Source organism: Actinomycetospora aurantiaca (assembly GCF_037401875.1).
Classification (GTDB): Bacteria; Actinomycetota; Actinomycetes; order Mycobacteriales; family Pseudonocardiaceae; genus Actinomycetospora; species Actinomycetospora aurantiaca.
In genome coordinates this window covers 112,468-169,607 of record NZ_JBBEGN010000008.1, presented here as the reverse complement: position 1 = coordinate 169,607, position 57,140 = coordinate 112,468, and the positions used below count along the sequence as shown (strand labels likewise).

The 57,140-nt window shown below is 74.5% G+C and carries 50 protein-coding genes, 2 tRNA genes and 1 other RNA gene (1 of these 53 running past the window's edge); 28 read left to right on the top strand and 25 right to left on the bottom strand.

Features of this window, described 5'->3' with window-relative positions:
* A protein-coding gene (locus tag WCD74_RS17640; RefSeq protein WP_337696175.1) for an ATP-dependent DNA ligase crosses the window boundary here: on the top strand, positions 1–677 show its end. 1,132 nt of this gene lie to the left of the window's left edge; 677 of the gene's 1,809 nt are visible here — the last part of the coding sequence; the start codon falls outside the window, past its left edge; it ends in the stop codon at positions 675–677.
* 47 nt (positions 678–724) lie between these two features.
* Here WCD74_RS17640 and WCD74_RS17635 read toward each other — a convergent pair whose 3' ends face one another.
* Positions 725–988: a hypothetical protein gene (locus tag WCD74_RS17635; protein ID WP_337696174.1), complete on the bottom strand. Its 264-nt coding sequence runs from the start codon at positions 986–988 to the stop codon at positions 725–727.
* Between the two features lie 353 nt (positions 989–1,341).
* On the opposite strand from WCD74_RS17635, the gene WCD74_RS17630 reads away from it, so the two are divergent.
* A complete protein-coding gene (locus tag WCD74_RS17630; RefSeq protein WP_337696173.1) occupies positions 1,342–2,127 on the top strand; it encodes a hypothetical protein in 786 nt (261 codons plus the stop codon).
* Here the strand turns inward: WCD74_RS17630 and WCD74_RS17625 are convergent.
* Genes WCD74_RS17625 through WCD74_RS17615 form a run of 3 tightly spaced genes read right to left on the bottom strand, consistent with a single transcriptional unit; the run spans position 2,117 to position 5,084 of the window.
* Entirely contained in the window at positions 2,117–3,115 is a 999-nt protein-coding gene (locus WCD74_RS17625; protein WP_337696172.1) for a Gfo/Idh/MocA family protein, read from the bottom strand. The genes WCD74_RS17630 and WCD74_RS17625 overlap by 11 nt on opposite strands.
* A gap of 25 nt (positions 3,116–3,140) precedes the next feature.
* Entirely contained in the window at positions 3,141–3,914 is a 774-nt protein-coding gene (locus tag WCD74_RS17620; protein WP_337696171.1) for an LmeA family phospholipid-binding protein, read from the bottom strand.
* 27 nt (positions 3,915–3,941) lie between these two features.
* The gene (locus WCD74_RS17615) at positions 3,942–5,084 is read right to left on the bottom strand and encodes an acyl-CoA dehydrogenase family protein (protein WP_337696170.1); all 1,143 of its coding nucleotides are present in this window, start codon (positions 5,082–5,084) and stop codon (positions 3,942–3,944) included.
* A 61-nt stretch (positions 5,085–5,145) separates the two neighbouring features.
* Here WCD74_RS17615 and WCD74_RS17610 point away from each other — a divergent pair, with 61 nt between their 5' ends.
* Positions 5,146–5,724: a TetR/AcrR family transcriptional regulator gene (locus tag WCD74_RS17610; RefSeq protein WP_337696169.1), complete on the top strand. Its 579-nt coding sequence runs from the start codon at positions 5,146–5,148 to the stop codon at positions 5,722–5,724.
* A gap of 130 nt (positions 5,725–5,854) precedes the next feature.
* On the opposite strand, the gene WCD74_RS17605 is transcribed toward WCD74_RS17610, so the two are convergent.
* Positions 5,855–5,942, bottom strand: a tRNA-Ser gene (locus WCD74_RS17605).
* Between the two features lie 87 nt (positions 5,943–6,029).
* Here WCD74_RS17605 and ffs point away from each other — a divergent pair.
* Together ffs and WCD74_RS17595 are read left to right on the top strand one after the other, a co-directional pair.
* Positions 6,030–6,124: signal recognition particle sRNA small type (gene ffs, locus WCD74_RS17600), an RNA gene on the top strand.
* A gap of 44 nt (positions 6,125–6,168) precedes the next feature.
* Positions 6,169–8,385, top strand: coding sequence for a DNA polymerase III subunit gamma and tau (locus WCD74_RS17595; RefSeq protein WP_337696168.1), 2,217 nt, complete (start codon positions 6,169–6,171; stop codon positions 8,383–8,385).
* A gap of 87 nt (positions 8,386–8,472) precedes the next feature.
* Here WCD74_RS17595 and WCD74_RS17590 read toward each other — a convergent pair whose 3' ends face one another.
* Positions 8,473–10,278 (bottom strand): S9 family peptidase, encoded by a 1,806-nt coding sequence (locus WCD74_RS17590; protein ID WP_337696167.1) that lies wholly within the window; start codon positions 10,276–10,278, stop codon positions 8,473–8,475.
* An 87-nt stretch (positions 10,279–10,365) separates the two neighbouring features.
* Here WCD74_RS17590 and WCD74_RS17585 point away from each other — a divergent pair, with 87 nt between their 5' ends.
* Together WCD74_RS17585 and recR are read left to right on the top strand one after the other, a co-directional pair.
* Entirely contained in the window at positions 10,366–10,692 is a 327-nt protein-coding gene (locus tag WCD74_RS17585) for a YbaB/EbfC family nucleoid-associated protein (protein WP_286052017.1), read from the top strand.
* 5 nt (positions 10,693–10,697) lie between these two features.
* The gene (gene recR / locus WCD74_RS17580; protein ID WP_337696166.1) at positions 10,698–11,330 is read left to right on the top strand and encodes a recombination mediator RecR; all 633 of its coding nucleotides are present in this window, start codon (positions 10,698–10,700) and stop codon (positions 11,328–11,330) included.
* A 45-nt stretch (positions 11,331–11,375) separates the two neighbouring features.
* Here the strand turns inward: recR and leuA are convergent, their stop codons facing one another.
* Positions 11,376–13,169, bottom strand: a complete 1,794-nt coding sequence (gene leuA / locus WCD74_RS17575) for a 2-isopropylmalate synthase (protein ID WP_337696263.1) — start codon at positions 13,167–13,169, stop codon at positions 11,376–11,378.
* 306 nt (positions 13,170–13,475) lie between these two features.
* Between leuA and WCD74_RS17570 the strand changes: the two genes are divergently transcribed.
* From WCD74_RS17570 to WCD74_RS17550, 5 genes are all read left to right on the top strand, one after another.
* On the top strand, positions 13,476–13,829 hold the full coding sequence (locus tag WCD74_RS17570) for a hypothetical protein (protein WP_337696165.1): 354 nt from the start codon (positions 13,476–13,478) through the stop codon (positions 13,827–13,829).
* A gap of 80 nt (positions 13,830–13,909) precedes the next feature.
* Complete coding sequence (locus tag WCD74_RS17565) at positions 13,910–15,175, top strand: aspartate kinase (protein WP_337696163.1); 1,266 nt, start codon at positions 13,910–13,912, stop codon at positions 15,173–15,175.
* A 12-nt stretch (positions 15,176–15,187) separates the two neighbouring features.
* Positions 15,188–16,240, top strand: coding sequence for an aspartate-semialdehyde dehydrogenase (locus WCD74_RS17560; protein ID WP_337696162.1), 1,053 nt, complete (start codon positions 15,188–15,190; stop codon positions 16,238–16,240).
* An 86-nt stretch (positions 16,241–16,326) separates the two neighbouring features.
* Entirely contained in the window at positions 16,327–17,820 is a 1,494-nt protein-coding gene (locus tag WCD74_RS17555; protein ID WP_337696161.1) for a catalase, read from the top strand.
* 92 nt (positions 17,821–17,912) lie between these two features.
* Entirely contained in the window at positions 17,913–18,392 is a 480-nt protein-coding gene (locus WCD74_RS17550; RefSeq protein ID WP_337696160.1) for a Dps family protein, read from the top strand.
* A gap of 157 nt (positions 18,393–18,549) precedes the next feature.
* On the opposite strand, the gene WCD74_RS17545 is transcribed toward WCD74_RS17550, so the two are convergent.
* Positions 18,550–19,470 carry an SDR family oxidoreductase gene (locus tag WCD74_RS17545; RefSeq protein WP_337696159.1) on the bottom strand — a complete coding sequence of 307 codons (921 nt, stop codon included), beginning with the start codon at positions 19,468–19,470 and terminating at the stop codon, positions 18,550–18,552.
* 97 nt (positions 19,471–19,567) lie between these two features.
* On the opposite strand from WCD74_RS17545, the gene WCD74_RS17540 reads away from it, so the two are divergent.
* Positions 19,568–20,131: a TetR/AcrR family transcriptional regulator gene (locus tag WCD74_RS17540; protein ID WP_337696158.1), complete on the top strand. Its 564-nt coding sequence runs from the start codon at positions 19,568–19,570 to the stop codon at positions 20,129–20,131.
* 3 nt (positions 20,132–20,134) lie between these two features.
* Here WCD74_RS17540 and WCD74_RS17535 read toward each other — a convergent pair whose 3' ends face one another.
* Positions 20,135–20,884 carry an HpcH/HpaI aldolase family protein gene (locus WCD74_RS17535; protein ID WP_337696157.1) on the bottom strand — a complete coding sequence of 250 codons (750 nt, stop codon included), beginning with the start codon at positions 20,882–20,884 and terminating at the stop codon, positions 20,135–20,137.
* On the bottom strand, positions 20,881–22,731 hold the full coding sequence (locus WCD74_RS17530; RefSeq protein ID WP_337696156.1) for a S9 family peptidase: 1,851 nt from the start codon (positions 22,729–22,731) through the stop codon (positions 20,881–20,883). The genes WCD74_RS17535 and WCD74_RS17530 overlap by 4 nt, the downstream gene beginning before the upstream one ends.
* Positions 22,732–22,849: 118 nt before the next feature.
* Here WCD74_RS17530 and WCD74_RS17525 point away from each other — a divergent pair, with 118 nt between their 5' ends.
* Positions 22,850–28,417 carry an ATP-binding protein gene (locus tag WCD74_RS17525; protein ID WP_337696155.1) on the top strand — a complete coding sequence of 1,856 codons (5,568 nt, stop codon included), beginning with the start codon at positions 22,850–22,852 and terminating at the stop codon, positions 28,415–28,417.
* On the opposite strand, the gene WCD74_RS17520 is transcribed toward WCD74_RS17525, so the two are convergent.
* A complete protein-coding gene (locus tag WCD74_RS17520; protein ID WP_337696154.1) occupies positions 28,398–29,198 on the bottom strand; it encodes an alpha/beta fold hydrolase in 801 nt (266 codons plus the stop codon). The two genes, WCD74_RS17525 and WCD74_RS17520, sit on opposite strands and share 20 nt — an antisense overlap.
* 42 nt (positions 29,199–29,240) lie before the next feature.
* Here WCD74_RS17520 and WCD74_RS17515 point away from each other — a divergent pair, with 42 nt between their 5' ends.
* The 3 genes from WCD74_RS17515 to WCD74_RS17505 are packed head-to-tail and all read left to right on the top strand — an operon-like array spanning position 29,241 to position 31,944.
* The gene (locus WCD74_RS17515) at positions 29,241–29,720 is read left to right on the top strand and encodes a winged helix-turn-helix transcriptional regulator (RefSeq protein WP_337696153.1); all 480 of its coding nucleotides are present in this window, start codon (positions 29,241–29,243) and stop codon (positions 29,718–29,720) included.
* 49 nt (positions 29,721–29,769) lie between these two features.
* The gene (locus tag WCD74_RS17510; protein ID WP_373696096.1) at positions 29,770–30,516 is read left to right on the top strand and encodes an enoyl-CoA hydratase; all 747 of its coding nucleotides are present in this window, start codon (positions 29,770–29,772) and stop codon (positions 30,514–30,516) included.
* 39 nt (positions 30,517–30,555) lie between these two features.
* The gene (locus WCD74_RS17505; RefSeq protein WP_337696151.1) at positions 30,556–31,944 is read left to right on the top strand and encodes an amino acid permease; all 1,389 of its coding nucleotides are present in this window, start codon (positions 30,556–30,558) and stop codon (positions 31,942–31,944) included.
* A gap of 4 nt (positions 31,945–31,948) precedes the next feature.
* Here WCD74_RS17505 and WCD74_RS17500 read toward each other — a convergent pair whose 3' ends face one another.
* Positions 31,949–33,397 (bottom strand): HAD-IB family hydrolase, encoded by a 1,449-nt coding sequence (locus WCD74_RS17500; RefSeq protein WP_337696150.1) that lies wholly within the window; start codon positions 33,395–33,397, stop codon positions 31,949–31,951.
* A complete protein-coding gene (locus WCD74_RS17495) occupies positions 33,384–35,882 on the bottom strand; it encodes a glycerol-3-phosphate 1-O-acyltransferase (protein ID WP_337696149.1) in 2,499 nt (832 codons plus the stop codon). Before WCD74_RS17495 ends, WCD74_RS17500 begins: the two co-directional genes overlap by 14 nt.
* 160 nt (positions 35,883–36,042) lie before the next feature.
* On the opposite strand from WCD74_RS17495, the gene WCD74_RS17490 reads away from it, so the two are divergent.
* Positions 36,043–37,059: an alcohol dehydrogenase gene (locus WCD74_RS17490; RefSeq protein ID WP_337696148.1), complete on the top strand. Its 1,017-nt coding sequence runs from the start codon at positions 36,043–36,045 to the stop codon at positions 37,057–37,059.
* Here WCD74_RS17490 and WCD74_RS17485 read toward each other — a convergent pair.
* The 5 genes from WCD74_RS17485 to WCD74_RS17465 all read right to left on the bottom strand — a co-directional run bounded on the left by WCD74_RS17485 (position 37,056) and on the right by WCD74_RS17465 (position 42,588).
* Positions 37,056–38,114 carry a glycoside hydrolase family 18 protein gene (locus tag WCD74_RS17485; RefSeq protein WP_337696147.1) on the bottom strand — a complete coding sequence of 353 codons (1,059 nt, stop codon included), beginning with the start codon at positions 38,112–38,114 and terminating at the stop codon, positions 37,056–37,058. The genes WCD74_RS17490 and WCD74_RS17485 overlap by 4 nt on opposite strands.
* Positions 38,111–38,734 carry a hypothetical protein gene (locus WCD74_RS17480; protein WP_337696146.1) on the bottom strand — a complete coding sequence of 208 codons (624 nt, stop codon included), beginning with the start codon at positions 38,732–38,734 and terminating at the stop codon, positions 38,111–38,113. Before WCD74_RS17480 ends, WCD74_RS17485 begins: the two co-directional genes overlap by 4 nt.
* Before the next feature lie 368 nt (positions 38,735–39,102).
* Positions 39,103–39,176 (bottom strand) — tRNA-Pro (locus WCD74_RS17475).
* 23 nt (positions 39,177–39,199) lie between these two features.
* The gene (locus WCD74_RS17470) at positions 39,200–40,195 is read right to left on the bottom strand and encodes a metallophosphoesterase (RefSeq protein WP_373696095.1); all 996 of its coding nucleotides are present in this window, start codon (positions 40,193–40,195) and stop codon (positions 39,200–39,202) included.
* 11 nt (positions 40,196–40,206) lie between these two features.
* The gene (locus WCD74_RS17465; protein WP_337696145.1) at positions 40,207–42,588 is read right to left on the bottom strand and encodes a penicillin-binding protein; all 2,382 of its coding nucleotides are present in this window, start codon (positions 42,586–42,588) and stop codon (positions 40,207–40,209) included.
* Positions 42,589–42,841: 253 nt separating this feature from the next.
* On the opposite strand from WCD74_RS17465, the gene WCD74_RS17460 reads away from it, so the two are divergent.
* A complete protein-coding gene (locus WCD74_RS17460; protein ID WP_337696261.1) occupies positions 42,842–43,195 on the top strand; it encodes a WhiB family transcriptional regulator in 354 nt (117 codons plus the stop codon).
* 290 nt (positions 43,196–43,485) lie between these two features.
* On the opposite strand, the gene bagB is transcribed toward WCD74_RS17460, so the two are convergent.
* Both bagB and bagA read right to left on the bottom strand, forming a co-directional pair.
* Complete coding sequence (bagB, locus tag WCD74_RS17455) at positions 43,486–44,640, bottom strand: ATPase BagB (protein WP_337696144.1); 1,155 nt, start codon at positions 44,638–44,640, stop codon at positions 43,486–43,488.
* Positions 44,630–45,685, bottom strand: a complete 1,056-nt coding sequence (gene bagA / locus WCD74_RS17450; RefSeq protein WP_337696143.1) for an ATPase BagA — start codon at positions 45,683–45,685, stop codon at positions 44,630–44,632. Before bagA ends, bagB begins: the two co-directional genes overlap by 11 nt.
* 179 nt (positions 45,686–45,864) lie before the next feature.
* Between bagA and sp36 the strand changes: the two genes are divergently transcribed.
* From sp36 to WCD74_RS17425, 5 genes are read left to right on the top strand one after another with little or no spacing between them, the layout of a single operon-like run.
* Positions 45,865–46,026 (top strand): Sp36 family protein, encoded by a 162-nt coding sequence (gene sp36, locus WCD74_RS17445; protein WP_286050546.1) that lies wholly within the window; start codon positions 45,865–45,867, stop codon positions 46,024–46,026.
* Positions 46,023–46,481, top strand: coding sequence for a RidA family protein (locus WCD74_RS17440; protein ID WP_337696141.1), 459 nt, complete (start codon positions 46,023–46,025; stop codon positions 46,479–46,481). Before sp36 ends, WCD74_RS17440 begins: the two co-directional genes overlap by 4 nt.
* A 51-nt stretch (positions 46,482–46,532) precedes the next feature.
* Positions 46,533–47,228: a hypothetical protein gene (locus tag WCD74_RS17435; RefSeq protein ID WP_337696140.1), complete on the top strand. Its 696-nt coding sequence runs from the start codon at positions 46,533–46,535 to the stop codon at positions 47,226–47,228.
* Positions 47,221–49,794 (top strand): hypothetical protein, encoded by a 2,574-nt coding sequence (locus WCD74_RS17430; protein WP_337696139.1) that lies wholly within the window; start codon positions 47,221–47,223, stop codon positions 49,792–49,794. Before WCD74_RS17435 ends, WCD74_RS17430 begins: the two co-directional genes overlap by 8 nt.
* Positions 49,795–49,820: 26 nt before the next feature.
* Entirely contained in the window at positions 49,821–50,603 is a 783-nt protein-coding gene (locus WCD74_RS17425) for an MBL fold metallo-hydrolase (protein WP_337696138.1), read from the top strand.
* 10 nt (positions 50,604–50,613) lie between these two features.
* On the opposite strand, the gene WCD74_RS17420 is transcribed toward WCD74_RS17425, so the two are convergent.
* Positions 50,614–51,288, bottom strand: coding sequence for a Crp/Fnr family transcriptional regulator (locus WCD74_RS17420; RefSeq protein WP_026204588.1), 675 nt, complete (start codon positions 51,286–51,288; stop codon positions 50,614–50,616).
* 231 nt (positions 51,289–51,519) lie between these two features.
* Entirely contained in the window at positions 51,520–51,801 is a 282-nt protein-coding gene (locus tag WCD74_RS17415; protein WP_337696137.1) for a hypothetical protein, read from the bottom strand.
* A 114-nt stretch (positions 51,802–51,915) separates the two neighbouring features.
* Between WCD74_RS17415 and nth the strand changes: the two genes are divergently transcribed.
* Genes nth through WCD74_RS17395 form a run of 4 tightly spaced genes read left to right on the top strand, consistent with a single transcriptional unit; the run spans position 51,916 to position 55,191 of the window.
* The gene (gene nth / locus WCD74_RS17410) at positions 51,916–52,668 is read left to right on the top strand and encodes an endonuclease III (protein WP_337696136.1); all 753 of its coding nucleotides are present in this window, start codon (positions 51,916–51,918) and stop codon (positions 52,666–52,668) included.
* A complete protein-coding gene (locus tag WCD74_RS17405) occupies positions 52,665–53,303 on the top strand; it encodes a TlpA family protein disulfide reductase (protein ID WP_337696135.1) in 639 nt (212 codons plus the stop codon). The genes nth and WCD74_RS17405 overlap by 4 nt, the downstream gene beginning before the upstream one ends.
* Positions 53,300–53,995 (top strand): NUDIX hydrolase, encoded by a 696-nt coding sequence (locus WCD74_RS17400; RefSeq protein ID WP_337696134.1) that lies wholly within the window; start codon positions 53,300–53,302, stop codon positions 53,993–53,995. Before WCD74_RS17405 ends, WCD74_RS17400 begins: the two co-directional genes overlap by 4 nt.
* Positions 53,992–55,191 carry a MarP family serine protease gene (locus WCD74_RS17395; RefSeq protein ID WP_337696133.1) on the top strand — a complete coding sequence of 400 codons (1,200 nt, stop codon included), beginning with the start codon at positions 53,992–53,994 and terminating at the stop codon, positions 55,189–55,191. Before WCD74_RS17400 ends, WCD74_RS17395 begins: the two co-directional genes overlap by 4 nt.
* Here WCD74_RS17395 and WCD74_RS17390 read toward each other — a convergent pair.
* From WCD74_RS17390 to WCD74_RS17380, 3 genes are all read right to left on the bottom strand, one after another.
* Positions 55,188–56,048, bottom strand: a complete 861-nt coding sequence (locus tag WCD74_RS17390; protein ID WP_337696132.1) for an alpha/beta fold hydrolase — start codon at positions 56,046–56,048, stop codon at positions 55,188–55,190. The genes WCD74_RS17395 and WCD74_RS17390 overlap by 4 nt on opposite strands.
* A 47-nt stretch (positions 56,049–56,095) precedes the next feature.
* Positions 56,096–56,587 carry a phage holin family protein gene (locus tag WCD74_RS17385; protein ID WP_337696131.1) on the bottom strand — a complete coding sequence of 164 codons (492 nt, stop codon included), beginning with the start codon at positions 56,585–56,587 and terminating at the stop codon, positions 56,096–56,098.
* Positions 56,588–56,707: 120 nt separating this feature from the next.
* Positions 56,708–57,085 carry an aminoacyl-tRNA hydrolase gene (locus WCD74_RS17380; RefSeq protein ID WP_337696130.1) on the bottom strand — a complete coding sequence of 126 codons (378 nt, stop codon included), beginning with the start codon at positions 57,083–57,085 and terminating at the stop codon, positions 56,708–56,710.
* Between the last annotated feature and the right edge of the window lie 55 nt (positions 57,086–57,140).

Here is a 57,140-nt window from a genome sequence, read left to right as displayed (position 1 = left end):
GCGTCCTCGTGCCCGCCGGGGCGGAGATCCTGCTGCCCGACGCCGAGGTCGAGGCGGCGCTGCGCTCGCGGTTCTCCGCGCACTTCGTGCACAACGCGCTGACGGCCATCGCCGCGTTCGTCCGGGTCGACCCGGGCCGGGCGCGCGAGCTGCTCACCGAGTTCGCCGACTTCACGCGCTACTCGTTCCGCTCATCCGACACGACCACCACCGTCGCCGAGGAGCTGCGCAACACCCGGCGCTACCTCACCCTCGAGCAGGCCCGCTTCGGCTCGCGGCTGACCGTCGAGATCACGGTGGCGCCCGAGGTGGAGAACGTGGTGCTCCCGCCGTTCGTCGTCGCGCCGCTGGTGGAGAACGCGGTGCGGCACGGCATCGAGCCGGTGCTCGACGGCGGGACGGTGCGGGTCACGGCCGCCGGCGCCGGGCCCGACTGCGTCATCACCGTCTCCGACGACGGCGCCGGCATGGGCCCGGAGGCGTCGCGCGCGGCCTCGCAGGTCGACGCCCGCCACGGGGGCATCGCGGAGGTCACCCGACGGCTGCGGGCGGCGTTCGAGGGCGGCTCCGACCTCCACGTCGACAGCCGGGCCGGCAGCGGCACCACCGTGCGGCTCCGCGTCCCGGCCACCCGGGCCGACGAGGAGCCGCCGGCGGGGCGACTGCTCGTCGGCTGAGAGGTCCCCCGCCTCCCGACACCGGGGGACACCTCGGGCCGGGTGCGTCAGTCGTCGGTGTTCGAGCAGTCCGCGTCTGGGGCGTCGAGGATGCTGCCGAGGATCGGGAGCTGCAGCCCGCAGGCATTCACGGGCAGCAGCGTGAGGTCGTTGAGCAGCCCGATGTTCCCGTCGCCCGACTGTCCGTCGTCGCGCGGCTGCGCCGAGGCCACCGGGGCCGCGGCGGTGAGGGCGGCCGCCGTGAGGGCGAGGGCGGCGACGGGGGTGGCGGCCCGCCGGACGGAGCGGGTCGGGGCGCGGTGCTTGGCCACGGAGGTCCTCCTGAGCTGGTGGAGCAGGACGATCGACCGTTCGGCGCACCTTCGCGCACGACGAACGGTCGACGCGGACTCTGCGCCCCTGTGGCGGGTGGGACCAGTGAGGCGACGAACATCGGCCGGAAGGGGTGGTCCGGCTCGCGCGAGGACGAGTGGTCGAGTACAAGGGCCCAGCGGTCACTCTGCTGCGCCGAACGGGCTGCACGGGGCATGCGTCGGTCGCACACCGCGACCGCCCGTACGACCCGGCTCGCGTCCACGATCAGCAGTCCGGGAGCGACACGCGCACCTCCTGATGCGACACGCTCACGAACTTCCGAACTCGGGCCGCCGGGCACGATGTCCCCGTGCGTGTCCTCGCCGTCGACTGGTCCGGGGATCTGCGCGCGGCGGCGAAGCGCATCCGCGTGGCCGAGGCGGCGCCCGGCCGGCTGCTCGACGTCCGTGGCGGGCTCGACCGGGACGGGGTGGGCGATCTGCTGCTGGGCCTGCGCGACCGGGCCACACCCGCCGTCGTCGGGATGGACTTCTCCTTCGGCCTGCCGGGGTGGTTCGCGACGCGGCACGGGGTGCGCACGCTGCCGCAGCTGTGGGACCTCGCGCGGGACGAGGGCGAGTCGTGGCTGCGGGCGTGCGAGCCGCCGTTCTGGGGCCGGGCGGGCACCCGCAGGCCCACCGACCTCCCGGTTCACCGCGAGACCGAACTCGACGCCCGCGCGTGGGGTCTGAACCCGCTCTCGACGTTCCAGATCGGCGGCGCCGGCGCGGTCGGCACCGGCTCCGTGCGCGGGATGGCGCTGCTCGGGCGGTGGCGCCGGGAGGGCATCGGGGTATGGCCGCTCGACCCGGCACCGGGACCGCGGGGCGTGCTCGTCGCCGAGGTCTACCCGCGGGCGATGACCGGCCCCGTCGTGAAGTCGTCGGCCGACGCCCGTGCGGCGCACGTCGCGGTCGACCCCCGCATCCCGGGCGCGTTGCGGGCCGCCGTCACCGCGACCGAGGACGCGTTCGACGCGGCGTTCGCCGCCCTCGGCATGGCGGAGCACGCCGCCGAGCTGGCGTCCCTCCCGGCGCTGACCGACCCGACGTCCCTGCTGGAGGGCCGGATGTGGCTGCCGCCGGTCAGAGGCTGACGGGGACCTCGGAGAACGTCAGCCCCAGCTGGTCGCCGGCCTCGGCGAGCACGCCCTGCACGGCGAGGGTGTCGTCGAGCGGCATGACGGCGGACTCGGTCCGGCCCGCGCGCAGGCACTCGTTGACCTCGACGATCTCGTGGGAGTAGCCGGCGCTGGTCGCCGGGAGCTCGAGGCGCTCGCCGGGGTCGTCGGCCGAGCGGTGCACCACGATCGTCGTCGGGTGGTGGAAGCGGGGGAGCACGTCGATCCAGCCGGTGGAGCCGAAGATGCGCGCCTGCCCCGGCGACGGGCTGTGGAACGAGGTCTGGGCGGTGGCGAAGCGGCCGTCCTCCCAGGCCATGAGCAGGGCGTTCTCCGCGTCGACGCCGGTGGACTCCATCCGCCCGACCGCGTGCACCGTCATCGGGTGGCTCCCGAGCACCATCTGCGCGAACGACACCGGGTAGACCGCGAGGTCGAGCAGCGCGCCGCCGCCCAGCTCCGCGTTGAACAGGCGGTCGGCGGGGTCGACGTCGCGGACGGTCCCCAGGTCGGCCTGCACGGAGCGGACCTCGCCGATCTCCCCGGCCTCGTAGATCTCGCGGGCGCGCACGACGGCGGGTTGGAAGCGCGTCCACATCGCCTCCATCGCGAACACCCCGTGCCGCCGCGCGGTGTCGACCACCCGCCACGCCCCGGCCAGCGTCGCCGTGAACGTCTTCTCCACCAGCACCGCCTTGCCGGCCTCGAGGGCGGCGACCGCGAGGTCGGCGTGCTGCGGGTGCGGGGTCGCGATGTAGATCGCGTCGAGGGCGGGGTCGTCGACCAGACCGCGGTAGGTGCCGTGCGCCCGCGCCGCCCCGTGCTCGGCCGCGAAGGCCTGCGCACGTTCCTCCGAGCGCGACCCGACGGCGGCCAGCTCCGTGCCCTCCACCGCCACGAGGTCCCGCGCGACGTTCGCGGCGATGCGGCCCGGACCGGCGATGCCCCAGCGGATGGTCTGCACGGACGTCAGCCTGTCACGAGGTCCACTACAGCGAGCCACCGAGGAGGTCGACGTCCTCGGCGGTCCCGGAGACGACGAGCTTGCCGTCCTCGGCGCGGAGGTCCGTCGCGGTGATCGAGAACGGGAGCTGACCCGGGTCCAGACGGGCGGAGAAGCTCCCGAGCCGCGACCGCAGCGCCCCCGAGACCGCGTTCGACACCGACGACGGGGCGTCCCCGGAGTCCACGGCGATGTCCCGCGCGGAGAGCACGATCTGCCCCCCCGCGAGCCGGAACGTCGCGATGACCGACGCCCGGACCTGCTGACCGAGCACGGTCGTCGTCGAGGTCAGCTCGACGGCCTGCGACGGGTCCACCTCCGCGACCTCCGACCCGCGCGCCTCAAGCGTCGCGGCGGTGACCGGCTCGACGGTCACGTCAGAGACCCTGAGGATCCGCGCGAGGTCCGCCGGGTCGACCTGCGCGCTGGCGGTCACGGTCCTCGCCGGGATCGAGCGGACGGAGCCGTCGATCAGCGACTGCGGCGGCAGGGACACGTCGCCGAGGTCGGCCACCAGCGTGATGTCGCGCAGCTGCCGGTACGGGATGTGCTCGGCGGTCAGGGTGACCGAGGGGTACTCGCCGGCCGCGGCCTGCGTCAGGAACGGGAAGCCGTTGATGTCGACGCTGGGCTGTTCGTCGAGGTCGAGCTGCGTCTGCAGCTGGGAGGCGACCCGGTCCTGCGCCACGAAGCGCGCGCCGGTGTCGACGCCCACGAGCAGCACGGCGAGCACCGCCAGGGTGATGAGGAATCCGCGCATCACCCGACAGTGTCCGGCACGGCCGATTCAGCGGGCGAAGTGCCTCGAGATCACCAGGCGCTGGATCTGGTTGGTCCCCTCGAAGATCTGCATGATCTTGGCCTCGCGCATGTACCGCTCGACCGGGAAGTCGCGGGTGTAGCCGGCGCCGCCGAACACCTGCACGGCGTCGGTCGTCACCTTCATCGCGGCGTCCGTCGCGACGAGCTTCGCGACGGAGGCCTGACGCGAGTAGGGCACGCCGGCGTCCTTGCGGCGGGCGGCGTCGAGGTAGGTGGCGCGCGCCGAGTCGACCGCCGCGGCCATGTCGGCCAGCACGAAGCCGAGACCCTGGTGGTCCACGATCTTCTTCCCGAAGGTCTGCCGCTCGTTCGCGTAGTCGACGGCGGCGTCCAGGGCGGCCTGCGCGAGCCCGGTGGCGCAGGCGGCGATGCCGAGGCGGCCGGAGTCGAGCGCGGCGAACGCGATCGACAGGCCCTGGCCCTCCTCGCCGATGCGCCGGTCCGCCGGGATGTGCCCGTCGTCCCAGGTGGCGCTCGTGGTCGGGACCGCGTGCAGGCCCATCTTCTCCTCGGGCCGCCCGAAGGTGAGGCCGTCGGTCTCCCCAGGCGCGAGGAAGCAGCTCACACCACGGCTGCCCTCGCCGGTCCGGGCGAACAGCGCGTAGAAGTCCGCCTTCCCGCCATGGGTGATCCAGGCCTTCTCGCCGGTGATGCGGTAGGCGTCGCCGTCACGCACGGCCCGACAGCGCAGCGCGGCGGCGTCCGACCCGGCCTGCGGCTCGGAGAGGCTGTAGCCGCCGACGAGTTCGCCGGTGAGCATCCGCGGCAGCCACTCCTGCTTCTGGGCCTCGGTGCCGAACGTGGCGACCGGGAAGCAGGCGAGCCCGTGGACGCTCGTCGTCACCGCGACCGTGGCCCAGCGGGCGGCGAGCTCCTCGAGGACCTGCAGGTAGACCTCGTAGGGCTGCGCCCCGCCGCCGTACTCCTCGGGATAGGGCAGGCCGAGCAGCCCGGTCTCGCCGAGGGTGCGGAACAGGCCCTCGGGATACATCCCGTCGCCGCGCTCGTGGTCGTCGACCCGGGTGGCCAGTTCCTTGTCGGCGACCTCGCGGGTCAGCTCGATCAGGGCCCGCGCCTCGTCGGTGGGCAGCAGGCGGTCGACGGCCATCGGTACTCCTATCGGAACGTGAGTACCGTTGACAGTAGCGGTGTGCCGATAGGATCGCCAGGTGGCATCTCCGGTCCGGCGCGGCGCTGCACGGCGCGACGAGCTGTCGGACGCCCTCGTGGAGCTGCTCCTCGCCGAGGGGTTCGCGCAGTTCACCCTCGACGACGTCGCCGCCCGGCTGCGCTGCTCGAAGCGCACGCTCTACGGGTTGGCCGACTCGAAGGAGCAGTTGGTGACGGCGGCCGTGGTCCGGTTCTTCCGGACCGCGACGGCCCATGTCGAGGCCGCCGTCGCGACCCGCACCGACCCCGCCGACCGGCTCGCGGCCTACCTGCGGGCGGTCGCGGCCGAGCTCGCCCCGGCGTCGGCGGCGTTCTTCGAGGACCTGGCGTCCTTCGCGCCGGCCGCCGCGATCTACCAGCGGAACACGCGGGCGGCCGCCCGCCGGGTGCGCGAGATCATCGACGAGGGCATCGCGTCCGGGGTGTTCGGCGACGTCCACGTCGCGTTCGCCGCGGAGGTCGTCGCCTCGACGATGGAAGCCATCCAGCAGCGGCGCATCGCGGCGACGACCGGCCTCGACGACGCGGAGGCCTACGAGCAGCTCGCCACGCTGCTGGTCCGGGGTCTGCGTTCCTGACGCCGGGTCGTGTCAGCGATGGTCCGTTGCTGACGTTAGGCGTCAGGACGGCGCCACTCGCACGTCCGCGTCCTGGGGCCGGAACGACGGACGCCGGGCCCCGCAGTGGGGACCCGGCGTCTCGTGGAGCTGGCGGAGGATACGGGATTCGAACCCGTGAGGGTGTTAGCCCAACACGATTTCCAATCGTGCGCCTTAGGCCGCTCGGCCAATCCTCCGTCGACGAGGGTACAGGGGCTCCTCCCTGCGACGACGCCCCGACCCCCACCCCGTCGGCGACGCCGTCGCGGACCGGTACAGTCGGCTCCGGACCCCGCGCGGCGTCCATCCTGTGAACTCCCCCAGGGCCGGAAGGCAGCAAGGGTAAGCGGGCTCTGGCGGGTGCGCGGGGTCCCCTTTCTTCCCCGGCCCCAGGCTGTCGGGGTCCCCGCGTAGCCTCGCGGCGTGGCACTCGCGCTCTACCGTCGATACCGGCCCGGCACGTTCGCCGAGGTCGTCGGGCAGGAGCACGTCACCGATCCGCTGCGTACGGCGCTGAGCGCCGGCCGGATCAACCACGCCTACCTGTTCTCCGGCCCGCGGGGCTGCGGCAAGACGTCGTCGGCCCGGATCATGGCGCGCTCGCTGAACTGCGAGCAGGGCCCCACCCCCGATCCGTGCGGCGTCTGCGAGTCGTGCGTCGCGCTCGCGCCGAACGGCCCCGGGTCGCTCGACGTCACCGAGATGGACGCGGCCAGCCACAACGGCGTCGACGACGCGCGCGAGCTGCGCGACCGCGCGCACTTCGCGCCGGTCAGCTCGCGCTACCGCGTCTTCATCATCGACGAGGCGCACATGGTCACCACCGCGGCGTTCAACGCGCTGCTCAAGGTGGTCGAGGAGCCGCCGGACCACCTGATCTTCGTCTTCGCGACGACGGAGCCGGACAAGGTCCTGCCGACCATCCGGTCGCGGACGCACCACTACCCGTTCCGCCTGCTCCCTCCCAGCACCCTGCGCGGGCTGCTCGAGCGGATCTGCGACGAGGAGGGCGTCCGGGTCGAGCCGGCCGTCTACCCATTGGTGATCCGCGCCGGCGGCGGGTCCGCGCGCGACTCGCTCTCGGTGCTCGACCAGCTCCTGGCCGGCGCGGACGACCAGGGCGTCACCTACGCGCGGGCGGTCGGGCTGCTGGGCGTCACCGACGTCGCGATCCTCGACGACGTCGTCGACGCCCTCGGCGCGCAGGACGGCGCGGCGGTGTTCGGCGCGGTCGACCGGCTCGTCGAGGCCGGGCACGACCCCCGCCGCTTCGCCTCCGACCTGCTCCAGCGTCTGCGCGATCTCATCCTCGTGCACGCCGTGCCCGACGCCGCGGACAAGGGTCTGGTCGACGTCCCGGCCGACGAGCTCGAGCGCATGGTCGACCAGGCGCAGCGCCTCGGCCCGGCCGCGCTGGCCCGGCACGCCGAGCTCGTGCACACCGCCCTCACCGAGATGCGGGGGGCCACGGCCCCGCGCCTGCTGCTCGAGCTCGTATGCGCCCGGATGCTGCTTCCGGCCGCGTCCGCGTCGGACGCCGCGCTCGTCCAGCGGCTCGAGGGCGTCGAACGGCGCCTGCAGGCCGGGGCCACCGCGAGCGCGGGTGGTCCCCTCGTCGTTCCCGACGACGGGGCGGAGCCGGTGGGGGAGGCCCGCTTCCAGCGGCCCTCGCAGCGCCCGCCGGAGCCCGCCGTCCCGGAGCAGGCGCCGCCGTCGACGCCGTCGACGCCGCGGGCCGACGACCAGGACGCCACGGTCCAACCGCCGACCGGCCGCCCGACCGCCACCGTGGAGGCCCCGCGTCAGGGGTCCGGCGAGGCCCCGCGCCGCGAGGCTCCCCGCGAGCAGCCGGCCCGGGACCAGACGCCGCGCCAGGCGCCGGCGGCGCAGGGCCCACCCGCCGGGTCGCCGCCCGAGCCCGCAGCTCCGGCGGCTCCCGCAGCCCAGCAGTCGGCGCCCGGGGCCATGGACGCGGCCGGCCTGCGGCGGGTGTGGCCGGAGGTGATGTCGGCCGTGCGCGAGGCGAACAAGCCCACGCACGCGCTGCTGCAGAACGCCACGGTCGCCGCGGTGGAGGGCACCACGGTCGTGCTCGCCATGCCGACGGCGCCCCTCGCCCGGCAGCTCTCGCAGCCCAACCGCGCGAGCCACGTCACCGCGGCTCTCTCCCGGGTGCTCTCCGGCGAGTGGGCGGTGCGGGCCACGGACGCCGCGGGACAGCAGGCCGGTGGCGGTGCCCCGGCCGATGGTGCGCGCCCGGCGCCGACCCGGGGCGCGCCCGCCCCGGCTCCGCAGCGCCCGCCGCAGCAGTCCGCGCCTCCGGCCCGTCCCGAGCCCCAGCGCGCCGAGGGCGCCCCGGCCGGCCGGCCGCAGTTCCAGCGTCCGAGCGCCCGCGCCAACGGCGGCAACCCGCCCGAGGGGGCCGCGGCCCCCGAGCGCCCCCGGGCCACCGCCCCGCCCGCCGACATCCCGCCCCCGCCGGAGCCTCCGGAGGACGACGACGTCAGCGAGGAGGACATGTACGCCGAGGCGCACGCCGACCCCGGCGGCGGCGAGCGGGTGGCCGCTCGCGACCCCGACGACGAGGCGATGGAGCTCCTCACCCAACAGCTCGGCGCCCGGCGGGTCGACGGTCGCTGACCCGCTGCCGCGCCTGCTCGGCGAGTGCTACGTCACGCAGGTAGGGCGGCCCCGGAACCTGCGCCACGTCGCACTCGCGGGTGTCCCTCAGCCCAGGACGCGGCCCAGGAAGTCGATCGCCCGCGGGTAGGCGTCCAGCCGGTTGGCGCGCTTGGCCAGGCCGTGGCCCTCGTCGTCGTAGACCACCAGCTCCACCTCGACCCCGCCCGACCGCACCGCCGCGGCCACCTGCTCGGCCTCGGACAGCGGCACACGCGGATCGTTGGCGCCGTGGATGACGAACAGCGGCGCCCGGACGTCGGTGATCCGGTTCAGCGGGGAGGCCGACTCGAGGAACTCCCGGTCGCGCTCCAGCGACCCGTACTCCCGCTCGCGGTGCGCCCGGCGATAGGGCGAGGTGTTCTCGAGGAACGTCACCAGCGACGAGATCCCGACGATGTCCACGCCCGCCGCCCACAGCTCGGGCTGGAACGCGACCCCCGCGAGCACCATGTAGCCGCCGTACGAGCCGCCCCACAACGCCGCACGGCCCGGGTCCAGGCCGAGCTGCGGCAGGAACGCGTGGAGCGCGGCGAGGTCGGCCACGGAGTCCAGCCGCTTCTCGACGTCGTCCAGCGAGTACCAGCGCTTCCCGTACCCGACCGACCCGCGCACGTTCGGCACCAGCACCGTGTGGCCCTGCGCGACGAGGGCCTGGGTGATCGGCGAGAACGAGCGGACCGACTGACCCTCCGGTCCGCCGTGGATGATCAGCACGCTCGACCCGGTCGGCTGCGCGGGGGAGTAGACGAAGCACGGGACGGTCTCGCCGTCTGGGGTCGGGACGCCCACGCTGGTCGGGGCCACCAGGTCCAGGCCGTCCAGGTCCTCGACCCACGACGCGACGGTCCCGGTCCGCCCGGTCGCGGCGTCGACCAGCACGACGTCGGCCGCCACCGTCGGGGAGGTCCACGTCAGCGCCAGGCCCTGGGAGTCCGAGGACCAGCGCGGGAGCGTCAGGAAGTCGCCGACCCCGACGCCAGGCGTGACGACGTCCCGCAGGTGCGCCCCGCTCTCGGCGTCGTGGATCGCCATCCGGGAGGCGCCGTCGTCGTCGGTGACCACCAGCAGCAGACGCCCGTCCGGGGAGAGGCGGCCGGAGACGTCGTGCGCGTCGTCGGTGACGAGGTAGGAGACCGTTCCCGACGTCGGGTCCAGGCGGGCGATGCCCGTCCGGTCGCGTCCGGTGTTCGTGGTGCACAGCGCCGCCGAGGAGTCCGGGAGCCACTGGAGCCCACCGAAGATCGCCGGCTCGTCGGCGGAGGTGACCTCGCTGGTCCCGCTGCCCGAGAGCAGCAGGACCTGGGAGCTCAGCGCGGGCGTGCCCGGCCGCGTCATGAGCGCCCCGGAGCCGTCCGGCGCGACCGCCGCCCCGCCGACCATGCCCCCGCCGTCGTAGAGCACGGTCTCCTCGCCGGTGGCCACCTGCCGCAGCACCAGGTCGAAGTCGACGCCGTTGCGGCGGTTCGTCGCGTAGACGACCCGGCCGTCGTCGAGGACCTCGGCGAGCGAGTGGATGAACTTCGGGTCGCGGACGAGCGGCGTGAGGTCGTCGGTCCCCAGCGGCGCGGCGACCTCGTCGGGACGCAGCAGGGAGAGCTGGGCGCGCTCGTCGCCGTCGGTGTCGTGCGAGACGACGATCGTGCGCGGCTCGACGCCCTTGAGGTAGCGCCCGGAGCACGCGCCGGGGAGTGCGGTGAGCGGCCGCCGGTCGCCGTCAGGGCTGAGCTCGACCAGTTGCACGGTGCCCGAGGTGTCGTCGCCCGCCAGGACCCGGCCGTCCGGCGCGACGTCGAAGGCGCGCCACGTGCGGGCGGAGAGCAGGCGGTTCACGAGGTCGGCGGTGTCGCTCACGGCCCCACCCTGGCATCCGACGCCCGCGCCCGTCGTCGGGAACCGCTTTGGCCCTACCCTGGGGGTGTGCAGCCAGGACAGCCGGACATGCCCGACATGGGTGCCCTCCTCGAGCAGGCGCAGGCCATGCAGGAGCAGCTCATGAACGCCCAGGCCGAGCTGGCGGAGACCGAGGTGACCGGCCAGGCCGGCAACGGTCTCGTCACGGTCACCCAGACCGCCGCGGGGGAGATCCGCGGCATCACGATCGACCCCAAGGTCGTCGACCCGAGCGACGTCGAGACCCTGCAGGACCTCGTGCTGGGCGCGCTCGCCGACGCCGCGGACGCCGCGGGGCAGCTGCAGGCCGAGAAGATGGGGCCGCTCGCGGGCGGCCTCGACATGGGCGGCGGCGGGCCGCAGTTGGGGATGTAGGGACCTTGTTCGAAGGCCCGGTCCAGGACCTGATCGACGAGCTCGGCCGGCTCCCCGGGATCGGGCCGAAGAGCGCCCAGCGCCTGGCGTTCCACCTCCTCGGCGCCGAGGAGGCCGACATCACTCGCCTGCAGGAGGCGCTGGCCAAGGTCAAGGCCGGCGTCGTGTTCTGCGAGGTCTGCGGCAACGTCGCCGAGAAGCCGCGGTGCCGCATCTGCGCGGACGCCCGGCGCGACGCGACGCTGGTGTGCGTCGTCGAGGAGCCCAAGGACGTCATGGCCGTGGAGCGCACCCGGGAGTTCCGGGGGCGCTACCACGTGCTCGGCGGGGCACTCGACCCGATGGGTGGCGTCGGACCGGACCAACTCCGCGTGCGCGAGCTGCTGCGCCGGATCGGCGGGCAGCAGCTCTCCGAGGGCGGGGAGACCGAGCCGGAGATCGCCGAGGTCATCCTCGCGATGGACCCCAACACCGAGGGCGAGGCCACCGCGACCTACCTCGTCCGGCTCCTGCGCGACTTCCCGGGCCTCACGGTGACGAAGCTGGCCTCCGGCCTGCCCATGGGCGGAGACCTGGAGTTCGCCGACGAGCTGACCCTGGGCCGTGCGCTCGCCGGGAGGCGGCCGACGGCCTCGTGAGCACTTCCGGTCGCGATAGCGACCGGAAGTGCTCACGAGACGAAGTCACCTGAGTGCCCGGTTCACCGCCGACACCACGGCCTTGAGCGACGCGGTGAGGATCGAGCCGTCGATCCCGATGCCCCACACCTCGACGTCGGCCCCCTGGCCGTCGCCGACCGCGGCCTCCACGTAGGCGGCCGCCCGGGCGTCGTCGCCGGCGGACATGGCGTGCTCGGCGTAGTCGAGCACGCGGACGTCGTAGCCGACCGAGGCGAGCGCGTCGACGAAGGCGGCGATCGGGCCGTTGCCGACGCCCGTCACCTCGTGGAGCTCGCCCTCGACCTTGAGCGTCGCCTCGAGCTCGGCCTTGCCGTCGTCATGGGTGGAGACCCGGGAGCGGACGAGCTCCAGCGGCGAGCGCCGCATCAGGTACTCCTCGGCGAAGATGTCGTACATCTCCTTGGCCGAGACCTCGCCGCCCTCGGAGTCGGTGACCTCCTGGACGCGTCGGGAGAACTCGATCTGCAGGCGGCGCGGCAGCTCCATCTGGTGCTCGGTCTTCATCAGGTAGGCGACGCCGCCCTTGCCCGACTGCGAGTTGACGCGGATGACGGCCTCGTAGGTGCGGCCGACGTCCTTCGGGTCGATGGGCAGGTAGGGGACCTCCCACGGGTGGTCCTCGACGGCGTGGCCCGCGGTCGACGCCTCGGCGCGCATCGCCTCGAGGCCCTTGTTGATCGCGTCCTGGTGCGACCCGGAGAACGCGGTGAACACCAGGTCACCGCCCCACGGGTGGCGCTCGCCGACCGGCAGCTGGTTGCAGAACTCGACGGTGCGGCGCACCTCGTCGATGTCGGAGAAGTCGATCTGCGGGTCGACGCCCTGGCTGAACAGGTTCATGCCGAGGGTCACCAGGCAGACGTTGCCGGTGCGCTCGCCGTTGCCGAACAGGCAGCCCTCGACGCGGTCCGCGCCGGCCTGCACGCCCAGCTCGGCCGCGGCGACGCCGGTGCCGCGGTCGTTGTGGGGGTGCAGCGACAGGATGATCGAGTCGCGGCGGGCCAGGTTGCGGTGCATCCACTCGATGGAGTCCGCGTAGACGTTCGGGGTCGCCATCTCCACCGTGGCCGGCAGGTTGACGATCATCGGCTTCTCGGGCGTGGGCTCCCAGACGTCGCCGACCGCGTCCACGATCTCCTTGGCGTAGGAGAGCTCCGTGCCGGTGTAGGACTCCGGCGAGTACTGGAAGCGCCAGTCGGTGCCGGGCCGCTTCTCCGCCTCCGCGCGCACGAGCTTCGCGCCGTCGGTGGCGATCCTGGTGATGCCGTCGCGGTCGGAGCGGAAGACGACGCGGCGCTGCAGGATCGACGTCGAGTTGTACAGGTGCACCACGGCCGAGTGGGCGCCCTCGAGGGACTCGAACGTGCGAGTGATCAGCTCCGGCCGGGCCTGGGTCAGCACCTGGATGCGGACGTCGGCCGGGACCGCGTCCTGGGTGATGATCTCCCGGACGAAGTCGAAGTCGGTCTGCGACGCGGCCGGGAACCCGACCTCGATCTCCTTGTAGCCCATGCGCACGAGCAGGTCGAACATCCGGCGCTTGCGCGCGGGCGACATCGGGTCGATCAGGGCCTGGTTGCCGTCGCGCAGGTCCACCGCGCCCCAGAGCGGGGCCTTCGTGATGACGGCGTCCGGCCACGTGCGGTCCGGTACTGACACGCGTTCGACCATCTCGGCGAACGGCTTGTACCGGTGGACCGGCATCCGGCTGGGCCGCTGGGGGTTCCAGAACGGCTGGTCCGCGGGGATCTCGCCGTCGGGGTGGACGACGGTGTCGCGGATGCCGGCGGCCGGCATGTCGGGGGTGATGCTCATTCTCGGTCTCCGTGCGGCGGTGCAGGGTTCCCGGGGGACGACGTCCGGGCCGACCGGCGAGCGCACATCACCCGCGGCGAGGGGCCGGTCTCGGTCAGACCCCGCCGCGGCTGGGAAGGAGCAGCGCGTTCAGCATCGCCGTCCACGGTAGACCCCTCCACCCCGCCCGGGGCAACCCGGCTGCGGCGGACGGACGAGGTGATGCGAGCCACCGCTCGGCGCAGGAACCGGGATCGCGGTACCGGTTCGGCTTACCAGTCGGTAGTGATGCGTGCCATCATCATCGGCATGACCCAGGACGCCGACACCGGCTCCCAGCGCAAGTCGAACACCTCGGCCGATCTGCGTGCGCTCGCGAGCAAGTCCCTCACCCTCGCCGCCTCGGTCATCAAGATCCTGTGCACGATCTTCGCCGCGATCCTCGTGATCCACATCGTGCTCGTGGTGGCCGCGGCCAACCCGCAGAACGGGATCACCCAGTTCTTCGCCGACGCCGCGAACAGTCTCACCCTCGGGATCGGCGACCTGTTCCTGCCGGCGAGCGAGTCGCTCAAGGTGATCCTCAACTACGGCCTCGCGGCCGTCGTCTGGCTGATCATCGGAGCGGTCGTCGCGCGCATCCTGAACGCGCTGGCGCCCTGATCACAGGCCCGACGCGGGCGATCTGACCTCGGCTAGGGTGGACGGTCGAAACCATCCCGAGGAGCCGGAGGTCGGTCGCCGTGGCGCTCGTCGTCCAGAAGTACGGCGGGTCGTCCGTCCAGTCCGCGGAGCGCATCAAGCGCGTCGCGGAACGGATCGTGCGGACCCGCAAGGACGGCAACGACGTGGTGGTGGTCGCGTCCGCGATGGGCGACACCACCGACGAGCTGACCGATCTCGCCCTGGCCGTGCACCCCAGCCCGCCGCCGCGCGAGCTGGACATGCTCCTGACGTCGGGTGAGCGCATCTCGAACGCGCTGCTCGCGATGGCGATCACCGCGCTGGGCGGTCGGGCGCGCTCCTTCACGGGCTCGCAGGCCGGGATGATCACGACCGGCAAGCACGGCGACGCCCGGATCATCGACGTGACGCCGGGCCGGATCTTCTCCGCGCTCTCCGAGGACGGCATCGCGCTCGTCGCGGGCTTCCAGGGGGTGAGCGCGGACTCCAAGGAGATCACCACGCTCGGGCGCGGCGGGTCGGACACGACCGCCGTCGCGATGGCGGCGGCCATGAAGGCCGACGTCTGCGAGATCTACACCGACGTGGACGGCGTCTACTCCGCCGATCCGCGCATCGTCCCGAACGCGAAGCTGCTCGAGACCATCACCTACGAGGAGATGCTCGAGATGGCCGCGTGCGGGGCGAAGGTGCTGCACCTGCGCGCGGTGGAGTACGCGCGCCGCGAGGGCGTGCCGCTGCGCGTGCGGTCCTCGTACACCGACCAGCCCGGCACGACGATCGTCGGGTCCATCGAGGAGCTCAGCGTGGAACAGGCCGTCCTCACCGGGGTCGCGCACGACCGGTCCGAGGCCAAGGTGACCGTCGTCGGCGTGCCCGACCAGCCCGGCTTCGCCGCCCGCATCTTCCGGGCGGTCGCCGACGTCGACGTCAACATCGACATGGTCCTGCAGAACGTCTCGCACCTGCGGACGGGCAAGACCGACGTGACGTTCACGCTGCCGGTCAAGGACGGCCCCCGCGCGGTCGAGGCGCTCACCGCCGTGCAGGACGAGGTCGGCCACGAGGAGGTCATCTACGACGAGCACGTCGGTAAGGTGACCCTGGTCGGCGCGGGGATGCGCAGCCACCCCGGCGTCACCGCGACCTTCTGCGAGTCCCTCGCCGAGGCCGGCGTGAACATCGAGATGATGAACACCTCGGAGATCCGCATCTCGGCGCTGATCCGCGACACCCAGCTCGACGACGCCGTCCGCGCGCTGCACGAGGCCTTCGACCTCGGCGGCGACACCGAGGCCGTCGTCCACGCCGGTACCGGCCGTTAAGGAGCCCGACCCATGACCACCCTCGCCATCGTCGGCGCCACCGGTGCGGTCGGCTCCGTCATGATCGACATCATCGACGCCCGCGAGACGGTGCCGTGGTCGGAGATCCGGCTCATCGCCTCGCCGCGCTCCGCCGGGCGCCGCCTCACGGTGCGCGGGCAGGAGACCGAGGTGATCGCGCTGTCGCCGGAGGCGTTCGACGGCGTCGACATCGCGATGTTCGACGTGCCCGACGCGGTCAGCGCCGAGTGGGCGCCGGTGGCGGTGGAGCGCGGGGCGATCGCGGTCGACAACTCCGGCGCCTTCCGCATGGACCCCGACGTCCCGCTCGTGGTCCCCGAGGTCAACGCCGAGGCCGCGCACCACCGGCCCAAGGGCATCGTCTCGAACCCCAACTGCACGACGCTGTCGATGATGGCCGCGCTCGGGGCGCTGCACCGGGCCTTCACGCTCACCGAGCTCGTCGTCGCGAGCTACCAGGCCGCCTCCGGCGCCGGCCAGGACGGCATCGACCGGCTCCAGGCCGAGATCTCCGCGGTGGCGGGCAAGGGCGTCGGCCATCGCGCGGGCGACGTGCGCGAGGCGATCTCGGCGGCGGGGCTCGCCACCGAGTCCCCGTTCCCCGCGCCGCTGGCGCTGAACGTCGTGCCCTGGGCCGGGTCCTGGCGCGACGGCGGGTGGAGCTCGGAGGAGCTCAAGGTCCGCAACGAGTCCCGCAAGATCCTCGGCATCGACGGCCTGAAGGTGTCCGCGACCTGCGTGCGCGTCCCCGTCGTCACCACCCACGCGCTCGCGGTGCACGCGACGTTCGCGTCCCCGGTCGACGTGGAGACCGCCCGCCCGGTGTTCGCCGCCCAGCCGTCGCTCGTCGTCGTCGACGAGCCGGACCAGGGCCGCTTCCCGACGCCGGCCGACGTCGTCGGGGAGGACCCGACCTACGTCGGGCGCATCCGGCAGGCGCTGGACTTCCCGGACACGCTGGACTTCTTCGTCTGCGGGGACAACCTGCGCAAGGGCGCGGCGCTGAACACCTACGAGATCGCGGAAGAGCTCGTGCGTTCCTGACGCCGGGTCGGGGCGGCTTCAAGCCGCACCCGATCGGGCACCCCTCGTCTAAACGGCGTACCACCACAGCCGATGAGAGGGTGCTCGTGAGCAACAACGACCTCACCACGAACGTCGCCACCGACGACGCGGGGATCCCGGTCCAGAGCCAGGAGTTCTCGATGACCGTCGGGCCGGGCGGCCCGATCCTGCTCCAGGACCACTACCTGATCGAGCAGATGGCGAACTTCAACCGGGAGCGCATCCCGGAGCGCCAGCCGCACGCCAAGGGCTCCGGCGCGTTCGGCACGTTCGAGGTGACGCAGGACGTCTCGGCGTTCACGAAGGCCGCGGTGTTCCAGCCCGGGGAGGTCACCGAGGGCATCATCCGGTTCTCCACGGTCGCCGGGGAGCGCGGCAGCCCCGACACGTGGCGCGACCCCCGCGGGTGGTCGCTGAAGCTGTACACCCGCGAGGGCAACTGGGACATGGTCGGCAACAACACGCCGGTCTTCTTCGTCCGCGACCCGATGAAGTTCCAGAACTTCATCCGCAGCCAGAAGCGCCGCGCCGACAACGGGCTGCGCGACCACGACATGCAGTGGGACTTCTGGACGCTCTCGCCGGAGTCCAAGCACCAGGTCACCTGGCTGATGGGCGACCGCGGGGTGCCGGAGACCTGGCGCCACATGAACGGCTACTCCAGCCACACCTACATGTGGATCAACGCCGCCGGCGAGGAGTTCTGGGTCAAGTACCACTTCATCTCGGACCAGGGCGTCGAGTGCATGACGCAGGACCGCGCGGACGAGATGTGCGGGGTCGACAACGACCACCACCGGCGCGACCTGTTCGAGGCGATCGAGCGCGGTGAGTTCCCGTCGTGGACGTTGAAGGTGCAGATCATGCCCTTCGAGGACGCGAAGACCTACCGCTTCAACCCGTTCGACCTCACGAAGGTCTGGCCGCACTCGGACTACCCGCTGCAGGAGGTCGGGCGGCTCACGCTGAACCGCAACCCGGTCGACTTCCACACCGAGATCGAGCAGGTCGCGTTCGAGCCGAACAACCAGCCGCCCGGGCTCGGTCTCTCGCCCGACCGCATGCTGCTCGCCCGCGGGTTCTCCTACGCCGACGCGCACCGTGCGCGGCTCGGGGTCAACTACAAGCAGATCCCGGTCAACGCGCCGAAGAACCCGACGAACACCTACACGGTCGCGGGCGCGATGCGGGTGGTGAACTCGGTCGACCCGGTCTACGCCCCGAACTCCAAGGGCAGTCCGCAGGTGCCGCAGGGGCAGGTGAACCAGCCGCCGACGTGGTACGCCGACGGCGACATCCAGCGTGCCGCGTACGTGCAGCACCCGGAGGACTCCGACGAGGGCCAGGCCCGCACGCTGATGCTGGAGGTCTGGGACGACGACGCGCGCGAGCGCTTCGTCACGAACGTGTCCGGCCACCTGGCGGGCGGGGTCGGCGAGGACGTCCTGGAGCGGGCCTTCGACTACTGGCGATCCATCGACCAGGAGATGGGCGACCGCGTCGAGCGGGCGACCCGCGAGCTCCTCGGTCAGGAGGTCAAGCAGCTCGCCCAGAGTTGATCTGTTCAAGAAAACGGGCCCGGACCGGAATGCGGTCCGGGCCCGTCCCGTTGTCACGGGTACCGAACGGACACTCTCAGGAGGACACACACATGGCCACCGCGCCCATCACGAGCCCGCTGTCCGCCGAGGCGCAGGACGTCGTCGGCCGCGTGTTGCAGGGGGCCGTCGCCGACCTCACCGACCTGTCGCTGATCGGCAAGCAGGCGCACTGGAACGTCCTGGGTCGAACCTTCCGTGACGCCCACCTCCACCTCGACGAGCTCGTCGACCTGGCCCGCACGCAGACCGACGAGGTCGCGGAGCGGGCGGCGGCGCTGGGCGTCTCGCCCGACGGCCGCGCCGAGACCGTGGGCAAGGAGAGCGGCCTGCCGACGTTCGACGACGGGTGGCACTCCGTCGAGGACGTCACCGGGAAGATCGTCGAGATCCTCGCCGTGCTGATCGAGCGGCACCGCGCCCGTATCGCCGAGACCTCGGAGCCGGACCCGGTCACCGAGGACCTCCTCATCGGGCAAACGGCACGCCTCGAGGAGGCCCACTGGATGTGGCAGGCCAAGCAGGCCGCCTGATCCCGGCACACCGCTGTTGAGCGAAGGGCCCCTTCGGTCGATCTCGTCGACCGAAGGGGCCCTTCGCTCGTTCCGGGGGCGGTGGGCGAAGGGCGCCCACGGCCCATCTAGTCGACCGGAGGGGCCCTTCGCTCAATCCGGGGGGGCGGGCGGGCGGTCAGATGTACTTGCTGCCCGCGTCCTCACCGAAGTAGTGGCCCTTGTCCAGGTCCTCCAGCAGGCCGGGGCCGGTGGGTGTCCAGCCGGTGACCTCGCGGGTGATCGTGCTCGTCGCCGGGCTGTCGTAGCCGACGAACGCGGCGAGGAAGCCGAAGACCTCCGGCGCCTCGTCCGCGGGAACCGACCGCACGGGCACGTCGAGGTGCCGGCCGATGGTGGCGGCGATGTCGCCCATCGGGATGCCCTCGTCGGCCACCCCGTGCAGCACCGACCCCGGCGGTGCCACCTCGATGGCGAGGCGGAACAGGCGGGCGGCGTCGGAGACGTGGACGGCGGTCCAGCGGGCCGAGCCGTCGCCGACATAGCCGGCCACTCCCTGCCGTCGGGCGCCCGCGATCAGGGTCGGGACGAAACCGCCGTCGCCCTCGCCGTGCACCGTCGGCGAGAGCCGGACGACCGAGGTGCGCAGGCGCGGGGCCAGGGCGAGCGTGGCGGCGGCCGAGGCCTGGCGACCCGCGGCCATCGAGTCGGCGGCGGGCACGTCGCGCTCGGTCGCGGGCGCGCCCGAGGCCAGCCCGAGGATGCCGCCCGCGACGGCCAGGGCCCCGCCGTCGGGCAGGCCCGCGGCGAGGGCGTCGACGGCCGCCATGTCCGAGGCGACGGCGTCGGCGAACCCGCCGGAGAAGGCGATGTCGTGCCGGAAGGCCAGGTGGACGACGGCGTCGACGCCGGCCGCGGTGGACCGCAGGAGTTCGAGGTCGGTGATCTCGCCGCGGACGACGGTGGCGCCCGCGGCCTCGACGGCGGCGCCGGAGGCGTCGGAGCGGGCGAGTCCGGAGACGGTGTGGCCGGCCGCGAGCAGTTCCGGGACGACGGCGGACCCGATCCAGCCGGACGCCCCGGTGACGAACACGCGCATGAGGAGAACCTCCGAGAGTACGGTGGCCGCCATGTCAGCGGCTGACATCGACCGTAGCACGCGATGTCAGAGTCTGACATCCCCTAGGGTGTGACGCATGGGTCGCTGGCAGCCGGGCGCGCAGGGCCGCCTGCAGCAGGCCGCCATGGAGCTGATCACCGAGCGGGGGTACGACCGGGTCACGGTCGCCGAGATCGCCGCACGGGCCGGGCTGACCGAGCGCACCTTCTTCCGGCACTTCGCGGACAAGCGCGAGGTGCTGTTCGCCGGACAGGACCGGTTCGCCGAGGCGATCGTCGCGGGCCTCGTCGCGACCCCGCCCGACGTGGCGCCGCTCGAGGCCGTCGTCCGGGGGCTCGAGGCCTCGGGCACCTGGCTCGACGACGAGCGTCGGCCCGGATCCCGGGCGCGCCAGGACGTCATCGACGCCCATCCCGAGCTGCAGGAACGTGAGCTGATCAAGCTCGCGCGCGTGGCGTCCACGATGGCGGCCGCCCTGCGCGATCGCGGCGTCGACGAGGGGGAGGCCGTGCTCGCGGCGGACGCCGGGATGGCGGCGTTCCGGCTCGCGTTCACCCGGTGGGTGGCCGACGACGGCGAGCACGACCTGGCCTGGCACGTACGGGCCGCCGTCGCGGTCCTGCGGACGGTCGTGGCCTGAGCGCTACCCCCGCGCGTCCCCGAGGTGCGACCGGGCCGCCTGCTCGAGGTGGGTCAGGTCGCTCGCGACGCTGCACCACGTGAAGCCCTCGGCGAACCGCTGCGCGGCGACGGCCCCGCTCGGCGTGTGGATCCCGGCGACGATGCCCGCCGACGCGCACGCCGCGCGGACGCGCTCGAGGGCCTGCGCGAACACGTCGTCGTAGGCCGGGTCGTCCGGCGCGGCGCCGCCGAGCCCGAGGCGCAGGTCGGACGGGCCGATGTACAGGCCGTCGACCCCCGGCACGGCGGCGATCTCCTCGACCGCGGCCAGGCCCTCCGCGGTCTCGATCATCGGCAGGCAGAGCACCGCGGCGTCGGCCTCCGCCGGCCGCGTCGGGAAGCGCAGTTCCGCGCGGACCGGGCCCATCGAGCGACGCCCGACCGGCGGGTACCGGCACGCGGCGACGGCCGCGCGGGCGTCGTCGGCGGAGTTCACCATCGGGATGATCACGCCGGCGGCGCCCGCGTCGAGCGCCTGCCCGATCCAGAACTGCTGGTTGTCCTGCACCCGGACCAGCCCGGCGCACCCCCGCGCGTCGAGCGCGGTCAGCCCGTCGAGCAGGGCGCGGTAGTCGAGCAGGCCGTGCTGGGCGTCGAAGCAGACGTAGTCGTACCCGACCCCGGCCACCCGCTCCACCGCCTGCGGGTTGTCCGAGAGGACCCAGTAGCCGATCGTCCGCGCGCCGCTGCGCAGCTGCTGAGCGAGAGTCATGACCCGATGGGAACAGGCATGTCCAGCGCACGCCGGACGAACGCGATCTCGGCCGCGGTGTGGCGCAGCGTCTCGGAGACCACCAGCGACCCGTGCCCGGCGTCGTAGCGGACCATCGCGTAGGGCTTGCCGCCCTCGCGCAGCCGGTCGAGGTAGTTGTCGATCTGCCGGATCGGGCAGCGCGGGTCGTTCTCGCCGGCCAGGACGAGCACCGGGGCCGCCACGTCGTCGACGTAGGTCAGCGGCGAGGCGGTGCGGTAGCGGTCCGGGACCTCGGCCGGCGACCCGCCGAACAGCGACCGGTCGAACGCCCGCAGCGGCTCCATCTCGTCCTCGTACGCCGCGAGGTAGTCGGCCACCGGGACGCCCGCCGCGCCGACGGCCCAGCGCCCCGGCTGCAGCCCCAGGCCGAGCAGCGTGAGGTACCCGCCCCACGACCAGCCCTCCAGCACGCAGGCCGCCGGGTCCGCGAGCCCCGAGGACACCGCCCACGCCTGCACCGCGGCCACGTCCTCGAGCTCGGTCGTGCCGGGCCGGCCCTCGATCGCGTCGCGCCATGCCGAGCCGTAGCCCGAGGAGCCCCGGTAGTTGACGTGCACCACCGCGAACCCGGCGTCCAGCCACACCGCCCGCACCGCCGAGTACCGGTCCTCGTCCGCGGCCTGCGGCCCGCCGTGGATCATGAAGACCGTCGGGAGCGGGCCGTCGGCGCCCGCCGGCCGGGAGTACAGGGCGTGGACGTCGCCGCCGGGCCCGGGCACCCACGCGTCGTCGAGCACCACCGACGGCGCCGGCCGGTCGCCCGGCGGGGTCAGCAGCACCTCGTCGGTGCCGTCCGGGCGCAGCACCCGCACGCTGGAGGGCTGCTCGGCCGAGGACCACCCGTACTCCACCGAGCCGTCCGGCCGGACGTCGGCGCCGCCGACCGACCCGCGCGCGGTCGGCAGGTCGGTGAGCGCCCCGGACTCCAGGTCGTAGCGGTGCAGCGTGGTGCGCCCGGCGCGGGTGTGCGCGACGAGCAGGGCGGTCGCGTCCGGGTAGAAGCCCGCGCCGAGGTCGCCGGGCAGGTCGATGTCCAGCTCGGTCTCGCGGCCGGTGAGCGGGTCCCAGATCAGCAGCTCGTCGCGGCCGCGGCGCTCGTGCTGCACCAGCAGGCGCGGGTCGCCCACGACCGGGGCGAACTCGACCGGCTCCAGGCCCTTCCCCTCGCCGTCGTACAGGTCCGCGACCGTCGAGCCGTCCTCGACGCGCAGCACCCGGATCGCTGGGTGCCGGGAGTCGCCGTGCTCGGAGTGCGAGATCGCGAGCAGGGTCTCGTCCCGGCACAGCGCGCCGATCCCGGCGTCCTCGGTGTGGGTGTAGACGGTGCGCAGGGCGGCGTCGCCGACCTGCACGGCGAGCGTGGACCCGGCGTCGGTCGACCAGCCGATCGCGGTCGTCGTCGTGCCCAGATCCAGCCCGGCGGGGTAGCCGCGCTCGGCGCCGGCGACGGCGGGTCCCGCGGCCGCTCCCGGCGTGAACGGCTCCCGCACCCAGGTGCCGAACTCGTCGCCGTCGGTGTCGTCGAACCACCAGATCCACGCGCCGTCGGTCGACACCGTGGCCCCGCGCGTGCCGTTGGGCCGGTCCGTCACCTGCCGGTGGTCCCCGCTCGCGCGGTCCCAGGCGTACGCCTCCCACGTGCCGCTGGCGTTGGAGGAGTAGACGCTGCGCTCCGGGGCGTCGCGGGCCCAGTCCGGCACCGAGATGCGGGCCGCGGTGAAGCGACCGCGCCAGCGGGCCTCCGCCTCCGGGTCGGCGAACAGGGCCTCGGGGACGTCCACGGCGGGATCGCGTCGGGTCTCCACGACCGCAGATCATGCCTGCCGGGCGCGTGCCGCGCGCCGGGCGCGGGTGTGCCCCGTGTGCGTATTCCCGCACCCGAACGACTGGCGAGTACGCGCCGGAAACGGCAAGTTCCATGCCATGGCGTCCGACGAAGGCCCCACGCCGCCTCCCGCCCCGGGGAGGTCGGCCCCCACGGCGTTCGACGAGGGCTTCCCGCCGCCCCGCGCGGTGCGCCGGATCGCGATCGTGAACCGGGGCGAGGCGGCGGTCCGGCTGATCCACGCGGTCCGCGACATCAACGCCGAACGGCGCGGCGAGGACGTCGAGCCGATCCGCACGATCGCGCTGGCCACCGACGCCGAGCCGGCCGCGATGTTCGTGCGCGAGGCCGACGAGGTGTACCAGCTGGGCGCGGCCGCGGACCGTCCCTACCTCGACCACGACCGCCTCGCCGGGGCGCTGCGCGACACCGCCGCGGACGCGGTGTGGGTCGGCTGGGGCTTCGTCGCGGAGGACGCGGCCTTCGCGCAGCGCTGCGCGGAGCTGGGCATCACCTTCATCGGCCCGGACGCGGAGGCGATGCGCCGGCTCGGCGACAAGATCGGCGCCAAGCAGCTGGCCGAGGAGTCCGGGGTACCCGTCGCCCCCTGGAGCGGCGGCGCCGTCGACTCCCTCGACGCGGCCCTCGAGGCGGCCGCGGCGATCGGCTACCCGCTGATGCTCAAGGCCGCCGCCGGGGGCGGCGGGCGCGGCATCCGGACGATCCGCGGCGACGACGAGCTGCGCGCGGCCTTCCAGACCACGCGCGACGAGGCGCGGCGCGCGTTCGGCAGCGACGTGGTCTTCCTGGAGCGCCTGGTCACCGGCGCCCGGCACGTCGAGGTGCAGGTCATCGCGGACTCCCACGGCACCGCCTGGGCCCTGGGGGTGCGCGACTGCTCCGTGCAGCGCCGCAACCAGAAGATCCTCGAGGAGTCGGCCTCGCCCCTGCTCACGGCCGGGCAGACCGACGAGCTCAAGGCCTCCGCGGAGCGGCTCGCGCAGCGGGTCGGCTACTGCGGTGCCGGGACCGTCGAGTTCCTCTACCACCCCGGCGAGAAGTCGTTCTCGTTCCTCGAGGTCAACACCCGGCTGCAGGTCGAGCACCCGATCACCGAGGTGACCACCGGCACCGACCTGGTGCGCCTGCAGATCCACGTGGCGAGCGGCGGTCGGCTGACCGGTCAGCGGCCGCCCGAGGTGGGCCACGCCGTGGAGGCGCGCCTGAACGCCGAGGACCCCGACCGCGACTTCACCCCGTCCCCGGGCCGGATCGAGCTGCTGGAGCTGCCGAGCGGGCCGGGGGTCCGCGTGGACACCGGCGTGAGCCGGGGCGACGTCATCCCACCCGACTTCGACTCCATGATCGCCAAGATCATCGCCTCCGGCCGCACCCGGGACGAGGCGCTCGCGCGGCTCCGGCGCGCGGTCGCCGAGACCGCGGTCGTCGTCGAGGGCGGCGTCACGAACAAGAGCTTCGTGCTGGCGCTGCTCGACCGGCCGGAGGTGATCGACGGGTCGGCCGACACCGGATGGATCGACCGGGTGCGCGCCGAGGGCGGCCTGGTCGAGGACCGGCACGCCGGGATCGCGCTCGTCACGGCGGCCATCGAGGCCTACGAGAGCGAGGAGCTCCTGGAGGTCGCGCGCCTGCTGGAGACCGCCCGCGGCGGGCGTCCGCAGGCCGCGCACCGCACCGAGCGGCCCTTCGACCTGACCCTGCGCGGCCGCAGCCGCCGCGTGGAGGTGTCCCGCATCGGGGCCCGGCGCTTCCGCGTCTGCGTCGTGGGGGGCGACGGCGAGCCCGACCGGGTCGTGCACGCCACCGTGCACACCCTCGACGCCCACCACCGCCGGGTGGTCGCGGGCGGCCGCGGCTACCGCGTGCTGTCCGCGACCCACGGACCCGTGCACTTCGTCGAGGTGAACGGGATCGCGCACCGGGTGAGCCGGGACGAGGGCGGGGTCGTGCGCGCCCCGGCCCCGGCGCTCGTCGTGGCCGTCCCGGTCGCGGTCGGCGACGAGGTCGCCGCCGGCGCTCCGGTGCTGGTGCTCGAGTCCATGAAGATGGAGACCCAGCTGCACGCCCCGTTCGCGGGCGTGCTGCGAGAACTGCACGTCGCGACCGGCAGCCAGGTGGAGACCGGCGCGCCGCTCGCGCGCCTGGAGCCGCTGGAGGACCCCGACGAGGCGGCCGCGCCCGACGAGCCCGCGGCCGAGCTGGACCTGCCCGACGCGTCCGACGACCCCGGCCGGCCGCTCGACGACCTGGCCGCCGTGCTGCTCGGCTACGACGTCGCCCCCGGGGACGAGGACGGCTGGGGCACCGAGGCCGCGCTGGCCCGCTACCTGGCCGAGCGCGACCACCGCGACCCCTACGACGACGAGATCGGGCTGCTCGCGATCTTCGCCGACTTCGCGGAGCTCTCCCGCAACCGGCCCGCCGACGAGGAGGCGCGGGCCGAGATGCGGGTGCACAGCCCGCGCGAGTACTTCCACACCTACCTGCAGAGCCTGGACACCGAGCGCGGCGCCCTGCCGGAGATGTTCACGGCCAAGCTCCGCAGCGTCCTCGCGCACTACGGCGTCGACGACCTCGCCCGGACCCCCGAGCTCGAGCGGGTGGTGTTCCGGGTCTTCCTCGCCCAGCAGCGCTCCGCGCCGGACCTGGCGATCGTCACCGCGATCCTGCAGCGCTGGCTCGTCGAACCCGCCATCGACGACGACCGCGCCCCCGGGGTGCGCGAGCTGCTGGACCGGCTCGTGCGGGCCATGCAGCGCCGCTTCCCCGCCGTCGGCGACCTCGCCCGCAGCGTGCGCTACCGCTGGTTCGACGAGCCGGCCGTCCTGGGCGAGCGCTCCGCGGCCCTGGAGAGCGTGGCCGGCGAGCTCTCCTACCTCGACGCGCACCCCGACGCCCCGGACCGCGCGGAGCGGATCGAGGCGCTCGCCGCCACCCCGGAGCGCGTCGTCGGGCTGCTGGCCGACCGGCTGCTCGCGGGCGTCCCCGTCCGCGAGCCGCTGCTCGACGTGCTGACGCGCCGGCACTACCGCGGCTACGAGCTGCACGACCTGCGCACGCTGACCCTCGACGGGCGCCCGGGCGTCGAGGCGGACTACGTCCTGGACGACCGCCCGACCCTCCTGGTCTCGACGGTCGGCACCGTGGACGAGCTCACCCCGGACAGCGGGCTGGCGCTCGCGCTCGCGGAGTGCGTCGCGGCCCGCCGTCGGGACCAGGCGGCCGTGGTGGACCTCTACCTGGCCTGGCCGGACGCCCCCGACGACGCGGACGCCTGCACCGCGGCGCTGTGCGAACGGCTCGCGGCCATCCCGTTCGCGGCCGACGTCCGCCGGATCGCGGTCGCGATCTGCACCCCGGTCCGTCCGGTCGGCTACGTGACGATCCGGCCCTCCGGCGACGGCGGGCTGGTGGAGGACGACCTGGTCCGCGGCGTGCACCCGATGGTCGGGCGCCGGCTCGACCTGTGGCGGCTGCGCGACTTCGACATCACCCGCGTGGACGCGCCGGACGACGTCCTGCTCTACCACGCGATCGCGAAGGACAACCCGGCCGACCAGCGGCTCGTCGCCCTCACCCAGGTCCGGGAGCTCGCGGTCGTGCGCGACGCCGACGACCGGGTCGCGTCGCTGCCGCAGGTCGAACGGGCCATCGCGGACTGCGTGGAGGGCATCCGCCGGGCGCGGGCGGCCCGGGCGTCGAAGTCGGTCCCGCTGGACATGAACCACGTCTGGATCCACATCTGGCCGCCGATCGAGGCCGAGCTGGAGCAGGTGACGGCGGTCCGGGCCAGCATCGCCCCGATCACGTCCGGCGCCGGGATCGACGAGGTCCTCGCGTCCGGGCGGATCGCGACCCCCGAGGGCACCTATCCGATCACCGGGCGCTTCTACGCCCAGCCCGGTGCCGGGGTGCAGTACTCCGTAGGCCCGCCCCCCACCCGGCGGCTCGCGCCGATGGACGACTACGGGCAGAAGGTGATGCGCGCGCGGCGCCGCGGCACCGTGCACCCCTACGAGGTGCTCACCGTGGTGGCCGGGGAGCACGGCACGGTCGTCGAGCACGACCTGGACGACGGCGGGGCGCTCGCGCCCGTGCAGCGGGCACCGGGCGGCAACAGCGCCGGCATCGTCGTCGCCGTCGTCACCACCCCGACCCCGGCCTACCCCGAGGGGGTCACCCGCGTGGTGCTCGCGGGCGACCCGACGAAGGCGCTCGGCGCCGTGTCCGAGCCGGAGTGCTCGCGGATCATCGCCGCCCTCGACCTCGCCGAGTCGTCGGGCGTGCCGGTCGAGTGGTACGCGCTCTCGGCCGGGGCGCGGATCGCGATGGGGTCCGGGACCGAAAACATGGACTGGGTGGCCCGCGGCCTGAAGCGGATCATCGAGTTCACGCAGGCCGGCGGCGAGATCGACGTCGTCGTGGCGGGCATCAACGTCGGCGCCCAGCCGTACTGGAACGCCGAGGCCACCATGCTCATGCACACCAAGGGCGTGCTGGTCATGACGCCCGAGTCGGCCATGGTGCTCACCGGCAAGCAGTCCCTGGACTTCTCCGGCGGGGTCTCGGCCGAGGACAACTTCGGCATCGGCGGCTACGACCGCGTGATGGGCCCGAACGGCCAGGCGCAGTACTGGGCGCCCGACCTCGGCAGCGCCCGCGACATCGTGCTCGCCCACCACGAGCACGCCTACGTCGCCCCCGGCGAGCCCGGGCCGCGGCGGCTGCCGACCGCGGACCCCTACGACCGGGACATCACGACCGCGCCGCACTCGTCGCCGGACTCGACGTTCACGACGATCGGCGAGATCTTCTCGTCGGCGACGAACCCGGACCGCAAGAAGGCGTTCGACATCCGGACGGTGATGCGGGCCCTGGTCGACGCCGACCACCCCACCCTGGAGCGCTGGGCCGGCATGGCCGACGCCGACACCGCGGTCGTGTTCGACGCCCACCTCGGCGGCCACCCGGTCTGCCTGCTCGGGATCGAGTCCCGCGCGGTGCCCCGCCGCGGCTTCCCGCCCACCGACGGCCCGGACACCTACACCGCGGGCACGCTGTTCCCCCGGTCGTCGAAGAAGGCGGCCCGCGCGATCAACGCCGCGAGCGGGAACCGCCCCGTCGTCGTGCTGGCGAACCTCTCCGGCTTCGACGGCTCCCCGGACTCGATGCGCAACCTCCAGCTGGAGTACGGCGCCGAGATCGGGCGCGCGGTGGTCAACTTCGACGGGCCGATCGTGTTCTGCGTGATCTCGCGCTACCACGGGGGCGCGTTCGTGGTGTTCTCCAAGATGCTGAACCCGCGGATGACGGTGCTGGCGGTGGAGGGCTCCTTCGCCTCGGTGCTCGGGGGCGCCCCGGCCGCCGCGGTGGTGTTCTCCGCCGAGGTGGAGAAGCGCACCGAGGCCGACCCGCGGGTGGCGGAGCTCACCGAGGCGGTGCGCGCGGCGGACGAGGTCGAGCGGGCGTCCCGGGCCGGCCGGCTGCGGGAGGTCCGGACGGCGGTCCGGGCCGAGAAGCTGGGGGAGGTCGCCACGGAGTTCGACCGCGTGCACAGCATCCACCGGGCCGTCGAGGTGGGCTCGGTGGACGCCGTGATCTCGGCGGCCGAGATGCGTCCGCGGATCATCTCCGCGCTCGGCTGATCCTCCCGACGACGTCGTCCCAGGCGTCCGCGGGCGGGAGCTGGTGTCCCATCCCCTCGACCTCGACCAGCTCCGCGCCCGGGATCGCGGCGGCCAGCGCGCGCCCGTGCTCGACCGGGAAGACCGGGTCGGCGGTGCCGTGGACCACCGTCGTCGGGAGCCCGGCGAGGGTCGACAGGTCGTCGGGCCCGGGCGCCGCGTCCCCCAGCACCAGGACGTGGTTGGCCGCGCTCGCGAGGTCCTTCGTGCGGGCCACGACCCGCTCGGCGATCGCCCGGACCCGCGCCTCCTCGAACGCGCCCGGGCCGGCGCACGGGCGCTCGGCCTCGACGATCGCCGCCACGGGATCGTCGAGCTTCGGGCCGGGGGCGAGCGACGGCTCGGAGCCCGGGAGGCCGGTGACGCGCGGGTCCACGGCGGTCGTGGCGATCAGGGTCAGCCCGGCGACGCGGTCGCGGTGGGCGAGGGCGAGCTCCTGCGCGATCCCGCCGCCCATCGACAGCCCGACGACGTGCGCGGCGCCGATCCCGAGCCCGTCGAGCACGCCGAGTGCGTCCCGGGTGAGGTCGGCGCCGGTGTAGCCCGGAGCGCCGGGCGGCCAGTGCTCGGCCTCGCCGGTGTCGCGGTGGTCGTAGCGCACGACGCGGAACCCCCGCTCGACCAGCGGTGCGGTCGCCGTCTCGTCCCACCAGTCGCGCGACCAGGTCGCACCCCCGACGAGCAGGACCGGGAAGCCGTCGTCGGGACCCAGGCATTCGGCCGTGGCAACTGGTGGTGGCATGCAACCAGTCCTAGCGGAAGGTGATGGTAAAGTGCAAGCACCATGGAGACGCGATCCGGCTGCCCGATCAACCAGGCCGTGGAGGCGTTCGGCGACCGCTGGAGCCTGCTCGTGCTGCGCGACATCACCTTCGGCGGGCGCCGGCACTTCCGGGAGCTGCTCGCCGGATCGCAGGAGGGGATCGCGTCCAACATCCTGGCCGACCGGTTGAAGCGCCTGGTGGAGAGTGGCCTGCTCACGCGCGACGACCCGGGCCGCGGGCGGCGCGCGACCTACAGCCTCACCGAGCCGGCGATCCAGCTCGTCCCGGTCTACGCGGCCCTCGGCTCGTGGGGCCTGCGGCACCGGGAGACGTCCGAGCCGCTGCGCGTGCGCGCCGAGCTCCTGGAGGCGGGCGGGCCGACCCTGTGGGCCGATTTCATGGACGAGCTGCGCGCGGTGCACCTCGGTGCTCCGGCGCCGGACGGTCCCTCGGCGACGGAGAAGCTGGCGGCGGCGTACGCGGCGGCGTCGGATGCGTGAGTGGCGCCTTCCGCACACCTGACGTCAGCGACGGACCATCGCTGACACGATGACGCGCGTGATCGAATCGCTGGCCCACGACGCGGTGACCGAGCTGCGGATCGCCCGCCCGGAGCGGCGGAACGCCCTCGACACGGAGCACTGCCGCGACCTGCACGCCGCGCTGGACGAGGCCGTCGCGGGCGGGACGCGGGCGGTCGTCCTCACCGGGGAGGGCACCGCGTTCTGCTCCGGCGCCGACCTGCACACCGTGGGCGACGCCGGCTTCCTCGACGCGCTCTACGCGATGCTGCAGCGCCTCGTGGCGGTCGAGGTCCCGGTGATCGCCGCGGTGCAGGGGCCGGCGATCGGGGCCGGGACCCAGCTCGCGCTCGCCGCGGACCTGCGGGTGTGCGCACCGCAGGCCGTCTTCGGGCTCCCGACGGCGGCCCTCGGGCTCGCGGTCGACCCGTGGACGGTGCGGCGCCTGGCGCTGCTCGCGGGCGGCGGGCCCGCGCGTCGCATGCTGCTGACCTGCGAACGGCTCGACGTCGTGGCGGCGGCCGGGCTCGTCGACCGCGCCGCCGACGACCCGCGCGCCGCCGCCCTGGCGTGGGCGGCCGAGGTGGCGGAGCTCGCCCCGCTGACCCTCGCCTACAACAAGCTCGCGGTGAACCGCCTGCTCGAGGAGCCGACCGACCCGGAGACGCTCGGCGCGGTCGCGGCCGGGTTCAGCGCCTGCTGGGCCAGCGAGGACCTCGCCGAGGGGCGGCGGGCCCGGGAGGAGCGACGAGCGCCGCGCTTCGTCGGGAAGTAACCTCACGCCCACCTCACGAGGCGGGCGAGAGGCGGGCTCATGACCGAGACGTCGGAACGACCCGACACCGAACTGCGGGCCGGTCTGCGCAACCGGCACGTCACGATGATCAGCATCGCGGGCGTGATCGGGGCCGGGCTCTTCGTCGGCTCGGGCACGGCGATCGCGACGGCAGGCCCCGGGGTGCTGCTGTCCTACCTGTTCGCGGGCGCCCTCGTCGTGCTCGTGATGCGGATGCTCGGCGAGATGGCGGCCGCGCAGCCGGACTCCGGATCGTTCTCCACCTACGCGGAGCGGGCCATCGGGCCGTGGGCGGGCTTCACCGTCGGCTGGCTGTACTGGTGGTTCTGGGTGCTGGTCATCCCGGTGGAGGCCACGGCGGCCGCGACGATCCTCAACTCCTGGGTCACGGTCGTGCCGCAGTGGACGTGGGCGCTGGTCGTGACGCTGCTGCTGACGGTCACGAACCTGTTCGACGTCTCCAACTACGGCGAGTTCGAGTTCTGGTTCGCGCTGCTCAAGGTGGTCGCGATCATCGCGTTCATCGTGTTCGGGATCCTCGTCGTCGCCGGGCTGATCCCGGTGCCCGCCGGCGACGTCGGCGGCCTGTCCCGCCTCGTCGACCAGGGTGGCTTCCTGCCGAACGGCGTCGGCGCGGTGGTCGCGGCGGTGCTGGTGACGATGTTCAGCTTCATGGGCACGGAGATCGTCACGATCGCGGCCGCGGAGTCCGACCACCCGGCCCAGCAGATCCGCCGGGCGACCCGCTCGGTGATCTGGCGGATCTCGATCTTCTACCTGGCGTCGATCCTGCTCGTCGTCATGATCGTGCCGTGGACCGACCCGCGGCTGCCGGAGAACGGCTCGTACCAGGCCGCGCTGGAGGTCCTGGGCATCCCGGGCGCGAAGGCGATCGTCGACGTCGTCGTGCTCGTCGCCGTGGCCAGCTGCCTGAACTCCGCGCTCTACACCGCCTCGCGGATGATCTACTCGCTCGGCCGCCGCGGGCGGGCGCCGGCGGCGGCGGTCACCCGCACCACCGCCCGGGGCGTCCCGCGGGTCGCGGTGCTCGCCTCCACCGCGATCGGCTTCGTCACCGTGGTCGCGAACTACGCCTTCCCGGAGGAGGTGTTCTCCACCCTGCTCGCGACGTCGGGTGCGGTGGCGCTGCTCGTCTACCAGGTGATCGCGGTGTCCCAGCTGCGGTTGCGGCGGGCCCTGGAGCGCGACGGGGTCGCGATGCCGGTGCGGATGTGGGGCTACCCGTACCTGACCTGGGCGGTCGTGGTCGTCATCCCGGTCATCCTGGTCTACATGGCCACCCGGGAGGGCTCGCGGTTCGACCTCGCGATGACGGCCGTGATCGCCGCCCTCGTCGTGGTGCTCTCGATCGTGGCGACCCGGCGCCGCCGCGCCCCGGCGGAGTAGCGGCTCAGTCCTCGCCCGGCCAGTGCGCGAGCGTGTCGAGGTACTGCCGGCGCACGCCCTCGACGTGGGCGTCGAGGTCCGCCGGGTCCCAGGACGACACGTCGACCGGGGGGAGCACGGCCACCTGCACCGTGCCGGGGTGGATGACCATCGCGTTGCGGCCCATCAGCTCGCCGGTGTTGCGGAACACCAGCGGCACCACCGGCACGCCCGCCTGCATCGCGAGGTGGAACGCCCCCTTCTTGAACCGGCCCGGGCTCGGCGTCGCCGACCGGGTGCCCTCGGGGGCGATGACCACGGAGACCCCGGAGCGCAGCCGCTCGACGGCGGGCTCGAGGGCCTTGCGGGCCGCGGCGTTGTCGGCGCGGTCGATGAACGCCGTCTCGAGCAGCCGCATGAGCGGACCGAACATCGGGTTGTTCGCCAGCTCCTTCTTGGCCACCGGCGCGAAGTTGCCGCGCAGCAGGCCGCCCAGGACGAGCACGTCGAGCTGGCTCTGGTGGTTGAACAGGAAGACCGCGGGCTGGTTCTCCCAGATGTGGTGTCCGCCGACGACGTCCAGCGTGACCCCCGAGGCCAGCAGCGACAGGTCGCCGCCGAGGCCGATGCCGAGGTTCAGCCCGGCGCGGCGCGACCCGCCCAGCAGGCCCAGCCCGAGGCCCGTCACGAACCCGCCCATCATCCCGGCGTACGTGCCGACGGTGCGGGCGACCTCGACCGGGCCCGTCCACGGGCGCCCGGTGAAGTCGATGGTGGGCCAGCCCCGTTCGGCCGCGGCCCGGCGCAGGCCGGCCGACGGGTTGACCGCGGTCGGCCGGCCGACGGTCGCCAGGAACGGCACGTCCTCGTTGCCGTTGGAGTAGGCGAAGCTCTGGTCCAGGTCGACCTCGTGGGCCGCGGCGAACTCCTTGACCGCGGCGGCCTTGCCCTCGCCGTAGGGGCTGCGCCCGTCGGGCTTCCCGGTGATGCGCCCGTCCTCGTCGACCTCGACGGCGGTGTAGATGGTGTGGTCGACGCCGAGGGCCTCCGCGGCCGGCTGGACCTGGAACCGCGTCGCGGACGACGCGAGCACCACCGTGTGGCCCCGGTCGAGGTGCGCGCGGACGAGCCGCCACGCCTCCGGGTACACCGACGGGCCGATCTCGTCGCGGAACAGCTGCCGCCCGAGCTTCTCCAGCTCCTCGGGACGGCGCCCGACCCACGTGCGCAGCGTGATCCCGAGGAACTTGCGGAAGTCCTCCTCGGTCTCGAGCGCCTGGCTCCCGACGGACGCGAGCGTGCGCACCGTCGTCGGGACGTCGATGTCGAGGTGGGTCACGTGGTGACGCATGAACGACACCACCGAGTACCCCGCGATGACGGTGCCGTCGAAGTCGAAGAAGGCGCCGATGCCGGGGCCCTCGGGGGCACTGCGGACGTCGGCGACGAGGGACTCGGGACTAGGGCCGGACACCGGTGCTCTCCTGTCGGTTGCGGGCATCGGTCTCGTCGATGCGGACCACCCGGCCCACCACGGCGCGGATCTCGTCGGCGAACGCCCGGCGCTGGGTGGCGAGGGCGGCGAGGTCGTCCTGCGACGGGGCGGACTCCCGCTCGCCGTCGTCGTCGCTGCTGCCGGGGAGGGCCACGAGACCCCGGTTCCCCGCCAGGCGCAGCGCCGAGGAGAACAACTCCCGCGACAACGCCTCCGGGCCGTGCAGGCGGCCCTGCAGCAGCAGCTGGCGCCCCACCGCCGAGCAGTCGTCGAACAGCTCGGACTCCTCGACGGGCGTGGCCACGTCCCAGGCGGCGAGGCGCTCCGCGACGACCCACATGGCGTCGACGAACGAGCGCAGCACGCGGTGCGCGCACAGGAACTGGCTCGCGAGCAGGATCTCCTTCGTGCGGGCGACCGGTCGTCCGACCTCGGTCCAGTCCGGGTCGATCAGCGTCAGCTCGTCGGCCAGCTCGGCGCGGAAGGTCTCCTTGTCGGGGAAGAAGAACTCGTACTTGAGCAGGTCGCGCAGGGCCAGCGCGTGGGTGAACCCGGCGGCCAGGGCCTCCCGCCCGTCGTCGGCGTCGTCGACCTCGAGCACGGCGAGCTCGACGATCGCGCGGTTGACGAAGTGGTGGATCGCGGAGTTGCGGTAGAAGGCGGCCACGATGTGGTGGCCCGGCTCGATGGAGAAGACCGGTTCGGTGCCCTCGGTGTAGGCGGTGACCACCTGCTCCTGGCGCAACGACAGCAGCGCCTCGGCGACGCCGCCGTTCGTGCGCAGCGAGCCGATGCCCGTGTGCGGGAGCTTGCGCGCCTCGACGTAGTCCAGGACCGGCTCCACCACGCGGCGGACCTGCGAGAGGGTCAGCGCCCGGTCGCGGACCCCGAGCAGGGTCAGCGCGGCCAGGGCGATCGGCGTGACCGGTGTGACCCGGTTGATCCGCACGAAGACCTCGAAAGCGGTCTTCTGCAGCGCGAGCCGCCGGGCGGGGGAGTCCCCGGCGTCGTCGGCGACCAGGTCGGGGTGCCGCTCGAGCGCCGGGTCACCCGCGGTGGACAGCGCCTGACGCAGCGAGAGCGGCTCCCCGAAAGCCACGTGCAACGACCCGACCCGGCGGCGCTGCGCCCGCGCGTACCCCGCCAGCCAGCGCAGGCCCTCCGGGGTCTTCGTCGCGCCGGTCTGCTCGGCCGCCATCTGGTGGACTTCCTGGAGCTGGTCGTGCGTGATCGAGACCGGCACCAGGTAGACGTCCGAGGCCCGCCGCGTCTCCACCGCGTACGCCACGTCGGAGAGCAGCCCGTACTTCGGGGGGCGCAGCTTCCCGGTCCGGGTCCGGCCGCCCTCCATGTACCACTCGAGGTTGAACCGCTTGGCCGCGAGCCACGAGAAGTACTCGCGGACCATCGCCTTGTAGATCGAGTCGTTGCCGAAGCTGCGGCGGATGAAGATGATCCCGCTGCGCCGCGCCAGCGCCTCCAGGCCCCAGATGCGCAGGTTGTTGCCGCCGAGCACGTGGTTGCGCGGGAAGTCGTTCTCGCGCAGCACCTCGGCCAGCACGAACGGGTCGGTGTAGGAGCGGTGCGAGGGCAGGAAGACCAGCGCGTGCTCCGCGTTCAGCTCGCGCAGCGGCTCCAGCCCGCTGGTGTCGGCGTGCACCTCCCACGCCCGCTCGTGCATCGGGCGCAGGACGCCGGAGAACATGTCGACCGCGGTGGGGTCCATCGCGGCGACGAGGCCCTGCAGGTGCTTCTCGGCCTCCTCGGCGACCGCGGTCTCGGGCTGCCCGGTCTCCTCCGCGAGGCGGCGCACCTCGCGGGCGAAGTGCGCCCCGCCGACGATCTGGTCCGAGACCTCGCGCGGCACCTTGGACCGGTTGCCCAGCACGGTGCGCTCGGCGCGGTCGAGCGCGAGGTTGGCCTGCTGGGAGACGAAGCGGACGAAGTCCTGGGTCTCGGTCGACATCCGCTCGCGGCGGTGGCGCACCAGCAGCTCCCGCACCGTGGCGGGGCGTCCGACCACCACCCGGTGCCGCTGCCGGTCGGTGCGCTCCTGCTGGGCGACGGCGGCCCGCGCGCGGTCGCGCAGCTTCGACCGGCGGGTGACGGCGTCCAGGACGCGCAGCAGCGGCTTGGTGGGTTCCGGGCCGCCGAGCTCCCAGACCAGCCGCACCGGAACGAGCAGCGGGTTGTCGCCGTGGGTGAGGCGGGCCGCGAGCTGCTCCCCGCCCGCGGGCACGGTCTCGACGGACCGCCCGTTTGTCGGCCCGTTGGTGCCGAGCCAGCGGTCGATCAGCCGGCGCTCCAGCACGCTCGGGGCGTCGACCAGGACGACCAGCGCGCGGTCCCCGGACTCCGGGAGCGCGCCCAGCGGCGTCGCCGGGACCGGTCGTCCGACCGGGGCGTCGGGCCCGGGCGCGTCCTCGGGGCGGGGATCCGCGGCGGAGGCCGGGTCTGCTCCCACGGTGCACCTCCCGCGTCGGGCCCACGCGGGCCGGGACGGCGGCGGCGCGGGTGCGCCCACCCTACCCGGATGTCGGGGCGCGGTGATCGCCACGCGTCGCCGCTCGGATGCAGGGGTAGGCATGCGTACGACGGCGATCCCGTGATGCGAGGAGAGAGCAGTGCGAGCAGTGCAGGTGCCCCGGGCCGGCGGCGAGTTCGAGCTCGTGGAGCGCGAGCTGCCCGAGCCGGGGGCGGGCGAGGTCCGGGTGACGGTGCAGGCCTGCGGGGTCTGCCACTCGGACATGTTCGCCAAGGAGGGCGTGATGGGGGACGCGACGCCGTTCCCGATCGTGCCCGGACACGAGATCGTGGGCGTCGTCGACGCCGTCGGCGAGCACGTGCGCGGCGACTGGAAGCCGGGCGACCGCGTCGGCGTCGGTTGGTTCGGCGGGGCCTGCTACCACTGCGAGTCCTGTCGCCGCGGGGACTTCATCACCTGCGCCAACGGCCGCATCCCCGGTGTGACCTTCGACGGCGGGTACGCCGACGCCGTCGTCGTGCCGGCCGACGCGCTCGCCCGCGTGCCCGAGGAGCTGTCCTCGGAGGAGGCCGCACCGCTGCTGTGCGCGGGGGTGACGACCTACCACGCGCTGCGTTCCAGCGTGGTGCGTCCCGGGGACCGCGTGGCGGTGCTGGGCATCGGCGGCCTCGGGCACCTCGCGATCCAGTTCGCGGCCCGGATGGGCTGCGAGGTCGTCGCGATCTCGCGCGGCACGGCGAAGGCCGACCTCGCGAAGCAGCTCGGGGCCCACGTCCACGTCGACTCGCAGGCGACCGACCCGGGCGAGGCGCTGGCCGCGATGGGCGGCGCGACCGTGGTCGTCGCGACGGCCACCGAGGGCGGGGCCATCTCCGCGCTCGTGCCCGGCCTCGCCCCGCGCGGGCAGCTGATCGTCGTCGGCGCGGCGGAGACCCCGCTGACGATCGAGGCGATGTCGCTGATCGGGCCGGCGGCCCAGGTCGCGGGGCACCCGTCGGGCACCTCGAAGGACTCCGAGGACACCCTGAACTTCTCCCGGATCACCGGAGTGCGGCCGATGATCGAGACGATGCCGCTGGAGCAGGCCGCCGAGGCCTACGCGCGGATGATGGCGAACGACGCCCGGTTCCGGATGGTGCTCACCACGGGCAACTAGGCGAACCGCTGCAGGGCGCGGGTGAACGCCCAGGGCTCCTGGGCGATGCCGCTGCAGTCGTCCGCCTCGGTCGCGGTGCCCGGGCAGCCGCCGTTGTCGCGCAGCAGCGACCAGGCACCGACGTAGCCGTACCCGCGGGCGCGGGCGCCGTCGACGACGGCGGCCGCGTCCGCGAGCGTCGTGGTGGCCTCGGTGTCGTTGCGGCCGATCATCAGCGTCAGCCCGACGCGCTGCGCGACGTCGGCGGGCTCGGACCCCGGCCACATGCGCTGCAGCGCGGCCAGCGAGAGATCGGCGGCGTCGAGCATGGACTCCGCCCAGCTCCCACGCTGCTCGAAGTTCATCACCATGAGGTTGATCCGCGCCGCCACGCCGCGACCGGACACCGCCTCCACGAGCTCGCGGGCGTCGTCGGTCATGCCCGCGTCCGCGCTCTCCACCTGCACGGTGAGCGTGATCCGCGCTCCCCGCTGGTCCTGCAGCAGCTCCAGCGCCTCCGCGACCCGGTCCATGGAGACGTCGCGGCCCTTGTCGGTCTCGATGTCCACGTCGAGGTGGTCGGTGCCGACGACGTCGAGGGCGCGCCCGTAGGCCCGGGCCAGCGAGGCCGCGTCCGGGCAGCGGGTCTCGAGGTAGTCCCCGACCGCGCCGCCCGACGACACCGTGACCGTGCCGCCCCGGGCCTTCGGCCCGGCGATCGACTGCTGCACGGCCGGGTCGGTCAGCGGGGTGGTGCCGCCCCACGTGGGGTCACATCCCCGCCCGGCGAGGATGAAGCCGAGCACGACGTCGCGCTGCCCGGAGGCGGCCGCGACCGCGCCGAGGTCCGGCAGCGGCGGGGTGGTGAGGTCGACGTACGGGGCGACCCGGACGGTCGGCAGCGGGCCGTCCGGGGCGCGGGGCCCGGGTCGGGTGGAGGCGGGCGCGGCGGTGGACCCGGCCGTGGTCCCGAGCGAGCCCGGCGCGACGCGGACCGGCGAGGGCAGCACCGAGCACGCGACCAGCACGACCGTCAGCAGCGCGCCCGCCAGCGCGGCGCGCAGAGCGACGATCACGTGTCGAGCGTGGGCTGCTGCGCCGCGGGCTTCCTGACGGCGCCGTCCTCGGGCGTGGCCGGCTGCTCCGGCTCGGCCACGGGCGGCTGCGGGACGACCGGGGCGGGCGCGACGGGAGCGGGCGCCACCGGCGCAGGCACGACCGGCTTCGGGACGACCTTGCGCGGCGTCGTCGTGCGCGGGACGACCTTCTTCGTGGTCGTCGTCTTCTTCTTGACCGGCGCCTTCGTCGTCGTCGTGACGTCGGCCGGGGTGGCGACGATCGGGCTGGGCACCACGGGCGCGGGCGGCGACGACGGGGCCAGGGAGGCACCGTTGGCGACCGGGGCCGTCGCGCCGCCGACCGGGCCGCTGGGACCGGCCAGGGCACCGGTGACGACGACCCCGACGTAGCCGGCCGCGAGGGTCGCGGCCACGGCGGCCAGGCCCTTGAACCGGCGGGCACGGCGGCCGCTGCCGTCGACGAACACCGGGCCGGCCTGGGCGCGGGCACCGGGCGAGTTCGGGATGAGCGTGGTGGTGGCCCGCGCGGCGATCTCGTCGGCGGAGCTGCGCTGCGCGGAGGCGGCGCGGATCTCCTCCGGCGAGCTGCGGCGGGCGGGGGCCGCGGTGGTGGGCACGTGCACCGTCGGCGCGGCGGGCGCGGGGACCGGGCGGGGTGCGGGCACCGACGGCGGGCGGGCGGCAAGCGGCCCGCGCTGTGACGGAAGGTGGCCCGGCTGCGCCCGATCGGTGGAATTGAGCACCGTGTACCGGCGTGTGACGCCGTCCGTCGCGCGGTGGTTCGCCATGATTCGTTCCCTGCCGTCCCCGATCGGTGACCGACGCCCGGACGGACGTCACCCGTCCGAGGTATCGCCGGCCAGCATGGCACCGTTACCGCGCGGTGACCAGTTCGTGCTCTTCGTCGACCTGATCACGGCGAGCACCGGCTCCGGAGACGACGAAGGCCCGGTCCTGGACTCCAGAACCGGGCCCTGCCTGTGTGTCGGGGTGGCGGGATTCGAACCCACGACCTCCTCGTCCCGAACGAGGCGCGCTACCAAGCTGCGCCACACCCCGAGCGTGCCGCTCTGGTTCGTACTCTACCCGGTGGGTCCGGCGGCGCGGGACGGGGGCCGGGTCACGGCGGTGGTCCGGCCGTCGGCGGCGCCGGGACCGGCGGGCGCGGCCACCAGCTCGAGCAGCGTGGCCTCCGGCCGGCAGCAGAACCGGGCCGGCGCCCACGGGGACGTGCCCAGCCCGGCCGACACGTGCAGGCGCAGGTGGGACCCCCAGCGCGAGGGTCCCTTCACCCGCGACCGGTCGATCCCGCAGTTCGTCACCAGGGCCCCGTAGCCGGGCAGGCACAGCTGGCCGCCGTGCGTGTGGCCGGCCAGCACCAGGTCGTAGCCGTCGGCGGCGAACCCGTCCAGCACCCGCGGTTCGGGGGAATGGGTCAGCCCGAGCCGCAGGACGGGCGGGGCGCCGGGTTCGAGGGGCCCGGCGATGCGGTCGTGGTCGTCGCGGCCGATGTGCGGGTCGTCCACGCCGGCGACCGCGATCCGCTGCCCGGCGACGGTGAGCTCGAAGCGGGTGTGCGTCGCGTCCTGCCAGCCGCGCTCCACGAACGCCGCCCGCAGGTCCCGCCACGGCACCTCCGGCCCGAGGATGCGGTGCTCCGGGCGGAAGAGGTAGTTCGCCGGGTTCTTCGGCCGGGGGCCGTGGTAGTCGTTGCTGCCGAACACGAACACGCCCGGCCGGTCCAGGAGCCGGCCGAGCGCCTGAAGGACGACCGGCACGCCGCGCGGGTGCGAGAGGTTGTCGCCGGTGTTCACGACGAGGTCGGGCTCGAGCTCGGCGAGGCCCGCCACGAACCGCTGCTCCCGGCGCTGCCCGGGCCGCAGGTGCAGGTCCGAGACGTGCAGCACGCGCAGCGGCCGGGCGCCGGGGGCGAGCACCGGCATCGTCGCGCGCCGCAGTGCGAACCAGTGCCGTTCGACCACGCACGCGTAGCCGAGCCCGAGCGCCCCGGCCGCGCCGGCACCGAGGGCGACCCTCCCCACCGTCCGGAGCAGGCCGCCGTCGGGATCCCGAGCCACGTGTCCTCCGCTCAGCCGCCGGGTGCCGGTCCGACCGCCGGGGCCGCCACCGCGCCGGGGGGCGGGGGCGGCGCGGGCACGGTGCCGCTCGCGACCTGCAGCGTGATCGCCTGGTTCGGCAGCGCGGACCCGCGCGGGGACTGCCCGACCACGGTACCGGCGGGAGCCCGGTTGGCGACCGAGCTCCGCACGACCTGGAACCCGGCCTCGCGCAGCGTCTGCTCGGCGTCGTCGGCCGACTGCCCGACGACCTCCGGGATCTGCTCGTTGGTGCCGCCGGAGACGTAGCGCGGGTCGGTGGCGGGCAGGGGCTGCACCGGTGTCGGGCCGATGACCGGGTTCATCGCCTTGAACCAGGTCCGGGCCGGGGTCTTGCCACCGAAGATGTTGCCGTCGGAGCAGGGGAAGGGCGGCGAGTCGCCGCCGCCGTCGCAGAGCGGGCGCGGTGACGACGAGTCGTCGAAGGTGATGACCGCGCCGGAGAGGGCCGGGGTGAAGCCGAGGAACGCGGCGGACTTGTTCTGCTGCGTGGTCCCGGTCTTGCCCGCCATCGGACGGGTCCAGCCGTTCTCGCCGGCGGCCGCGGCGGAGGTCCCGCCGGGCTGGTCGTCCTTGCTCATGCCCACCATGAGGGTGTCGGCGAGCGTCGGCGGGACGACCTGCTCGCAGGGCTGCTCGGAGACCGGCACCGCGGCGCCGTCGGGACCGGAGATCGACACGATCGGCGTCGGCGGGCACCACGTGCCGCGCGACGCGAGCGTGGCGCCGACGTTGGAGAGCTCGAGCACGCTGGTCGGCGTGACGCCGAGGGTGAACGAGCCCTGGTTCTGCTCCTTGGCGATCTCGGCGATCGACTTGCCGCCGTTGCCCTGCGGCTCGGCGAGCGAGCGCATCCCGAGCTTCACGGCCATGTCGACCACCGGCGCGACGCCGGTGTACTCCATGAGCTTCACGAACCCGGTGTTCGGCGACTGGGCGAGCGCGTCGGTCATCGACAGCACCGGGGGCACCGGGCCGGAGTTGCGGACCGGGAACGGGTTGCCCTGGCCGTCGCGGTAGATGGGGGACGCGTACCCGTCCGGCGGGATCTGCATCTGGTAGTTGATGCCCAGGCCCTTGTCCAGGGCCGTGGCCGCGGTGAACACCTTGTAGACCGACCCGGCACCCAGGTTGACCGGCTCCCAGGGCAGCCCGTAGCTCGTCTCCAGCTCGGAGCCGTCGACGCCGAAGACGCGGTTGGAGCCCATGGCGGTGACCTCGTGGCGGGTGGCCCCGGGGGAGACCGCCGCCATCACGTCGGCCACGTTGCGCTGCTTCGCGGGCACCTCGTTGCGCAGCGCCGCCGTCATCGCGCCCAGCGAGGCGCGGTCGAGCGTGGTGCGGATGGTGTAGCCGCCGCGGTTGAGCTGCTCGGCGGGCAGCCCGGCCTGGCCGAGGTAGTCGACCATGTACTTGCAGAAGAACGCGGCGTCCCCGGCGCCGATGCAGCCGTTGGCCGGCGGGGCGGCGCTGGCGACCCCGAGCGGGCTGGCCGTGGCCTCCTGCGCCTGCTGCGGGGTGATCATCCCCTGCAGCCGCATCTGGTTGATGACCTCGTTGCGCCGCCCGGTGGCCGCCTGCGGGTGGGCGACCGGGTCGAACGCCGCCGTCGACTGCACCATCCCGGCCAGCATCGCGGCCTGCGGGATCGTCAGCTTGTCCGGCGTGGTGTTGAAGTAGGTGCGAGCCGCGGCGCCGACGCCGTAGGAGTTGTTCCCGAGGAACACGATGTTGAGGTAGCGCTGGAGGATCTCGTCCTTGGCCTCGCGCTTGCTGCCGCCCTCGGCGAGCTGGCGCTCGAGCTGCAGCGCGACGCGGACCTCGCGCAGCTTGCGGGCGTAGGTGGCCTCGGTGGCCTTGAGGCGCTCCGAGGGCGTCCGCGCGGTGACGTAGAGCTGGTAGTTCTTGATGTACTGCTGGGTGAGCGTCGAGGCGCCCTGCTGGGTGGAACCCGCGGACTGGTTGGTCACCAGGGCGCGCAGCGTGCCGGTCCAGTCCACGCCGTCGTGCTCGTAGAAGCGCCGGTCCTCGATCGCGACGATGGCCGCCCGCATCGTCGGGGAGATCTGCTCGAGCGGCGTGTTCTGCCGGTTCTGGTCGTACAGGTAGGCGATCGGGGCGCCCTGCCGGTCGGTGACCGTGGTGACCAGCGGCAGCTGCCCGGCCGCGAGGTCGGAGGACGTGGCGCTGACGGTGTCGCTCGCGTCGTTGGACACCAGCCCGAGCCCGCCCACGAGCGGGAAGGTGATGCCGGCGAGGATCAGGCCGGCGACGAGGCACAGACCCAGCAGGCGTGCGATCGGACGGGCCGCGACGCCGCGCCGGCCGGCGTCGTTCCGTGTTCCCCCAGTCATCGGTGTCCACGGTACTGGCCCGGTGGTGTGGTTCGTGCTCACCGCGTCCGATGGGCTCCGACGACGGTGTTCACATGACAGATCCGATTCCGGTCTTGGTCGATGGAACCGTTCGCTCCTAGAGTGCGTCGAACCCCATGAAGGGCGGGGCGCGCGGCCGGCGGGGCCGGGCGCACCGGTGCGCGGGCCGGCCGGCGGGGCGGCGGCGCGGTGCACCGGGAGCCATGGGGCCACACGAGGGCGGGATGACGTGATCGACGAGGCGGGAACGCGGAACTGGCGGCACGAGGCACGGTGCCGCCACGAGGACCCGGACACCCTGTTCGTGCAGGGCGCCCAGCAGCGGGACGTGCGCGAGGTGTGCAAGGCCTGCCCCGTGCGCACCGAGTGCCTGGCGCACGCCCTGGACAACCGGATCAAGTTCGGCGTGTGGGGCGGCATGACCGAGCGGGAGCGCCGGGCGCTGCTCAAGCGCCGCCCGGACGTCGTCTCGTGGTCGGCGCTGCTCGAGGCCGCACGGCGTGCCGCGCTGCGGCCGCAGCAGCCGGCCGCCGGGAGGCCCGAGCGCCCGGCAGCCGAGGAGAAGCCGGCGCGCCGGGTCGGCTGAGCCGGAGCGCGGCCGCCGCCGTGCGAGTGGCGCCATCGGTGACGTCAGGTGGCAGCAATGCGCCATCGCTGCGGTGCCGCGGCGTTCTTTCGCGGGTTCTCGACGGCGCGAAGCCGCCTTATCGTTGGCATTGACAGCGACAAGGTGAGCGCTCGGTGCTGGTAACCCGCGACAAGTCGGCGCCGGGCGGCGGCACCGGGACCCGCGACCAGGGCGACGCCGATGTGCGAGTGGCGCCAGCCTGACGTCAGGCGTCAGGAACGGACCATCGCTGACGGCCCGGCCCGCCGTCAGGACGCCAGCAGGTCGCCGATCGCCCGCAGGCCGTCGAGGTCGTGCACGTCGGTGGCCATGGCCGGGACGTCCACGATCGGCACCGTGGGGTGCGCGCGGGTGAACCGGGCGAGGACCCGCCGCTCGCGCTCCGCGGTCTCGACGCGGTCGGCGTGCAGACGCAGGACCGCGGCGGTGGTGACGTCCCCGCGGGCGGCCTCGAGGGCCTCCGCGCCCTCGCGGGCGCGGGCGCCGGACAGCGTGGCGTGCACCGGGTGGGTGCGGTTGAGCACCATCCCGGCGAGCGGCATGCGCTCGGTACCCAGCCGCTCGACGAAGTACGAGGCCTCGCGCAGCGCGTCCGGCTCCGGCGCGGCGACCACGACGAACGCCGTCCCCGGCGCACGGAGCAGCTGGTAGGTCGCGTTCGCCCGCTCCTGGAACCCGCCGAACAGCGTGTCGAAGGCCTGCACGAACGCGGAGGCGTCGGCGAGCATCTGCCCGCCCAGGATCGTCGAGACCGCCTTGGCGAACAGGTTGAACGTCGACCCGACCAGCTTGCGCAGGGCGCTGCCGCCGGCCCGGGCGGGCGCCGAGAGCAGGCGGATCATCCGGCCGTCGAGGAACGACGACAGCCGCTGGGGCGCGTCGAGGAAGTCCAGCGCGGACCGCGACGGCGGGGTGTCGACGATGATCAGGTCCCAGCGGCCGGTGGCCGCCAGCTGGCCCAGCTTCTCCATCGCCATGTACTCCTGCGTGCCGGAGAACGACGAGGAGATCGTCTGGTAGAAGGGGTTGTCGAAGATCGCCTGCGCCCGGTCGGGCGTGGTGTGCCCGGAGACCATCTCGTCGAAGGTCCGGCGCATGTCGAGCATCATCGCCTGCAGCTCGCCGCCGGACCCGGTCGTGGCGCCCGGCACCACCCGCGGCTCGTTGTCCAGCTCCTCGAGTCCCATCGACTGCGCCAGGCGCTTGGCCGGGTCGATCGTCAGCACCACGACCCGGCGTCCGCGGGCCGCCGCACGCAGGGCCAGCGCCGCCGCGGTCGTCGTCTTGCCGACCCCGCCCGACCCGCAGCACACGACGACGCGCGTGCCGCGGTCGTCGATCAGCGCGTCCAGGTCCAGGTGCTGCGGGCGGCGGCCCCGCCCGGTGTCGGCCTCAGCGGTCATGACGCACCCCCTGCTCGCGCAGCAGCTCCGCGAGCTCGTAGAGCCCGCCCAGGTCGACGCCGTCGGCGAGCTCGGGCAGCTCGATCTGCGGCATGCCCGCGGCGTCCAGCCGCGACCGGACCCCGGACTCGACGCCGAGCCGGTCGGTGTGCTCGCCCACCTCGGTGAGCAGCCCGTCCACCTCCTCGTCCTTGAGGAACAGGCCCGCGGCCTCCAGGCCGGCCCGCAGCCCGTCGGTGTCCACCCCGACCCCGGCCACGGGCAGCCGCGCCGGGCGCACCCGGTTGACCATGACGGCCCCCGCCGGGAGGTTGGCGCCGGTCAGCTCGTCGACGGTGTCCAGGGTCTCCTGGACCGGCAGGTCCTCGAGCTGGGTGACCACGTGCACCACGGTCTGCGGCGAGTGCAGCAGCGCGACCACGCCCTCGCTCTGGCTGCGGATCGGGCCGGTGCGCGCGAGCGTGCCCATCGCCTTGGTGACGTCGAGGAACTTCACGACGCGCCCGGTGGGCGGGGCGTCCAGGATCACCGCGTCGTAGAGCGGGCGGCGCGAGCCGCGGCCCCGGCGGTCCTCACCCACGGTGCGGCCGACGCACTCCTTGACCTTGCCGGTGAGCAGGACGTCGCGCAGGCCCGGGGCGAGCGTCGTCGCGAACTCGACCGCGCCCATGCGGCGCAGGGTCCGGCCGGCGAGCCCGAGGTTGTAGAACATCTCGAGGTACTCGAGCAGGGCCTCCTCGGCGTCGACCGCGAGGCCACGGACCTCGCCGCCGTCCGGGGCGACCGCGATGCGCTGCTCGGCGTAGGGGAGCGGCGGGGTGTCGAAGAGCTGGGCGATGCCCTGCCGTCCCTCGACCTCCACGAGCAGGGTCCGCCCGCCGCCGGCGGCCAGCGCGAGCGCGAGCGCGGCGGCGAGGGTCGACTTGCCCGTGCCGCCCTTGCCGGTCACGACGTGCAGGCGGGCGCCCGCGAGGGCGTCCGGCCACCGCTCGACGCCGGCCTCGTCGAAGAGACCGGCGGACCCGGTCTCGCGCTGAGTGCTCACGACGACCAGCGTAGGACCGCCACCGCGGTGGTGCGGGCCCCGGCCGGAGGGGCTGGATCACACCGGGTCGCGGTCCCGGTGACGATGCGTGCGCGGCGGGTCGCCGCCGGTGTGACGGGGCCGGGACCGGTCCGGGGCGCGGCCGGGCGTGTCGGGACCGACATCTACCCTCGGCACCCATGAGTGCCCAGACGTGGGAGTACGCGACCGTCCCCCTGCTGACCCACGCGACGAAGCAGATCCTCGACCAGTGGGGTGCGGACGGCTGGGAGCTCGTCACCGTCCTGCCCGGCCCCACCGGGGAGCAGCACGTCGCCTACCTGAAGAAGCCGCTGTCGTGACGAGCCCGACCGCGCGCCTCGCCGAGCTCGGCGTCGAGCTGCCGCCGGTCGCCCCGCCCAAGGGGATCTACGTGCCGGCCAAGCGGGTCGGTGCGCAGGTCTGGACCTCCGGTCAGCTCCCGCTGGTCGGCGGCGAGCTGCCGGCCACGGGGCTCGTCGGCGCCGAGGTGGGCGTCGACGACGCGGCCGCGTACGCCCGGATCGCGGCGCTCAACGCGCTGGCCGCCATCGACGCGCTCGTCGGCCTGGACGCGGTGGCGTCGGTGGCCAAGATCGTCGGGTTCGTGGCCTCCGCGCCGGGGTTCGGCGGGCAGCCGCAGGTGGTGAACGGCGCCTCCGAGCTGATGGGTCAGGTGTTCGGCCCGGCGGGCGAACACGCCCGTTCGGCGATCGGGGTGGCGGCGCTGCCGCTGGGTGCCCCCGTCGAGGTTGAGGTCGTCGTCGACCTCGCGTGAGGTCGGTCGTGAGTGCCGCGGGGCCGACCCGCGGCGGTAGGGAGTGCCGACGTGGCGAGCACGGACGCGCGGGGACCGGGCGACGAGGAGTCCGGGTCCCGCGCCTGCCACGACCTGCTGGTGGCCCTGGCGGGGCGCGTCCCCGACCGCGCCCTGTGGCGGCTCCGCGACTGGCTGGCGGCCGGGGCCGACGTCGCCCTGCGCACCGCCGTGCCGCGCACGCTGCTGCGCCACCGCGTCGGCGTCACGGACACCGAGCGCGCGCTGCTGCGCGAGGCGGTCGCCGCGTGGCGCGGGTCGCCCCGGCTCGTCGACGCCGTGCTGCACGCCGAGTCGGTCCCGGAGCCCACGCGGTCCTTCGGGGAGCCGGGGGTCGGGGCGTGGGACGCGGCGGACCTGGTGCTGCGCGCGGTGGTGCCCGCCGCCGGTGACGTCGGCGAGGTCCGGCGGGCGTGGCGCACCGGGGGCGGCCGGGTCGTGCTCGTGAGCGCGGCGGGGGACCTCGCGGCCCTGACCGGCGTCGTGCAGCGTGCGCTGCGGGCCCATGGTGAGGCCGATCCCTGCGTGGAGGTCATCGGCGCCGGGACCCCCGTCACGGGCTACCACCGGGCGGCGCTCGCCGGGTCGGACGTGCTGTGGCGCGCGGGCGGGGTGGCGCCGTCCGCCGACGCGCCCGACGCCGCGCGCCTGCCGGACCCCCGTCCCGGGGTCCCGTCGTCACCACCGGAGCTGGTGCGCCATGGCTGAGGCCGTCCCCCATCCCGACGGGCCCCGGCCCGAGCCCCGCGCGCCGGAGGCCGCGGACGCCGCGGGGCGGCCCGCACGGGCCCGCGGTGGCCGCGATCCGGTCGCGCTCGCGGCCTGGCGCCGGGTGGCCGAGCAGCGGCGCCGGGCCTCCGGCGCCGAGACGCCGGTGGAGGAACCGCACGGGGCCGGCCCGGACGGGACGCCCGCCGACGACCGGCCGGCGGGCACGCCGGAGCCGGGTTCCCCCGACGTCCCGACCCCCGCGGCCGGCCTGCCCGTGGGCGACCCGACGCCCGCGACCGGTCTGCCCGCGGCGCCCACCGCGCCCGAGGCCGTCGAGGTCCCCGACGCCGTCGAGCGCGACGCCGTCGAGCCCGAGGCCGTCGAGCGTGTCGAGCCCGAGGAGCCCGGGGAGCCGCCCGCCGCGCCGTCGCGCCCGGACGCCCCGGTCGTGCGGGACCGCGAGACGCAGCGCCCGGGTCGTCCGGGCGGTGCCCCGCACCCGGGTGCCCCGCGCTCCGACGACGACCGCGACCAGGGGCCGACCGGCCCCGATCGCCTGCACGACGTGCTGCTGGGCCTGGCGGGCCGCATCGACGACGACGCGCTCACGACCGTCCGCGAGATGGTCGCCGCCGAGGACGACGCGGAGGCCGCCGAGCTGCTCGGGGGGTGTCTGCTCGCCGACGAGGTCGGGCTCGGGGCCGACGAGCGCGCGGTGCTCGCCCCCTGGTTCGCGTCCGGTCGCGTCGACCCGGACCTGCTCGCCGCCCTCCCCGTCGACCCGGACGCCCGGCGTCGCTCCGGGCACCGGTTCACGACGACGGCGGGGGCGGTCGAGCCGGCGGCCTCGCTGGCCCGGGCCGCCCGGCGCCTGCCCGGGGTCGTCACGGTGCGCGAGAGCTGGCGGGTCACGCCGGCGGGTGTCGCGCCGGGGCCGGTGCCCCACCGGGTGGTGCTGGTCGAGACGGCCGACCCCGACGACTGCGACCACGTCGTCCACCACCTCGCCCACGCCGCCCGCGGGCTCGGGAGCACCTCGATCGAGGTCTACGCCTCCGGGGTCGCCCTGCCCGCCTACCACCGCGACGCGCTCGCGGCGGCGCGCCCGCTCACCGCCGCCGAGGAGCGTCCGGCGCCGGCGCGGTCCGAGGACGACGAGACCTGGCGCACCGTCGCGGACGCGGGCACCGCCCACGAGGCGCCCCGCCCGCTCGGGGACCGGCCGCCGGAGCCGGAGCCGGGACCACCCGCCGTCGGGAAGGCGGGGCCGGACGACGAGCGAGCCGCCGCGCCCGCCGCGTCCACCCCACCCACCTCGATCGACGACGACCTCTCGGTGACCGCCCGCCGGATCGCCGCGCTGTGGGCGCGCCCGGTGCCGGAGGACTTCTCGGCCCCGCTGCCCGCGGACTCGCTGGAGGAGACCCGCCTGGAGCCGCCGCTCGACGCGGGCACGGACGCGGACGACCCGGCCCCGGACGATCTCGTCCCTGACGAACTCCAAGACGAGCTCCCGGACGACGTCGGCCCCGGGCGGCACGGTCGCCCGGCGACCGGGTCCTTCCCCGCTCCCACCCCGACCCGCCGCAACGGGCACCACCTCGGCGACGCGGCCGTGGACGACGAGGCGGGGGAGCTCGTCGACGCCGGCGAGCCGACGCCGCCCGAGGGCACCCCGGCCGACGACCCCCAGGTGCAGCGGGCGCGGCACAGCCGCGGGCCGTCGCCGGAGGAGCCCACGGCCCCCGCCCGGTTCGGGCACGACGCCCGGTTCGGGGCAGGGCCCGGCCCGGCCTGGCCGGGAGCCCCCGTCACCGGCGCGCAGCCCGGCGCGGACACGGTCTTCGCCTCGCCCGTGGAGGTCGGCGGGGAAGCGGTCACGCTGGGCACCAACGGCCACCGGCACGAGCCCGTGCGGGCCGTGGCGCCGCAGGAGCCCGAGGTGCCCGAGGAGCCCGCGACCGGACCAGTGTCCTGGGCGGAGCCGTCACCGGAGCCGTTCGACGGGGCGCACCTCGGGGACGCACCCGGGACGGCCACCGACGTCGCCCCGCCCTGGGCGGCCGCCGACGGCGCGGGCTGGACGCCGGAGACCGCCGCGTGGGCGCCGCCCCGCCCGGCGCCGGCGCCCGGCCCGGACGCGGCGGGGACCGGGCCGGTGCACCAAGCGCCGCCGCCCCACGCCGTACCGCCCCGTCCCGGACCCCCGGGGGCGCACCCCGGCCCGCCGCCCCAGGGCCCGCCCCACCTCGGGCCCGCGGCGGGCGGACCGCCCCGCTCCCACCCGCCGGACGCCGCCCCACCGGTGTGGCCGGCCGACCCGGAGGCGACGAGCAGCTGGGCGCCCGACACCGACGACTCCGTCGCCCAGCTCTCCGAGCGCGAGCGGGAGCTGCTCGCCCGCCTGCACGAGGAGCTCGCCCAGCGCGAGCGGGCCGAGGGCTCGGACCCGTTCGGCGGGCCGGCCCACCGGGGTCGCCCCCGCCCGGGGGAGCACCCGCCGGACGGCCACGGGCGGGTCAACGGGCACGGCCTGCCCGGCGGGCGGGACGACACGCACTGAGCCCCGGACCCCTCTAGGGTCACGGCGTGAACGAGCACCCGGCCTACGAGGTCCTGCGTCCCGTCACCGAGGCCGCGGGGGTCGTCCTCGCCGACAACCCGTCGGGCATGACCCTGGACGGCACGAACAGCTGGGTGCTGCGGGCCCCCGGGCACCGCGGGTGCATCGTCGTCGACCCGGGGCCGGACGAGGCCCACCACCTCGACCGGCTGCGGGAGCACGGGCCGGTCGAGCTGATCCTGCTCACCCACCACCACCTCGACCACTCCGAGGCGGCCCGGCCGTTCGCCGAGCTCACCGGCGCGCCGGTGCGGGCGCTGGACCCCCAGCTCTGCCTCGGGGCCGAGGGGCTGGGGGCCGGCGAGGCCGTCGGCGCCGCGGGGCTGGACGTCCGGGTGCTCGCCACGCCCGGCCACACGATGGACTCGCTCTGCTTCGTCGTGGACGGCGACGGGTCGGTCCTTACCGGAGACACGGTGCTGGGCCGCGGCACGACCGTGCTCGGGGACCACCACGGCGCCCTGGGCGACTACCTGCGCTCCCTGGAGCGGCTGGCGGCGCTGCCGGCCGGCACGCGGCTCCTGCCCGGCCACGGCCCGGACCTGCCGGACGCGCCGGAGACGGCGCGGCAGTACCTGGCCCACCGCGAACAGCGGCTGGAGCAGGTGCGCGAGGCGCTCCGCTCGCTCCCCCGCGACCCGGAGCCGCGCCAGGTGGTCGAGGTCGTCTACGCGGACGTCGACGAGTCGCTGTGGCCGGCCGCGGACATCTCCGTGGCCGCCCAGCTGGAGTACCTGCGCGAGGGCTGACCGGAGCGGGTCAGCGGGCGCGGCGCGCCAGGCGGTCCGGCTCCAGGATGAGGACGCTCTTGCCCTCGAGGCGCAGCCAGCCGCGGGCGGCGAAGTCGGCCAGGGCCTTGTTCACCGTCTCGCGGGACGCACCCACCAGCTGGGCGATCTCCTCCTGCGTGAGGTCGTGCGTCACGCGGAGCAGGCCCGCCTCCTGGGAGCCGAAGCGCTGCGCGAGCTGCAGCAGCGCCTTGGCGACGCGGCCCGGCACGTCGGTGAAGATGAGGTCCGCGAGGAGGTTGTTCGTGCGGCGCAGCCGGCGGGCGACCACCCGCAGCAGCTGCTCGGCGATCTCCGGGCGCTGCGCGATCCACTCCTTGAGGGCCGTGCGGTCCATGGAGTAGGCGCGGACGTCGGTGACGCAGGTGGCGGTCGACGTGCGGGGGCCCGGGTCGAAGATCGACAGCTCGCCGAACATGTCGGACGGGCCGAAGATCGACAGCAGGTTCTCGCGCCCGTCGGGCGAGCGGCGGCCGATCTTGACCTTGCCGCTCTGCACGATGAACAGCCGGTCGCCGGGCTCGCCCTCGTTGAAGATGACGGTGCCCCGCGGGAACTCGACGCGATCGAGCGACTCCGTCAACACCTCGATGGCGGCGGGATCCACACCCTGGAAGATCCCTGCCCGCGCCAGTACCTCGTCCACCGTCGTCCGCTCCTCGCCGACTCTTGAGACCCCACGGGCCCGGGCATCCTGCACCCCGAACTCCGCTGTGTCACCAGTCACGTCTGCCGCAAGTCTAGTCGCGCGCATGGTCATGATCACGCAGCACGCGGCCGACGATCCCCGGATCTAGCCTTGTTCCGTCGTCATTCGCGAGCCGTGCCCCCCGAACGGACGACAGTACTCGCCGATCATGACGCCGCTCGGTGAGCGTCAGACGCCCGTGGTGCTCCGGCCGGACGTCTCGCCCGTCCGGGCGCCCCGGCGCGACGCGCCGCCGCGCTTGCCGAGGTTCCGCAGCCGGAACAGCGTCAGCGCGCCGCCGATGCCCTGCCGGAAGAGCGCCTTCACCTCGTCGGGCCGGGCACGCTCGAGGAAGTCCTCGACCTCGTCCTCGCGGACGGTGCCCGCCCGCAGTCTCGTCTCCAGGCGCTCCATGCCCAGGGCGAAGACCATGATGAGCAGGGGGATGAGGATCGCGATCCAGGCGGTCATGGTGAGACGCATGCTCCCGCACGCGCACGGTCCCGCTGCGACCGGGGGTGCCCCGGCGTGTCGCGGGTGCTCCCGGTCGGCCACGGTGTCGGGGGCCTTCATTACCCTGGTCGAATGACCTCGGGGGCCGCTCTGAAGCCGGGTGAGACGCACCTGGGCCTGGTGCGCCGGGCGCGCCGCATGCACCGCGCGCTCGCGGCCGCCCACGTCGACGCCCACTGCGAGCTGGACTTCACCACGCCGCTCGAGCTGCTCGTGGCCACCGTCCTCTCGGCGCAGACCACGGACGTGACCGTCAACCGGGTGACGCCCGCGCTGTTCGCCCGCTACCCCGACGCCGCGGCCTACGCGGGCGCCGACCGCACCGAGATGGAGGAGATCCTCCGGCCCACCGGGTTCTACCGGGCGAAGACGAACTCGGTGATCTCGCTGGGCCAGGCCCTCGTGGAGACGTTCGACGGCGAGGTGCCGGCCCGCCTGGACGATCTCGTGAAGCTCCCGGGTGTCGGGCGCAAGACCGCGAACGTCGTCCTCGGCAACGCCTTCGGCGTCCCGGGGATCACCGTGGACACCCACTTCGGCCGGCTGACCCGGCGGTGGGGGTGGACCGTGTCGGAGGACCCGGTGCACGTGGAGTCCGAGGTGGGCGGGCTCATCGAGAAGCGGGACTGGACGATGCTCTCCCACCGCGTGATCTTCCACGGCCGCCGTGTCTGCCACGCGAAGAAGCCGGCCTGCGGCGCGTGCTCGATCGCGAAGGACTGCCCGTCGGCCGGCATCGGGGAGACCGACCCGGCCAAGGCGGCGAAGCTCGTCAAGGGGCCGGAGGCCGACCACCTCCTGGCCCTCGTCGGTCTCGAGCGGTGACGCGCACCGAGGTCGGGTCGACCCTGCTGGTGCTGATCCTGGTGGTCGTGGGCGTCATCGCGCTCTGGCCGCGCGACTCCTCCGTTCCCGACGCCGGGTCGGCGCCGGCGGGCGGCGCGCCCGCGGCCGCCGCCGACCCCGCCGACCTGGCCCGCGCCCGGGCGGCCGCCGCGCTCGCGCCGTGTCCCGGCCCGTCGTCGGGAGCGCCCGCGCCCGCGCCCGCGCCGCTGGCCGAGCTGAGCCTGGACTGTCTCGGGGCCCCCGGCACCGTCGATCTCGCGGCCGCCCTGCCGGGACGGGTCACGCTGGTGAACCTGTGGGCGTCGTGGTGCGGCCCGTGCCGCGAGGAGATGCCGGCGCTCGGCGCGTACGCGGCCCAGCCGGGTGCGGCGTCGGTGCTCGGGGTGGACGTCGCGGACGACCCGGCCGACGCGCTGGACCTCATGGCGGCCCTCGGCGTGCGCTACCCGTCGGTGACCGACCCGCAGCAGGTCGTCGGCCGGCGGCTGGGAGCGCCGCCGGTGCTGCCCGCGAGCGTCGTCGTCCGCGCCGACGGCACCGTCGTTCCGCTGCCGCCGCAGGTGTTCGCGACGCCCGACCAGGTGCGCGCCGCCGTCGCCCGGGCCGCCGCGTGAGCCGGCTGCTCCGCCCGGCGGAGGCCCCGGACTGGCTGGCCGGCCTGGTGGCCGCCTGCGGACGCGTCTCGCCGTCCGACGTGCCGTTCCGCCGGCAGCCGACCGGGAACGGACGGCAGGCCGCCGTGGTGCTGCTCTTCTCCGACGACGGCGCGGACGGGCCGGACCTGGTGCTCACCGAGCGGGCCGCGGACATGCGCTCGCACGCCGGGCAGGCCGCCTTCCCGGGCGGCGGGCTGGAGTCCGACGACGGGGACGGGCTCGACGGGCTCGTCGCCGCCGGCCTGCGCGAGACCGAGGAGGAGATCGGCGCCGACCCGGCCGGGATCGTGCCGCTCGTCACGCTGCCCCCGCTGACCATCCCGGTGTCCGGTTTCGCCGTCACCCCGGTGGTCGCCCACTGGGCGGTGCCGGAGCCGATCGGCGTGGTGGACCCTGCGGAGACGGCTGCGGTGGAGCGGGTCCCGCTCGCCGAGCTGACCGACCCGGCCCGGCGGTTCACGGTCACCTCGCCGGGCGGCTACCAGGGACCCGCGTTCGCCGTGCGGGGGCTGCTCGTGTGGGGATTCACCGCCGGCGTGCTCTCCTGGGTGCTCGACCTGGCGGGCTGGACGGTCCCGTGGGACGGCACGGACGTACGCGATCTCGGCGAGGCGTGGGCCCGTCGGCACGAGGGGGAAGCGATCCGATGAGCTGGGTCGACATCGTCGTCGTGCTGCTCGCCGTCGCCGCGGCGATCTCGGGCTGGCGCCACGGCGCCGCGGTGGCCGCGCTGTCCTTCCTCGGGGTCATCGGCGGGGCGCTGCTCGGGCTGAAGCTGGCGCCGCTGGTCGTCGGGACGTTCGAGGGCGACACCAGCCGCGTCGTGGTCAGCGTGCTGATCGTGATCGCGCTGGTCGCGCTCGGCGAGACCCTCGGGGTCTACCTCGGGCGCGCGGTGCGCGACCGGATGCGCCTCGGCGCCGTGCGCACCGTGGACTCGACCTTCGGGTCGGTCCTCCAGGCACTCACCGCGCTCGTCGTCGCGTGGCTGATCGCGCTGCCGCTCGCGTCCTCCTCGAACGTCGCGCTCGCCTCGGCGCTGAAGAACTCCGCGGTGCTCTCCACGGTGGACTCGGTGATGCCCGCACCGCTGCGGGCGCTGCCCAACGAGCTGCGCGCCATGTTCGACGCGTCCGGCTTTCCGGACGTCCTCTCGCCCTTCTCCCCGACCCCCGGGGTCGCCGAGGTCGCACCGCCCGACGAGGGCCTGGTGCAGGACCCGGTGGTGCAGCGGGCGCGGTCGAGCGTGCTCAAGATCCGGGGCCGCGCGCCGTCGTGCTCGCGCGCGCTGGAGGGCACGGGCTTCGTCGTCGGCAACGAGCGGGTGATGACGAACGCGCACGTCGTCGCCGGCACCAGTGAGGTGTCGGTGGAGGTCCCGCGGTCCGGGGGCGGCGCCGCGACCGAGACCGCGCGCGTCGTCTACTACGACCCCGAGGTCGACGTGGCCGTGCTCGCCGTGCCCGGCCTCGAGGCCCGCGCGCTGCCGTTCGAGTTCTCGGCGGCGGGCACCGGCGACAACGCCGTGGCGCTCGGCTACCCGCTCGACGGGCCGTTCTCGTCCAGCCCGGCCAAGATCCGGCAGCGGATCCAGCTGCGCGGCCCGGACATCTACGACTCGCAGACCGTCACCCGCGACGTCTACACCATCCGCGGCACGGTGAAGTCCGGGAACTCCGGCGGGCCGCTGGTGAACCCGCAGGGGCAGGTGATCGGCGTGGTGTTCGGCGCCGCGGTCGACCAGGGCGACACCGGCTTCGTGCTCACCGCCGACCAGGTGCGCGCGGCCCTCGACGCGTCCGCCTCCGCGACCTCGCGGGTGTCGACGGGGAGCTGCGCCAGCTAGAGGCGGCGCAGGAGCACCTCGGTGACGTGCCGGGGTGCCTCCTGGTGCGGGAAGTGCCCGGCGCCGGGGATCGTCACGACCTCGTGGTCGGGCGCCCAGCGCGCCGAGGCGTGGACGACGTCCTCCGGGACCCACGGGTCGTCCGCCCCGCGCAGGTGCACCACCGGGACCTCCACGGGCCGCCCGATCGCCTCGGCGAAGCGGGCGCCGTCGGGACGGGTCTGGGAGCGCGCCGCCCAGCGGAAGTACTCCAGCGCGCAGTGCGAGGTCCGCGGGGTGAGCAGGGCGGCGGCGTGCTGCGCGGCGACGCCGGCGAACTCGGGGGTCGCGGGCCAGCCGGGACCCGCACCCGCCGTCAGGAAGGTGCCGGCCGCGGCCCCCGCGTCGCGGCGCAGGGAGCGCTCCGGCAGACGGGGGAGCTGGAAGAAGGCGACGTCGCGCAGCGGGCGGGCCCAGCGCCAGGGCCGACGGCGGACCGCGCGCCGCAGGGCCAGCGGGTGCGGGGTCGCGACGACCGCCAGCCGTGCGACCACCCGCGGGTGCAGGGCGGCCAGCGTCCAGGCGACGGCACCGCCCCACCCGGCGCCGACGACGGTCGCGCGCCGGGCGCCGAGCGCGGGCACCAGGCCGGCGACGTCACCGGCGAGGGTCCACAGGTCGTAGCCGCGCGGCGGCCGGTCGGAACCGCAGTAGCCGCGCAGGTCCGCGGCCACCGCCCGGTACCCGGCCGCGCCGAGCGCGGTGAGCTGGTGACGCCAGGACCACCAGAACTCCGGGAACCCGTGGAGCAGCAGCACCGGCTCGCCGGTGGCGGGCCCGCACTCGGCGACGTGGAGTCGGATGCCGTTGGCGGACACCTCGCGGTGTCGCCACGGCCCGGCCAGGGCCGCGGGGTCGGGGTGGTTCAGCGCCGCTCGGCGACGGTCGACGGCGAGGCGTCGGACCGGCCGCGGCGCAGGGCCTCGACCGACTCGCGGGCGGTCTCGATCGTCCGCTCCGGGGCCTTGATCTTGCGGACCTTGAGGTAGCCGAGGAAGCCGGCGATACCCGCGATGACCAGCATCAGCGCGAAGGTCACGGCGAAGCCGGCCCAGCGCTGCGACGGCCAGATCAGGTTGAACGCCTCGGCGACGGCGAAGAAGAAGTACCAGAGGCTGAACAGGGCGACGACGCCGGCGATGACGAAGAAGATGCTGCCCTGCACCCCCTTCTTCACCTCGCCGGTGATCTCCTGCTTGGCGAGTTCGACCTCCGCACGCACCAGGGTGGAGACGTGCGTGGTCACCTCCTTCACCAGCGCCCCGACCGACGCGTCGCCGTTCTGGCGAGCCGGTTCGGCGTTGAGCGGGATGGAGGGCACCACGGGCGGGCCTCCGGGGGACGACGGCGAGGTCACGGGCCCTCCTGGCGGGTCGGGTCGAGAGGGGGCACATCGTGCCACGACCACGACGGACGCGATCGGTGACACGGCAGCACGGCCCGTGTCTTCCCGATCATCACCGGGTCCAGTCCTGTCTTACTCGGACGGTGTCCGCCGCAACGCCTTCCGATCGCTGCGGCGGCGCTTGTCCTCCAGGCGGCGCAGCTTCGACCCCCGGCTGGGCTTCCGCGGGGTCCGGGACGGCGGGTCGGGCCGGCGGGCGCGGGCGATGCGCTCCGCGGCGCGCTCTAGGGCGGCCTCCCGGTTGCGGAGCTGCGACCGGTGTTCCGAGGCCGTGACGTGCAGCACGGGGCCCAGTCGCCCGACGAGCCGGTCGGCGTCCGGGAGGGCGGCGAGGTCGACGAGGAGCTCGACGCGGGAGTCGGTGGTGTTCACGCCCTGCCCGCCCGGCCCCGACGACCGGGAGAACCGCCAGGTCAGGGCGTGCGCGGGCAGCAGCTCGGTGCTGTCCATGTCTCCAGGATGCTCGCCGTGTCGAGGGGTTAACCCCGCACGTCCCCGGAGTGTC

Excerpts from the sequence above, each read along its gene's own strand:
- WCD74_RS17620 (WP_337696171.1), bottom strand. The coding sequence starts at position 3,914 with ATGCGCGGATTCCTCATCACCCTGGCGGTGCTCGCCGTGCTGCTCGTG.
- WCD74_RS17615 (WP_337696170.1), bottom strand. The coding sequence starts at position 5,084 with ATGGCCGTCGACCGCCTGCTGCCCACCGACGAGGCGCGGGCCCTGATC.
- WCD74_RS17585 (WP_286052017.1), top strand. The coding sequence starts at position 10,366 with ATGCCCGACATGGGTGCCCTCCTCGAGCAGGCGCAGGCCATGCAGGAG.
- leuA (WP_337696263.1), bottom strand. The coding sequence starts at position 13,169 with ATGCCGGCCGCCGGCATCCGCGACACCGTCGTCCACCCCGACGGCGAG.
- WCD74_RS17570 (WP_337696165.1), top strand. The coding sequence starts at position 13,476 with ATGACCCAGGACGCCGACACCGGCTCCCAGCGCAAGTCGAACACCTCG.
- WCD74_RS17560 (WP_337696162.1), top strand. The coding sequence starts at position 15,188 with ATGACCACCCTCGCCATCGTCGGCGCCACCGGTGCGGTCGGCTCCGTC.
- WCD74_RS17550 (WP_337696160.1), top strand. The coding sequence starts at position 17,913 with ATGGCCACCGCGCCCATCACGAGCCCGCTGTCCGCCGAGGCGCAGGAC.
- WCD74_RS17545 (WP_337696159.1), bottom strand. The coding sequence starts at position 19,470 with ATGCGCGTGTTCGTCACCGGGGCGTCCGGCTGGATCGGGTCCGCCGTC.
- WCD74_RS17540 (WP_337696158.1), top strand. The coding sequence starts at position 19,568 with ATGGGTCGCTGGCAGCCGGGCGCGCAGGGCCGCCTGCAGCAGGCCGCC.
- WCD74_RS17535 (WP_337696157.1), bottom strand. The coding sequence starts at position 20,884 with ATGACTCTCGCTCAGCAGCTGCGCAGCGGCGCGCGGACGATCGGCTAC.
- WCD74_RS17525 (WP_337696155.1), top strand. The coding sequence starts at position 22,850 with ATGGCGTCCGACGAAGGCCCCACGCCGCCTCCCGCCCCGGGGAGGTCG.
- WCD74_RS17520 (WP_337696154.1), bottom strand. The coding sequence starts at position 29,198 with ATGCCACCACCAGTTGCCACGGCCGAATGCCTGGGTCCCGACGACGGC.
- WCD74_RS17515 (WP_337696153.1), top strand. The coding sequence starts at position 29,241 with ATGGAGACGCGATCCGGCTGCCCGATCAACCAGGCCGTGGAGGCGTTC.
- WCD74_RS17510 (WP_373696096.1), top strand. The coding sequence starts at position 29,770 with ATGACGCGCGTGATCGAATCGCTGGCCCACGACGCGGTGACCGAGCTG.
- WCD74_RS17505 (WP_337696151.1), top strand. The coding sequence starts at position 30,556 with ATGACCGAGACGTCGGAACGACCCGACACCGAACTGCGGGCCGGTCTG.
- WCD74_RS17465 (WP_337696145.1), bottom strand. The coding sequence starts at position 42,588 with ATGACTGGGGGAACACGGAACGACGCCGGCCGGCGCGGCGTCGCGGCC.
- bagB (WP_337696144.1), bottom strand. The coding sequence starts at position 44,640 with ATGACCGCTGAGGCCGACACCGGGCGGGGCCGCCGCCCGCAGCACCTG.
- sp36 (WP_286050546.1), top strand. The coding sequence starts at position 45,865 with ATGAGTGCCCAGACGTGGGAGTACGCGACCGTCCCCCTGCTGACCCAC.
- WCD74_RS17430 (WP_337696139.1), top strand. The coding sequence starts at position 47,221 with ATGGCTGAGGCCGTCCCCCATCCCGACGGGCCCCGGCCCGAGCCCCGC.
- WCD74_RS17415 (WP_337696137.1), bottom strand. The coding sequence starts at position 51,801 with ATGACCGCCTGGATCGCGATCCTCATCCCCCTGCTCATCATGGTCTTC.
- nth (WP_337696136.1), top strand. The coding sequence starts at position 51,916 with ATGACCTCGGGGGCCGCTCTGAAGCCGGGTGAGACGCACCTGGGCCTG.
- WCD74_RS17395 (WP_337696133.1), top strand. The coding sequence starts at position 53,992 with ATGAGCTGGGTCGACATCGTCGTCGTGCTGCTCGCCGTCGCCGCGGCG.
- WCD74_RS17380 (WP_337696130.1), bottom strand. The coding sequence starts at position 57,085 with ATGGACAGCACCGAGCTGCTGCCCGCGCACGCCCTGACCTGGCGGTTC.